The following is a 57,671-nucleotide window of genomic DNA, read 5'->3' on the forward strand; positions in this document are numbered from 1 at the left end:
GCAACTGTCCCCCGTAACGGTTGTTACGGGGGACTGTTGTTGTGTGTCCGGCGATGACCTACTCTCCCACACACCAGCGTGTGCAGTACCATCGGCGCTGAAAGGCTTAGCTTCCGGGTTCGGAATGGGGCCGGGCGTTTCCCTTTCGCCATTATCACCGAAACGACTATTCATTTATCAATCCCCACCCGCCGGGTGGGGGGAACATCACAGACACTCCGGCCACCCCGGACCGGGGTGGTGTGTTGTCTGGGAATCGTATAGCGGACGCGAAACATCTTGCAGCAATCATCTGCGTCAAGACATGTTTTTGGTGGTGTGACAAGCCCTCGGCCTATTAGTAACAGTCAGCTCCACACATTACTGTGCTTCCACATCTGTCCTATCAACCCGGTCGTCTCCCGGGGGCCTTACCAACAAAATGTTGTGAGAGTCCTCATCTTGAAGCGTGCTTCCCGCTTAGATGCTTTCAGCGGTTATCACTTCCCAACGTAGCCAACCAGCCGTGCACCTGGCGGTACAACTGGCACACCAGAGGTTAGTCCGTCCCGGTCCTCTCGTACTAAGGACAGCACTTCTCAAGACTCTTACGCGCGCAGCGGATAGGGACCGAACTGTCTCACGACGTTCTAAACCCAGCTCGCGTGCCGCTTTAATGGGCGAACAGCCCAACCCTTGGGACCGACTCCAGCCCCAGGATGCGACGAGCCGACATCGAGGTGCCAAACCATGCCGTCGCTATGGACGCTCGGGCAAGATCAGCCTGTTATCCCCGGGGTACCTTTTATCCGTTGAGTGACGGCGCTTCCACATGCCACCGTCAGATCACTAGTCCCGACTTTCGTCCCTGCTCGACCTGTCAGTCTCACAGTCAAGCTCCCTTGTGCACTTACACTCAACACCTGATTGCCAACCAGGCTGAGGGAACCTTTGGGCGCCTCCGTTACCTTTTAGGAGGCGACCGCCCCAGTCAAACTACCCATCAGGCACTGTCCCTGAACCAGATCATGGCCCGAAGTTAGATATCCAGAACAACCAGAGTGGTATTTCAACGATGACTCCACAACCACTAGCGTGACCGCTTCACAGTCTCCCACCTATCCTACACAAGCTGTACCGAACACCAATACCAAACTATAGTAAAGGTCCCGGGGTCTTTCCGTCCTGCTGCGCGTAACGAGCATCTTTACTCGTAATGCAATTTCGCCGAGTTCGTGGTGGAGACAGCGCCCAAATCGTTACTCCATTCGTGCAGGTCGGAACTTACCCGACAAGGAATTTCGCTACCTTAGGATGGTTATAGTTACCACCGCCGTTTACTGGGGCTTAAGTTCACCGCTTCGCTCACGCTAACAGTTCCCCTTAACCTTCCAGCACCGGGCAGGAGTCAGTCCGTATACATCGTCTTACAACTTCGCACGGACCTGTGTTTTTAGTAAACAGTCGCTTGGGCCTGGTCTCTGCGACCATCACCGCTACCAACCGCAAAGGGCTGTCACGGATCAGGTCCCCCTTATCCCGAAGTTACGGGGGTATTTTGCCGAGTTCCTTCACCACGATTCTCTCGATCGCCTCGGTATTCTCTACCAATCCACCTGTGTCGGTTTAGGGTACGGGCGGCTCACAACTCGCTCACGAAGCTTTTCTCGGCAGCATAGGATCACCCACACCACACACACGTGTGCAGTGCCATCAAGTCTCAGACACACAGCGCACGGATTTACCTACACGCCGTCCTACACTCTTAGCCCGGGACAACCATCGCCCGGGATGGGCTACCTTCCTGCGTCCCTCCGCAGCTTGCCTACTACAAGATCAGGTCACAGACTCACCCGCCATCACCCGAAGGATCCGACAGACTCGCATGCTTAGTCTCACTCGCCTCGGCAGGATCGTTGTTTCGCCGGTACCAGAATATCAACTGGTTGTCCATCGACTACGCCTGTCGGCCTCGCCTTAGGTCCCGACTTACCCAGGGAAGATTAGCTTGACCCTGGAACCCTTGGATATTCGGCGGACGGGTTTCTCACCCGTCATTCGCTACTCATGCCTGCATTCTCACTCGTGTGAACTCCACGATCGGGTCACCCCACCGCTTCACCGCACACACGACGCTCCCCTACCCACCACACATAACGTGCGGCGCCACAGCTTCGGCGGATTACTTGAGCCCCGCTACATTGTCGGCGCAGAATCACTTGACCAGTGAGCTATTACGCACTCTTTCAAGGATGGCTGCTTCCAAGCCAACCTCCTGGTTGTCTTCGCAACTCCACATCCTTTTCCACTTAGTAACCACTTAGGGGCCTTAGCTGATGATCTGGGCTGTTTCCCTCTCGACTATGAAGCTTATCCCCCACAGTCTCACTGCCGCCCTCAACCTTACCGGCATTCGGAGTTTGGCTGATTTCGGTAAGCTGTTAAGCCCCCTAGACCATCCAGTGCTCTACCTCCGGCAAGAAACAGGCGACGCTGCACCTAAATGCATTTCGGGGAGAACCAGCTATCACGAAGTTTGATTGGCCTTTCACCCCTATCCACAGCTCATCCCCTCGGTTTTCAACCCAAGTGGGTTCGGGCCTCCACGACGTCTTACCGTCGCTTCACCCTGGCCATGGATAGATCACTTCGCTTCGGGTCTAGAGTGCGCGACTCAACCGCCCTATTCGGACTCGCTTTCGCTACGGCTCCCCCACACGGGTTAACCTCGCCACACACCACTAACTCGCAGGCTCATTCTTCAAAAGGCACGCCGTCACCCCGCAAGGCTCCGACGGATTGTAGGCGACCGGTTTCAGGTACTATTTCACTCCCCTCCCGGGGTACTTTTCACCTTTCCCTCACGGTACTCGTGCACTATCGGTCATCAAGGAGTATTTAGGCTTAGCGGGTGGTCCCGCCAGATTCACACGGAATTTCAGGGGTTCCGTACTACTTGGGGTCCATCCAAGGAAGACCACACCATACGCCTACGGGACTATCACCCACTCTGGTCTGCCATTCCAGACAGTTCAACTTCGACGCAGTTTTATCACTCCCCGGCCGGTCAACAGCCCGACCACGAACGGCCCCACAACACCACACATGCAACACCTGTCAGCTCTCACACACGCGCGGTTTAGCCTCCTCCGCTTTCGCTCGCCACTACTCACGGAATCACGGTTGTTTTCTTCTCCTATGGGTACTGAGATGTTTCACTTCCCCACGTTCCCTCCCACTGCCCTATACATTCAGACAGGGGTCGCCGGACACAACTCCGGTTACCTTCGAGGTTTCCCTATTCGGACATCCACGGATCACAGCTCGTTTACCAACTCCCCGTGGCTTATCGCAGGTTACAACGTCCTTCATCGGCTCTTGATGCCAAGGCATCCACCGATCGCCCTTAGTAGCTTGTCACCAAAAAACATCCAACACAGACAAAAAACTACAAAAGATGCTCGCGTCCACTATACAATTCTCAAACAACACACAAACCAACCCGACCAACCCTTAGGCCAGCCAGCGAAGATCCGCCACAGAAACAACCACAACCAACGGCTGCGGAAGCCTCAAAACCCAACAACGTGCCCCACAAACCCATGCCGCCACCGGCCACCCGTTCCACACCCACCCCACAAGGGCCGGCAGTACTAGACGCGCCAACAACAAACACAAGCCTGCATCATCAATGCCTCCACAAAAACAAACCCCCACCCCGCCCACACACAACGGTGGAACCAAGAGTGCAAACTAACCACCACCCACCCACAAGGATGCGTGGCGATCAAAAAGGGCTCCTTAGAAAGGAGGTGATCCAGCCGCACCTTCCGGTACGGCTACCTTGTTACGACTTAGTCCTAATTACCGATCCCACCTTCGACGGCTCCCCCCACAAGGGTTAGGCCACCGGCTTCGGGTGTTACCGACTTTCATGACTTGACGGGCGGTGTGTACAAGGCCCGGGAACGTATTCACCGCAGCGTTGCTGATCTGCGATTACTAGCGACTCCGACTTCATGGGGTCGAGTTGCAGACCCCAATCCGAACTGAGACTGGCTTTAAGGGATTCGCTCCACCTCACGGCATCGCAACCCTCTGTACCAGCCATTGTAGCATGCGTGAAGCCCTGGACATAAGGGGCATGATGACTTGACGTCATCCCCACCTTCCTCCGAGTTGACCCCGGCAGTCTCCTATGAGTTCCCGGCCGAACCGCTGGCAACATAGGACGAGGGTTGCGCTCGTTGCGGGACTTAACCCAACATCTCACGACACGAGCTGACGACAGCCATGCACCACCTGTAAACCGGCCAAAAAGGCACAACCATCTCTGGCTGCTTCCGGCATATGTCAAACCCAGGTAAGGTTCTTCGCGTTGCATCGAATTAATCCGCATGCTCCGCCGCTTGTGCGGGCCCCCGTCAATTCCTTTGAGTTTTAGCCTTGCGGCCGTACTCCCCAGGCGGGGCACTTAATGCGTTAGCTACGGCACGGAGAACGTGGAAGTCCCCCACACCTAGTGCCCACCGTTTACGGCGTGGACTACCAGGGTATCTAAGCCTGTTTGCTCCCCACGCTTTCGCTCCTCAGCGTCAGGAAAGGTCCAGAGAACCGCCTTCGCCACCGGTGTTCCTCCTGATATCTGCGCATTCCACCGCTCCACCAGGAATTCCGTTCTCCCCTACCTTCCTCAAGTCTGCCCGTATCGAAAGCAAGCACAGAGTTAAGCCCCGTGTTTTCACATCCGACGCGACAAACCACCTACGAGCTCTTTACGCCCAATAAATCCGGACAACGCTCGCACCCTACGTATCACCGCGGCTGCTGGCACGTAGTTAGCCGGTGCTTCTTTACCAGGTACCGTCACAAAAGCTTCGTCCCCGGCGAAAGCGGTTTACAACCCGAAGGCCGTCATCCCGCACGCGGCGTTGCTGCATCAGGCTTCCGCCCATTGTGCAATATTCCCCACTGCTGCCTCCCGTAGGAGTCTGGGCCGTATCTCAGTCCCAGTGTGGCCGGTCGCCCTCTCAGGCCGGCTACCCGTCGAAGCCTTGGTACGCCATCACCGCACCAACAAGCTGATAGGCCGCGAGCCCATCCCCCACCAAAAAATCTTTCAACCCACCACCATGCGGCAACAGGTCATATCCGGTATTAGCCACCGTTTCCGGCGGTTATCCCAAAGTGAAGGGCAGGTTACTCACGTGTTACTCACCCGTTCGCCACTAATCCAAACCCCGAAGAGTCCTTCATCGTTCGACTTGCATGTGTTAAGCACGCCGCCAGCGTTCGTCCTGAGCCAGGATCAAACTCTCCATCGAAAAAACAAAGAGCAAGACCATGACAAAAAACCAGAAAAACTGGCATCAATCACTAATCAATCACTCAAAGAAACCTGTAACCCAACCCAAAAGCCAGGCACGAGGCAACACACAAACTGACAAACAGTCTGTGCAAAAAAATGGCATTGACTTATAGACACGCTGTTGAGTTCTCAAACTTCCGAAGCACACGAAGCCGAGGAACTAATTCCTACCGCTTGGGGCAACTCGATTTACTTTACTTTCCGGGACCCACCCTGTCAAATCGATCATTCTCTTGATGAGGAGGTCGATCTGGTGAGCGCGTGACGTGCTCTTCCAGCGGGAGTCCCAGTGGCTTGCGCCTCAGAGAACATTACCCGACCTGATCGCGAAGTCCAAATCGTGCTGGACGATCAGGTCGTTGCCCTGGAGGCGCCCCTCGAGCAGCGCCCGAAGGGAATCCTGACTCTACACCGCGCTGAGCCGGTCTGCAAAGCGGACGTCAGCGTGCGGTCGCGCCAGGCTCATTCCGGATCGAGCAAGAGGCGGCCACCCCTGCCGAGGCGGCGCATCCCGTACTGAAACGGCGCGGCTGCGTGAACGCGCTGGGGCGCCCCCCCGAGGAGGGAAGTCGCCCGGCATCGAGCGGGCGGTGAGGTTGAGATGGCGGATCTGGGCGACGTGCGATGGGCCGGCGGATGCGGGCGAGCCGCTCACGCGGCCCTCGCGAGGATCGCACAGCTTGGCGGTCGCGGCGCTGTTGCGCTGGGTTCGCCTCACACGGTGAGCGCGAGCCACCTCGCGCTCACCCGTGGCGGCCGGAACTCGCTGACGGGGTGCGGGATGGTGATGACCTACCCTCGCCGCTGAGCACGCAACAGAGCCCCGCACACGTGGTGCGGGGCTCCGGGTTTGCTGCGTTGGGGACAGACGCGTCAGGCGCCCGGCGTCTCTTCCTTTCCGGGCCGGCTCTTCGCCACGTCGATGAGGACCCCGGGGCCCATCGTCGACGAGACGGTGATCTTGCGCACGTACCGACCCTTGGCTGCGGACGGCTTCAGGCGAGCGACCTCGTCCATCGCGGCGCCGTAGTTCTCGAGAAGCGCCTTCTCGTCGAACGAGGCCTTGCCCACGATGAAGTGGAGGTTGCTGTGCCGGTCGACACGGAACTCGATCTTGCCGCCCTTGATGTCGCTGACGGCCTTCGCGACGTCCATGGTGACGGTGCCGGTCTTCGGGTTGGGCATGAGCCCACGCGGGCCGAGGACGCGACCGAGGCGTCCGACCTTGCCCATCATGTCCGGGGTGGCGACGACCGCGTCGAAGTCCAGGTAGCCACCTTGGACCTTCTCCACGAGCTCGTCCGCGCCGACCTCATCGGCGCCGGCGTCCTTCGCCTGCTGAGCCCGCTCGCCGGTGGCGAAGACGAGGACCCGAGCCGTCTTGCCAGTGCCGTGCGGGAGGTTCACGGTGCCGCGGACCATCTGATCCGCCTTGCGCGGATCGACGCCGAGGCGCATCGCGACCTCGACCGTCTCGTCGAACTTCGCCGACGCGTTCTGCTTGACCAGGCTCAGGGCCTCGGCCGGGGAGTACTGCTTCGCTTCGTCGATCTTCTCGTCGGCGGCGCGATAAGCCTTGCTGCGCTTCATGACTGGTTTCCTTTCATCTGACCAGGTGTGGTGCGGGCCGCGCTGGCCCTGCCACGGGACGTCCCGGGTGCGGGACGCGTGAGCTACTGAACGTCGATGCCCATCGAGCGGGCGGTGCCCTCGACGATCTTCATGGCGGCTTCGACGTCGTTGGCGTTCAGGTCGGGCATCTTGGTGGTGGCGATCTCGCGCACCTGATCCTTGGTGATCTTCCCGACCTTCTCCTGCGGCTTGGCGGCACCCTTGGGCAGGCCCGCGGCCTTCTTGATCAGCTCGGCGGCCGGCGGCGTCTTCGTGATGAAGGTGAACGTCCGGTCCTCGTAGATGGTGATCTCGACGGGGATGACGTTGCCGCGCATGGCTTCTGTCTTAGCGTTGTACTGCTTGCAGAATTCCATGATGTTGACGCCGTGCGGACCGAGAGCGGTACCGACGGGAGGTGCAGGAGTCGCCGCGCCCGCGTTCAAGGCAACCTTGACGAGCGCCGCTACCTTCTTCTTGGGAGGCATAACTGGGTCCTTGCTTTCTCGTTGAGGGGCCGGGTCGCCCCTCCTCTATCAATGCGGTGGCCCGGCACGAGGCCGGGCCGCTGCGAACAACACTCCAGGATAGTGCGGGCGTCAGCCCTTCTGAACCTGGGAGAACGTGAGATCCACGGGGGTTTCCCGCCCCAGGATCTCGACCAGGGCCTTGAGCCGCTGGCTGTTCGCATTGATCTCGGTGATCGTGGCGTGGACGCCGGAGAACGGGCCCTGCACCACCATGACGGAGTCGCCGACGTTGAAGTCAGCCACCTCCACCTTCTTCTTCCGCTGCGACGTGCCGCTCGACTGGGCGGCGACCTTCGCGATCACGGACGGCGCCAGCATGCGCTCGACCTCGTCCAGCGAGAGCGGGACCGGCGAGCTGGCGTGCGCGACGAAGCCGGTGACCGACGGCGTGTGCCGAACGGCGGCCCACGACTCGTCCGTCATCTCCATGCGGACCAGGACGTAGCCGGGCAGGACCGTGCGGGTGACCGTCTTGCGGGCGCCGTTGCGCACCTCGACGACGTCCTCGGTGGGGACGACCGCTTCGTAGATGTAGTCGTCCATGCCGAGGGTCTTCACCCGGTTGTCCAGGTTCTGCTTGACCCTGTTCTCCATGCCGGAGTAGGTGTGCACCACATACCAGTCGCCGGGCTCGCCGTTCAGGCGCTGCCGCAGTTCCTCAAGGGCGGCCTCCTCCTCGGCGGAGTTGTCGCCCTCGTCGGCCGGCGCCTCTTCGTCCTCGTCGGAGTCCACGCCACCGAGGTTGGCGAGCATTTCGTCCTCGCCGACGGTGGTCTCTTCGTCGCCGAAGTCCAGGTTCAGGTCGAGGTCGTCGGACGCGGCCTCATCTGCCTCGGCCACGCCGAGGTCGATCTCGAAGTCGTCGTTCTCCTCATCGCGAGGAGTCTCATTGTCTTGGGTCACAAACCTTCTCCGTTATCCAGAATCGACTTAGCCGAAGAGCCTCAGCAGCGCGGCGCCGAGACCGAGGTCGAGCAGACCCACGTAGGCGATGATGAACAACACGAACACCAGCACCACCACGAAGTACTGACGCACCTCGGCGCCGGAGGGCCAGATGACCTTCTTCAACTCGCCGACGGACTCGTTGACGAACTGGGCGGGCGTCGTGCGCTTCTTGACCACCGCCTTGCCGGAGCGGCCAGGCTTGGTGGCGACGGGGACCGTGTCGGCGGTCTCGGCGGCAACGCGTCGGCGCGGGCGCGAGTTGCGCGCCATGGCCGCGGCGGACTCCGCCTGAGCGAGTTGCTCCGGGTCGTCGATCACGACGGCGTCGGGTTCGGCGTCGCCGGCCTCGACCAAACTGGCCGCGGTCGCACCCTGCCCGGCAGGCGCCTCGGCATCGGTCAGTTCCTCGGCCTCGTCGTCGACCACCTCGTAGGAGGGCGCGTCCCCAGCCATCGGCTCGGCCAGATCCTCGCCGGCGAGACCGTCGTCGCCCACGTGCTCAGCCCGAAGCTCGTCGGGGGTTGGCGAGGACTCGTCGCGTCGGCCTTGACCGTTCGCTCGTTCCGCCACTGCCACGTCCTTCGCTTCGATTGATCGCTGAGGCCAGCCTACGTGCCGACTCAGCAGGGCAAGAGGGACTTGAACCCCCAACCTGCGGTTTTGGAGACCGCTGCTCTGCCAATTGAGCTATTGCCCTCCGGCGACCCACGGGAGCGTCGCGCAGACGTCCGGCGCTTAGGCCGCCAAGACAAGGAGTGTATTGCGTTTGCGGGGCTGAGTCGAACCGGGACCCGGCGGGGCGTCCTGCTCAGTCGAGCGACACCCCCAAGAACACCGGCTCTGGGACGAGCTCGACGCCGTACGCGTCCCGGACGCCGTCGCGGACGCGGCGGGCCAGCGCCACGATGTCGGCGGCCTTCGCACCCCCACGGTTGGTCAACGCGAGGGTGTGCTTGGTCGACAGCGTCGCCGGCGGCTCCCCGAAGCCCTTGCCGAAGCCGGCGTGGTCGATGAGCCAGGCGGCACTCGACTTCACCAGTCCGTCCGGCTGCGGGAAGCGCGGGGCCTCCTCGGGCAGGGTCGCGGCGGCCTCGGCCGTCAGCAGCGGGTTGGTGAAGAACGAGCCGGCGCTCCACGTGTCGTGGTCGGCGGGGTCGAGCACCATGCCCTTGCCCCGGCGCAGCTCGAGGACGGTGCGGCGCACGTCCCCCAGCGGCGCGCGGCCGCCGTCCCCGACGCCGAGGCGGCGGGCGAGCTCGCCGTAGCGCAGCGGCGCCGACCGCGTCCCCTGGGCCAGTTGGAACGTGACGCTCAGGACGACGTAGCGCCCGGGGTCCGCCTTGAACCGCGACATGCGGTAGGAGAAGTGGCAGTCCGCGTTGGCGAAGGTGCGGTAGGCGCCCTCGGCGCGGTCCCAGGTGCGGACCGACCAGATGGTCTGAGCGACCTCCTGGCCGTAGGCGCCGACGTTCTGGATGGGCGTCGAGCCGACCAGTCCTGGGATGCCGGACAGCGCCTCGATGCCGACCAGTTCGTGCCGCACGGCGTACTCGACGAATCGGTCCCAGCTCTCCCCCGCCTGCACCTCGGCGAGCATTCCGCCGCAGGCCGCGGGGGCGGGGTTGGCGGCGGTGCCGGCGTCCGCGTCGAACTCGCAGAAGGAGCCGTCCACGCTCAGGCCGCGGGTGGCGACGTGGACGACCGTTCCCTCGAAGCCGTCGTCGGACGCCAGGATGTTCGACCCGCCCGAAAGCACCAGCACGGGCTCGCCGCGTTCGTCGGCGGAACGGACCGCGTGGACGAGTTCCTCGGTGGTGGTGGCATCGACCCAGGCACGGACGGGGCCGCCGACGCGGAAGGTGGTGTGATCGGCCAGCAGCTCAGTCAACGCGGACCTCGGCGGTCGCGGAGCCGAGCACCTTCACCCCGTCGCAGGTCGCCTGGATGCTCACGGTAGCGACGCCGTCGGCGAGCCTCGTGACGGAGCCGGCGAATTCGACGAGCGCCCCGTCGGTGTCGTCCGGGACGGGAACCGGCTTGGTGAACCGGACGCCGTAGCTCTGCACGCGCTCCGGGTCGCCGGCCCAGTCGGTGACGAGGCGCAGAGCCGTCCCCATCGTCAGCATGCCGTGGGCGATGACGCTGCCGAGGCCCAGGCGTCCGGCGTAGAAATCGGAGTAGTGGATCGGGTTGAAGTCCCCCGAGGCGCCTGCGTAGCGCACGAGGGTCTCGCGGGTCAGGTGGACGGCCAGGCCAGGCAACTCCGTGCCCACCTCGGCGTCGATCGCGTCGCTCACGCTTCCTCCTCGTTCTCGACCGGCCAGGTGTGCAGCAACGTCGACGAGGCGGTGCAGAGGCTCTCCCCCGCCGTCGTCGCCAACAGCACCGAGATCGTCACGAACGCGGTGTTGGCGCGCGTGCGCACCTTGTCGATCGTCAGCGTCGCGGTGACGTCGTCGCCCGCCCGGAGCGGACGGTGCCAGGCGAACTTCTGGTCGGTGTGCAGCGTCTGGTCGAGGCGCAGGTCGAGCTCCTCGTCCGCGAACAGCGGGCCCCAGGCGTCCGCCGCGAGGACGGCGGCGAACGTCGGCGGCGCCTGCGGCGTCCCCCCGGCGTAGGCGGCGTTGTCGTCGCCGAGCGCGCGGGCGAACTCGGCGATCTTCACGCCCGTGACCGTGTACGGCTGGGTGGGCGGATACGTCCGGCCCACGTGGGCTTCACTGATCGGCATGGAAACAGGCTAGTGCAGCGGCACCCGCCGGTCGCGAGGGACTCGGGCGACCGCAGCCCGAACGACGCCGCAGGGTAGTGTCTGCGCGTGCGCAAACTCCGCCTCGCGTTCGTGTCCATGCACACGTCCCCCGCCGATCAGCCCGGTGCGGGCGACGCCGGCGGGATGAACGTCGTCGAGAGCCAGCAGGCGATGGCCCTGGCCGCCATGGGCCACAGCGTCGAGCTGATCACGCGGCGCGCGAACCCCGACTCCCCCGACGTGATGGAGCTCGCCCCCGGCGTCACGCTGCGGCACCTGGACGCCGGGCCCGCGCGTCCGCTCGCCAAGAGCGCGATCGACGCCTACTGCGCCGACTTCGCCGAGGAGCTGAGCCGGCTCGAGCCACCGGATCTGGTGCACTCGCACCACTGGATGTCGGGTGTCTCGGCGCTGGAGGTGGCGCACACCTGGGGCGTTCCACACGTGCAGAGCTACCACTCCGTCGCGGCGCTGCCCGGCTCTCCCCTCGGCGACGGGGAGCCGCCGGAGTCGCCCGCGCGCGTCCCCGGCGAGGCGATGACCGCACGCCTTTCGGACGCGATCGTCGCCGTCAGCACCGCCGAGGCCCGCACGGTCATCGAGCGCTGCGGCGCCGATCCGCGACGAGTGTTCGTGACGACCCCCGGGGTGGACAGCGAGGTGTTCCGCCCGGCGTCGCCGACAGAGGCGCGGCCCGACGAGGCGTGGGCGCAGCACCCCAACGGTTACGCCCTGTTCGCCGCGCGGTTGCAGCCGCTGAAAGGTCCCGACCTGGCGATCGCTTCGATCGCGGCCGTGTCGCGCCGGCTGCGTCCGCACCTGGTGATCGCAGGCGACATCTCCGAGGACTTCAAGGCCTACCGCGCCGACCTCGACCGCATGATCGACACCCTCGGCCTGACGGGATCGGTGACGTTCGTCGGCGGGCAGCCGCGCGAGCAACTCGCCCGGCTGATGCGGCACTGCGAGGTGTTCATGGTGCCGTCGCACTCGGAGACGTTCGGACTGGTCGCGCTGGAGGCGGCGGCGTCCGGGGTACCGGTGATCTCCTCCGCCGCGGGCGGCCTGCGCGAGGTCGTCGTGGACGAGGAGACCGGGCTGCTGATGAAGACGCGGCAACCCTCCGCCTGGGCGTCCGGCCTCTCCCGGATGCTGGCCGACGACGAACTGCGCGCCCGGATGGGCACCGTCGCGCGGGTGCACGCCCGACGCTTCACCTGGAACGACGCCGCGCGCCGGCTCTCCGAGCTGTACCTGACGCTCGTCGACCGGTAACCGACGGCGACAACGTCCGGGGCTCGGCCAGCCCCGGACGCAACACAGGGCTGCCCCTTCGAGGGACAGCCCTGTGCGGAAACGAAAAATCAGCGCGTCTCGCGGTGCGCGGTGTGCGTGTGACAACGCGGGCAGAACTTCTTCAACTCCATGCGATCGGGGTTGTTGCGCTTGTTCTTCTTGGTGATGTAGTTGCGCTCTTTGCACTCGGTGCACGCCAACGTGATCTTGGGACGAATTTCAGACCTCTTAGCCATGCTAGGGCCCCCTCTCTCGCACTCGATACCTTCGACTCTGGGTAGCGGGAACGGGACTTGAACCCGTGACACAGCGATTATGAGCCGCTTGCTCTACCGTCTGAGCTATCCCGCCCTAGGCCTCAACACCACCGGGGTCACGAATGTTCCGGAGGTTCTGGGACCCGAGCCCCGATGCGGATTTGAACCGCAGACCTCGTCCTTACCAAGGACGCGCTCTACCACTGAGCTATCGGGGCCAGCGACGCACTAACATACACGAGCCGCGCGGGTCGGCCCAAATCCTCCAGAGGGCGCCGGGCAACCCAGCTCAGAGGTCACCGCAGCCGTCGAAGTCGCCGCAGCCGTCGCCGAGGCCGTCCATGAAGTCGAGGCTGCCCATGAAGTCGCCCAGGGACGTGGCGAACGCCGAGAGCCCCTCGACCGCGTCCCCGCCGAACGCGGCGAACATCTCGCCGTCGAACAGGTCGAAGGACCCGTCGAGGGCGTCCAGCCAGAGCAGGTCGGTCGCGAAGTCGAGTCCCTGCAATGCGGCGACGTCGAACCAAGTGAGGTCGAACGAGACGTCCTGGCCAGGCAGGTCGTTGGCCCGGCGGGCCAGCGTGCCGAACGTCTTGGCCCAATGATCGGCCACCCCGAAGACCATGGCGTAGGGAAGGTAGCGGCTGAAGATGCCGGCCGCCTCCTCGAACTTGAACTGGTCGGACTCGGCGGTGGCCAGGTACTTCTTGAAGCCCAGCGCCTGGACGCGGACGGCGGTGCCCTCGGCCGTCCGGGCGGTGCGTCCCCGCAGGGCTCGGGTGAGCAGGATGCCCGCCGCGGCCACCATCACGCCGGCCGCGACGCCGCTCCAGGCTGGGTGGGCCACGACGCAGAGCACGCCGAAGAGGATGCCGAGCCCCACGAACACGCAGCCCGGGCCGGCGTTCTTCTGCTGGGGGTGTCGTCGGTACCAGTGCCGCTTCACGGCCTCGCGGTAGAGGTCGACCTGGGTCTCGCGCAGGGCCTGCAAGGCCGCGTAGTCGAGCTGCGTCATGCGCACCTCGGTGATCCCGGGCGGGAAGAGGCCGTTCAGCAGGCGGGACTCCATCGCGTCCAGCTCGTCGTAGACGACGTCGGAGCTGAGCTCGAGCCGCCAGTCGACCTTGGGCTGTTCCTCCACCGGACGCCGCGCGAACTTCTTCAGGGCCGGGTTCGGCTTCTCGTCCGCGGGGACGGCGGTGATGTGCAGGTGCCCGCGGACCGCCAGGTCGACGAGCATGGCCGTCAGGTCGCGCGACTCCACGATCCCGTCGACGACCGTGCCGACCAGCGCCGGCCGGACGCCCCGGGGAGGAGCGAACGCGACCGCGACCTCCCCGTCGTACTCCTGCCCACCGCGGACGCGTTCGCGCCGGGCATGCTCGGCGTCCGCCGGGATCACGCCCGGCGGCACGTCGGCGAAGATCTGGTCGCGGTGGAATTGGCGGGCCACGGCCCGCGCCACAATGACGAGCAGGAGCGCCAGCACGCCGATGGTGAGGAACCCGAGGTCTGTGGAGGTCATGCCCCCATCCTGCCGGACGGGCAGAGAGGCCGGGCTCCGAACGCGCGCTCGGCCGTCCCAGCGATCGAGCGACGCCCGCGGGCCGGCACGCGGGGCTCTGCACGCCGGCGGGCGTTCTCAGGAGTCGTCGCGCCCGACCGCCCTTGCCAGAGGGTCACGCCCGCGTTCGCCCTCTGTTCATCGTGCGTCTATGAAAGTGCCGTTGAGCGATTCTGAGAATCGGGCGTAGACCAATCGCCATGCGAACACATCGAGTCGCCCGCGCCGTTTCCGTCGCGGCCGTCAGCGTATTGGCCACTGGTATGGCCTGCCTCCCCGCCCTCGCGGGCACGTCCTCCGCCCCGGCGAGTGCCAACTCCCGGAACCAGCAGGATCGCCCGGATCATCACCGTGGACCTTCGTCGCGCACCATCACGACCACCGGCCTTCGTCCCGGCCAGATCAAGCACGTGTGGCTGATCATCCTGGAGAACAAGTCGTACGACTCGACGTTCACCGGGCTCAACCAGAACAGCTACCTATGGAAGACCCTGCCTGCGCAGGGCGCGCTGTTGAAGGACTACTACGGCACCGGCCACTACAGCCAGGACAACTACACCTCGCTGGTCTCCGGCCAGTCCCCGTCGTACGACCTCCAAGAGGACTGCGACGTCGCCAACACCGACCTCGGGACCAACAGCAACATCATCACGGCGCACACCGGACGCTGGGGCGGCCGCACCGACAATTTCGGGCAGCTGCTCTCCCCCGCGGGGGCCAATGCCCCCGACGGCAAGAACGGATGCACTTATCCCAAGCACGTGGCCACGCTGTTCAACCAGTTCGACGCCGCGGGCGTCAGCTGGAAGGGCTACGCACAGGACCTGTGGAACCATCCCGGGCGCGAAGACGGCCTCGGTGGTGCCCCCGGAACCCGGGCCAACGATCCCACCCACAACCCGAAGAACATGACGCCCACCGCCGCTGACAAGGCGGCGGGGATCACGTCCTTCACGGGGGCGCAGCCGGACGACCAGTACGTCGCCAAGCACTTCCCGTTCCCGTGGTTCCACTCGATCATCGGCGACGACAACACCGGCAAGGACGCCCTGACCACGCCGGCCGGCGGCGGGACGGACACCGACGCCCAGCACATCGCCAACCTCGACGACCCGTCGCACGGCCTGCTCACGGACCTTAAGAAGCCCGCGAACCAGGTCCCGGCGTTCAACTGGATCACCCCGAACAACTGCTCGGACGCGCACGACGCCACCTGCAAGGGCAACAACCTCTCCGGGCTGTTCGACGACAAGGGCAACCCGGACTACTCCAAGCCGCTGAACACGCCCCCGAAGAACCACACCGGCGGCCTGTACGCGTCCGATCTGTGGCTGCGCTACTACATCCCGCTCATCGAGCGGTCCGCGGCGTTCAAGGACGGCGGCCTCATCGACATCACCTTCGACGAGGCGAACCCGCCCTTCCACAACATGAGCTTCAGCAACGCGACCGACTCGACGCCGGTGGCGAAGGCGGCCCGCAAGAACGAGCTCTACCGCTACCGCAATCCCAGCGCCAAGGATTTCAAGCGCGGCTACCGCTCGTACCCCGCGGGCACGTTCCCGAAGGCCGGGCCGATGGCCAAGAACTACCTCAAGGCCGACCTCGCGGGCCAGACGATCAACGGGCGCCGGGTGAACTGGGAGCCGACCGGCCCCAACTCGACCCTCGCGACCGACGCGAAGGGCAACCAGCTGTTCCCCGGACCGGGCAACAACGGCTACATCACCCGGCCGCCGTCCTGCGAGCAAGACGGCGCCCTGGTCAACGCCGACAAGAGCAACTGCGTGGCCGGCGCCAAGAACACCGGCGCTGACTACGGTTACTCGGGCACCAAGACCATCAAGGCGAACGCGACGAGCGGCTCGAGCACGGTTGCGGCGTCCGTGACGGTCGCCGATCAGGGCCGCGCGGTCACCGGCGCCGGGATCCCGGCCGGCTCCTTCGTCGGCCCGGTCACCAACTCCGGCCCCAACATGGTCGCCCAGGCCAGCGATCCGGTGTCGAACGGCTCGTTCACGCTGGTCAACTCCGCCGGCAAGACCGTGAAGACCACGGGCGTTGTCACGAGCGTCAACCTGTCTGCTACCGGGGTCCCCGGACACCTGGCCGCGGGACAGACCCCGCTGTCGACCTTCGGCGCCCGGACCGCGACCCCGGGCGGCGGCATCACCGGATCGGTGCTCATCTCGCCGCTGATCAAGCCCGGCACCGTGTCGACGACCGCCTACAACCATTACTCGTGGCTGCGCACCATGGAGGACATCTTCCAGGTCAGCAACGGGCGAGGGACGGGGGCCCTCACGGCCGGCACCGTCAGCGGCGGCCTCGACGGCGACGGACACCTCGGCTTCGCCGCCCAGCGTGGGCTGACCCCGTTCGGCACGGACGTGTTCACCAACGCCCGGCCGAGCCGGCACCACCACCATCGGTGAGCTCGCCTGATCTGCACGAGTCCGCCTAACGATTCGGCCGGACGCCGGTCGGCCCGGGATCCCCGTGGCCGGTCGGCGTCCGGCTGTCGGACGCCCCCTCCGGATCACGGAGCCGCGTCCGACACCACCCCGCCATCAGTCACCTGCCTGGAGAATTGAACCCATGAGCCTGCCCCGTTCCCGCACCGCCGACCGACCGGCGCTCCCGATGCGATGGCTCCTGGCCCTCGGCTCCGGCCTCCTCGCGGCAGTCACGCTGAGCGGCTGCGCCGGCGGAGCCGCGTCGAGCGCCGTGCCGACCGCGGCCCCCACCGTCGAAGCTGCCGCGTCCGGCACCCCCTCCCCTGATCCCCGTGGCGGCGCCACGGCGTCCGGGGCCGGCACCGCGTCCGTCACGCCCGCGGACGCCGGCCTGGGACCGATGCCGACCTTCCTGCCGAGCGCGACCGCCCAAGGTCCCGCCCGCGGATCGACTTCCCGTCCGGCGTTGTCGTACCCCGGATCGCCTGTGATCGTGTCCAGCGGCAGGGGTGCCGTCACGGTTGAGGTGGACGGCCCGTCCGTCCCCGCCGGGACCAAGGTCGGCGCCGAGCAGGTACAAGCCACCTTCACGGTCACCTTCTCCAAGGCGACGGCGCGCTTGGACTTGGCCGACGCCTCGTTCGACGTGCTCGACCATCTCGGCACCGTGCATCGGTGCACGGCCGACCCGGCGCTGCCCCGCACGATCGCCCCGGGGCAGACCGTGCGCACGCGCCTGAGCGCCACCGTCCCCAGCGGCGAGGGCCTGCTGCGTTTCTACCCGTCCGGCTCGGTCGCCGCGGCCGGCTGGGACTATGTTGCGGAGACCGACTGAGCGGTAGGTCCGCCGCGACAACCAGGGAGGACGCTAATGTGCCGCTTGTTCGGACTCTCCGCCGGGAGCCGCCGGGTGCGGGCCACGTTCTGGCTGCTGGACGCGCCGGACAGCCTGCGGGAGCAGTCCCATGCCAACCCGGACGGCACCGGTCTGGGCACGTTCTCCGCGTCCGGCGATCCCGTGATCGAGAAGCAGCCGCTGGCCGGGTTCGACGATCGCGACTTCGCCCGCGAGGCGCGCGACCGGACGAGTTCCACGTTCGTCGCCCACGTGCGCAAGTCGTCCGGCACCCCCGTCGCCCAGGCGAACACCCACCCCTTTGCCCTGGACGGGCGCATCTTCGCCCACAACGGCGTGGTCGGCGACATCGAGCGGCTGGAGGCCCACCTGGGTGCCGCGTTGCAGCGCGTGACTGGCGACACCGATTCCGAGCGGGTCTTCGCGCTGACCTCGGCGGAGATCGCCCGCGCGGGAGGCGACGTGGCGGCGGGCATCACCGCGGCGATGGGCTGGATCGCCTCGAACCTACCGGTGATGTCGGCGAACTTCGTCTTGGTCACCCCCGAGGACCTGTGGGCGCTGCGCTGGCCCGCCACGCACGAGCTCTACGTCCTCGACAGGCGCAGCCCGGACGCGCCGCTGCGACACGAGAGCGCTGCCGGCACCAGAGTGACCAGCGATCACCTCGGCGAGGTACCCAGCGTGGTGGTCGCCAGCGAACCCCTCGACGCCGATGACTGGCGCCTGCTGGAGCCCGGGACGCTGCTCCACGTCAATCGGACGCTGGCGTTGACCGAGGAGCGCATCCTCGGGGCGTGAGCCCCCCTCCGCCGAGGATCGTGTTTGAGCCCTCGGCGCTTCCCCTGACCCTCGGCACCCGGTGGCCGCCCCGCGACGTCACAGACCGAGCACTCGATGAAGAGGTCGATTCCGCATAGCTCTGTGACAAGGGGGTTCCCCGCGTCCCGGGATGGCCGCAGCGATCGAGTGCCGGTTCTGTGACAAAAGAGGACGGCGCTCGGCCCGATCGCCAACTCAGCTCGACGCTCGGGCGACGGCGTCCTGAACGATCCGGGTCACAGGACCGACGCGCGATTGGGGTGCGGGAAGCCTCTGTCTGGGGGCGCGGAATCGGAGTCCGCCAATGCGTGGCCAGCAGGCCCTTCGAGGGAATCCAGCGGCGACGCCGGTCGCCGCAGCGGAGGACAGTGGCCGCCGTCCCGAAAACCGACCGTCGGGATCGTGACAAGCACATGGGCCCGGAGATCTCTCCGGGCCCACGATGGGTGGCAGGTGTAGGGTTCGAACCTACGTAGGCTGTGCCGACGGTTTTACAGACCGCTCCCTTTGGCCACTCGGGCAACCTGCCGTGCTGGCGTTGCCAGCGGGAAATTACAATAGCAACTTCTGGGCCGTGCGCCCAATCGACGTCCACCCCGCGGCGCGAGCCGCCCAGTCTGAGGAGAACGCCCCATGGCCGCCGACAACTCGTTCGATGTCGTCAGCAAGGTCGATCACCAAGAGGTCGACAACGCCCTCAACATGGCCGCGAAGGAGGTCCGTCAGCGCTTCGACTTCAAGGGCACCGATGCGTCGATCCGCTGGTCGGGCGAGGTCGTCGAGATGGAAGCCAACGGCGAGGAGCGCGTCAAGGCCGTCCTGGACGTCTTCCAGGGCAAGCTCATCAAGCGCGGCGTCTCGCTGAAGTCCCTGGACGTCGGCGAGCCCCGCCTGTCGGGTAAGACGTGGAAGATCACCGCGTCCATCGAGCAGGGCATCAGCCAGGAGAACGCGAAGAAGATCAGCAAGCTGGTCCGCGACGAGGGGCCCAAGGGCGTGAAGTGCCAGATCCAGGGCGACGAGCTGCGCGTCTCGTCGAAGAAGCGCGACGACCTTCAGGCCGTGCAGTCGCTGATCAAGGGACAGGACTACGACTTCGCGGTTCAGTTCACCAACTACCGCTGAGCTGCCGGAAAGCGTGGGGATGAGATGCGGATCTACGGGTACGACCGCTAGGGGGACGGCGACGTCGAGGGCTTCTTCGAGGCTCCGGATCCCACCCCGGGTCCGGGAAGGATCGTGGCCGAGTTCGTGGCCGCGTCGCTGAACCCGGGCGACATCAAGGTGCGATCGGGCAAGCGGCAGGGCAAGTTCGAGGTGCACTTCCCCATGCCGATGGGACGCGAGGCCGCCGGCACCGTGGTCGACGATCCCTCCGGAACGTTCGAGCCGGGAACCCTGGTGTTCGGGTCGTGCGCGAGCGGCACGGGCGCGCTGGCCGACCTCGTCGTGCTGGACGCGGGCCAGGCCGCCCGGGTGCCCGAAGGGGTCGACGCGGTCGCGGCGGCGTGCGTCCCGGTGGCGATCGGCACCGCCTGGGACGCGCTCGAAGAGACCGGCACCGGCGAGGGGGACGTCGTCCTGATCCTCGGCGCGGCAGGCGGTGTCGGGATCCACGCTGCGCCGCTCGCTCGCTTCCTGGGCGCCAGGCCGCTCGGCATGGCCCGCCCGGCCCGGCGCGACTTCCTCGCCGCGCACGACGTGCCGTTCGTTGCCGAGCGACGGCAACTGGGTCGCGGCCGTGCGGGAGCGGTTCCCCGACGGCGTGGACGTGGTCATCGACGCGGTCGGCGGAGACGCGCTTCGCGCGGCCGCCACCCTCATCAAGGACCCGAGCCGCCTCCGGTCGGCCGACGACCTCGCCCTCGCCAGCACGCTCGGGGGGAGCGGCGTCGCCCGGCGCCGGGACTCCCGCGTGTACGCGCAACTCGCGCAGTTCGTGGCCGACGGCGTGGTGACGCCGGTCGTCGACCAGGTCCATCCTTTCCCGGACGCCGCCGCAGCCTCCCGCACCGTCGCGTCCGGGCACGCCGCGGGAAAGACCGTCATCACCCGGTGACGTCCACGAGCACGCGCAGGACGCCGGAGCGGGCCGATAAGGTCCCGCGGCTTCTCCCGGCAGGCTGACTGACCTGACGGGGACGCCGCGCAGGCCGGCTCAGCGCGTCGATCGACGGTGGGCAGCCCCGACTCAGCGCAACAGGACGTCCAGTTCGTCGGCGGGCAGGGCGGCGCCGAAGGCGGGATGGCCCGGCTCGAGCGCCTTGCCGGCGTGCAGGGTGGGCAGTTCGACCGGGTCGAAGCCGAGGCGATCGACGAGCTCCGCGACCCGGTGGCGTGCCGCGGCGTCGTCGCCGGCCAGCGCCATCGCGACGCGGCCGGGGGTGCCGACGGGCCGTGCCTGGTCGGCCAGGTCGTGGTAGCCGATGTGGTTGAACGCCTTCACCAGCGTGGATCCCGCGAGGAACGAGCCCACGACCTCGCTGGACGAGGGCTCCGCGTGCGCCAGTTCGGTGTCGCGGCCGTCCACCTCCCACCAGTAGTTCATGGCGTCGATGACGAGCTTCCCGGCGAGCGCGTCGGCGTCCAGGCTGGGGTACTTCGACAGCGGGAGGGCGAGCATCACCATCTCTGCTCCGGCGATGGCCTCGGGCGGCGCGACGGCCCGGGCGCCGGGCGCGAGCACCTCGACGATCAGCCGGATGCTCGCCGGGTCGCCGGAGCGCGCGACGTCCACGGCGAGCCCCTGGGAGCGCGCGAGCCGAGCGACCGTCGTGCCGAGCTTGCCGGCCCCCAGGATCGCCAGATCGCTCATCGTCCGACCATCTCGCGCACCAGCGGGACGACCTCCCGGCCGTAGCGCTCGATGCTGGCCAGCCGCTGATCGGGCGTGAGGATTCCGGCGCTGTAGACGAGGTCGAAGCGGTCGAGGTCGAGGAGGGTGACGGTGTCGGCGATCTTGCGGGCGACCTGCTCGGACGTGCCGACGTACAGGGCGCCGTGGTCGACCTCACCGTCGAACTGTGCCCGGCTGAACGACCCCCAGCCGCGCTCGGCGCCGACCCGGCCGCGGTGGACCTTGAAGCCCGGGAAGTAGGTCTCGCGGGCCTCTCGCTCGTCCGCCCCGATGAACCCGTGCGAGTGGATGCCGAGCGGTTGCCCCGAGCGGCCCGTCTGCGCCAACGCCCGGCGGTAGAGGTCGGCGTAGGGCGCGAAGCGGTCCGCGGCGCCGCCGATGATGGCCAGCATCATCGGAAAGCCGTAGGCCGCCGCCCGGACGACCGACTCGGGCGAGCCGCCCACCCCGACCCAGGTGTCGATCGGGCCGCCGTCGGTCTTTGGGAAGACGTCGGCCGCGTCCAGCGTGCGTCCGCCGGAGTTCCAGGTGACGGGCTGCTCCTTCAGCAACTCGGCGAAGAGGGCGATCTTCTCCTCGAACAGAGTGTTGTAGTCGCGCAGGTCGTAGCCGAACAGCGGGAACGACTCGGTGAACGAGCCCCGTCCGAGCATGACCTGGGCGCGGCCGTTCGACAGCCCGTCGAGGGTGGCGAAGCGCTCGTAGACGCGGACGGGGTCATCCGAGCTGAGGACGGTCACGGCGGTGCCCAGCAGGATGCGCTCGGTCACCGAGGCGATCGCGGCCAGCACGGTCTCGGGGCTGCTGATGACGAAGTCGTCGCGGTGATGCTCCCCCAGCGCGATGATGTCGATGCCTAGATCCTCGGCCAGCTTTGCCTCGTCGACCACCTGGCGCAGGGACGCCCTGGCGCTCAGCGGCGCGCCGTGACCGTCGACCGGCGCCTCGCCGAAGGTGTCGAGTCCGAACTGCAAGCGGCGTCCGGGGCTGTCGGTGTTCATCGTGAGGTCCTCCTCGTGGCAGTAATCGTCCGGTCATTGAAGGTTCAACATCCCGGGTTTATTCCGGACGCGGCGGCCCGGAGCCCGGTGGAGGGCGCTCGGGCAGACTGGGGCCATGACCACGACCGTTGAACGAGCCCTGGTGTCCCTCGCGGCCGGGGCTGTCACCCTCGCCTGGTACGCGTTGCCCGATGTCGTCCGCCCCCGCGGGGCGCGCGCGGCCATCAAGTCAGCGCTGCTCGGTGGCAGCTTGGCCGGGGTCATTGCCGCCGGCCCCCGCCTGCACGCCGACCACGCGTCCGAGGTGCCCGAGGCGCTGACCAACCTGTTGCGCGCGCACCCGGTCGCCACGGTGGCCACCGCGGTGGGGGTGACGGCGGCGTCGACGGCCCTGACGGTGCGGGCGGAGAGGGCGATCTTCCGCCGCGGTGAGCGACGGCGGCTGCAGGGAGTCCGCGGAGCACACACGCGCCAGGCCGTCGCGCTCGGGCTGCTCGCCGCCGTGGCCGCCCTGCCCGATGGCGAGCGCGACGCGTGAGGATCGCCACCTTCAACGTCAACGGCATCCGGGCCGCCCACCGGCGCGGCTTCCTCCGCTGGCTGGACGCGCGGCGTCCCGACGTGGTCGCGCTGCAGGAGGTGCGCTGCGACGCGGACGCCGTCCCGGCCGAGGCGCTCGGCGGCTACCACCTGAGCTATCACCCGGGGAACCTCGCCGGCCGCAACGGTGTGGGCTTCCTCACCACCCAGGCGCCGACGGCGATCCGGCAGGGGTTCGGCAACCGGCGCTTCGATGCCGAGGGCCGCTACATCGAGATCGACCTGGACCTGCCCACGGGGCCGCCGCTGACGCTGGGCTCGCTGTACCTGCCCAAGGGCGCGAGCCCGTTCGACGACAACCCGGACCTGACCAGGTACCGCCGCAAGATGAGCTTCATGGCGTCCCTGCGCGCCTACCTGACGCGGGCGCGGCGGGACGCCCAGCGAGCAGGCCGCGAGTTCGCCGTGATGGGTGACTTCAACGTCGCGCACGCGCGACAGGACCTCAAGAACTGGCGCGGCGCCGGCCGGACCGAGGGATTTCTGCCCGAAGAACGCGAATGGTTCGGGACGCTGCTCTCGGCGCGGACGCTGACCGACGTCGTCCGCTCGTTGCACCCGGACGAGGACGGGCCGTACTCGTGGTGGAGCTGGATGCCCGGGGCGTTCGATCGGAACACCGGCTGGCGCATCGACTACCAGCTGGTCACCCCGGGGCTGGCCCGCGCCGCCGTGGCCGCCGGGACCGACCGGGACGCCACCGCCGAGGCGCGGATCAGCGACCACGCGCCGGTGGTCGTCGACTACGACTTCGGGTGAGGACGGTCAGGCCTCGCCGAAGGCGGCCAACACCTCGTCGCGCGTGACGTCCTCGAGGCGGGCGTGGCTCCAGTGCGGGTCCTTGTCCTTGTCCACGAGCTGCGCCCGGACGCCCTCGACGAAGTCGGGGCCGCCGATCAGGTGATCAGCCAGGACGAGATCCTGGGCCAGGACCTGTGCGACGTTGTCCATGCGCGCGGCGCGCCGCAGCGCCTCCAGCGACACGGCCACGGACAGCGGGCAGCGCCGGCGGATGTCGTCGGCGGCCGCGCGGGCCGCCGGGTCGTCGTGCTGCTCGAGCCGCCGGACGATCGCGACCGGGTCGTGGCCGCGGTAGCACTCGTCGATCCAGCCCCGCTGGCCGGCCAGGACACCGGGCGGAGCGTCGCCGTCCACCTCGTCGGCCAGCCCGACCAGGACGCCGTCCTCGGCCCCCACCGAGGTGCCGGTCAGTGCCAGGTGCGTCCCGAGCTCGCCGGGTGCGCGAGCGAGCAGGAACATGATCCCGACGTCCGGCTCGAACCCGATGTTGGTCTCGGGCATCGCGAACGTGGAGTCGGGGTAGGCGACGCGACGCGAGCCATGGGCCGAGACGCCCAGCCCGCCGCCCATCGTCACGCCGGCCATGTGCGCGACGTACGGCTTCGGATACGACGCGATGAGCTCGTTGAGTCGGTACTCGACCTCGAAGAAGCGCTGGTGGTCGCCGCCGTCGAGCACGAGCTGGCGCAGCCCGCGGACGTCCGCGCCGGAGCACAGGCCCCGCTCGCCGGCGCCGCGCAGTTCGACGGACGTGACGGCGTCGTCGCCCGCCCAGGCGGTCAGCGCGTCGGCCATGTCGACGCACATCTGCTGGGTGAGCGCGTTGATGGCCCGCGGGCGGTTCAGCGTGAGGTGGCCGACGCCGTCGGCCACCTCGATGAGGACGTCCGCTTCGGGACCGCTGCTCTGCGTCATGACTCCAACTCCTTGTCGAGTTCTCTGCGGGGATGGCGGCGCCGGTCGATCACGATGCCGGCCGCGGCCAGCGCGGCGAACGCCAGAGCCACCGCGTCGTTGCGCCACGCGAGGTTGCCAGCACCATAGACGAGGAGGACGGACGTGACGCCGGCGGCCACCTTCCACACCCGGGGCGAGGGCTTCGTCAGCGGCAGCAGCAGGCCGCCCCAGGTGAGGTACCACGGGTGCAGGGCGGGACCGAAGAACGCGAACGCGAGGTACGACCAGGAGAGGAACGTCATCGGCTCCGTGCGCGCCTTCTTGATGGCCAGGTAGCCGATCAGGAGGAAGCTCAGCGCCACTCCGACGGTCTGCGAGCCGCCGATGACGGCGCGTCCGGTGGGGTCGACGCCGGCCAGGTTGACCAGCGCCTGCAGGCCGAAGCCGAGCAGGCTGAACGGCGCCATCGTCATGATCGAGCCGGGCACCGAGACCGCACGGATCCAGCCGAAGCCGAGGCCGCTCAGCACCGAGATCAACGAGAAGACCCCGATGACCACGGCGAACGCGAACAGCGCCCGCCCGACGAACTTCGCGACCCGCTTCGGCTCCCAGCTCGACCAGCCCGACCGGACGATCGCGACGGGGAACGCGGCCAGCAGCGCCGGTTGCTTCACCGCCATCGCGACGCCCACGACGATCAACGCGTAGAGGAACCGGCCGCGGTAGGCCAGGTAGATTCCCCACACGACCAGGCCCATCATCAGCGCGTCGTTGTGGGCGCCGCCCACGTAGTCGATGACGACGAGCGGGTTGATGATCGAGAACCACGCGACGTCGCGGGGGTTGATGCGCAGTTCGTGCGCGATGCGGGGCAGGAAGTAGACGATGAGCGCGACCCCGATCACGGCCGGGACGCGCATCAGCACCGCCGAGTAGTACGGGTTGAGCCCGGCCAGCAGGACGATCCCGTGGCTGATCTGCAGCGCCAGCGGGCCGTACGGCGCCGTCGTGTAGCGCCACACCCAGGCGACCTGATCGGCGAAGGCGCCCGGCAGGAACCCCGGCGCCGACTCGTAGGGGTTGAAGCCGTTGTGGATCAACCAGCCCTGCGCGGCGTAGCTGTAGGCGTCGTGGCTGAAGATCGGCGGAGCCGGCAGCAGGGGCAGCGACCACCACAGCAAGACCGCCCAGTGCTTCACCCGGACGTAGACGAGGGGCCGCAGCCGGAACCACGCCACCATCAGCAGCGCCACCGCCGCGAGGACCATGGCCGTCCCGACGACTTTGGCCCACGTGCTGTCGAGGCCGAGCGCGCGGGCAGGACCCCAGTACGGGCTGCTCTGCGGCAGGTAGGCCGGCGTCAGCGAGCCCAGGACGAGCAGGATCGTCCCGAGCAGCCCCTGCCGGACGGCGCCATAGCGCCAGGCCGCCGCCATGTCGCGCCCGAAGCGGGCCAACACGCCTCCGCCGCCCACGGCCGGGCTGGCCGGCGGCGTGTAGGCGGCGCGGTGAGACACCCGGGATCCTCCTCGGTTCTCCAGGGCCGGCCGGCAACGGCGCAAGGCCGACGCGGCTCGGGTGGGCAGGTGGCGGACAGCCTAGTGCGTGCGGGGGTGGACGCGCCTCGTCCGTGGGCCCGCGAGGGCGCCCGTCCGGCGCGGGCGCGTCCGGCCCCGCGCGCTCGGCCGTCCGGTCCGCCCGCCGCGGCGGACTCCGGCGGGTGTGGCAGGCTGTCCCCATGCGCTACTGGGACTGGTTCGGCGACGGCTCGCTCGTCGTCTGCGACCTCGGCCTGGCGTGCTGCGTGGTGGAGCTGGAGGCCGCAGCGCTGGGGCGCGTGCGGTTGGACGCCGCGCCCGACGGCGCCCAGGTCGCGGTCGTCGTCGCGGGCACCGTCACGGACGCGGTGGCGCCCCTGGTCCGCAAGCGGGTCGCCGACCAGCCGGGCGACCCGATCGTCATCGCGTTCGGCGCGTGCGCGTCCGCGGGCGGCCCCTACTGGGACTCCCCCGTGGTCACCAAGGGCGTCGACCAGCTCGTCGCCGTCGACCACTACGTGCCCGGCTGCCCACCCAGCCCCGGGGCGCTGGACGAGGTGTTCGCCGCCCATGCCCGCTGATCGCTTCCCCGCCGACGAGGTCCGCCGGGTCGAGCCGTCCTCGTGGCTGGCCGTGGTGCGCGCGGCGGCGTCCGGCCGGGCCTTCGACTGGCTGGGGGCCGCCGACGAGATCGGGCGCTCGAACCACCTGCGCGTCGTGTGCCGGCTGCGCGCCACGGGCGGCGACGCGCTGCGGCTGGAGACCCTGATCGACCGGGACGACCCGCGGCTCGACTCGATCGCAGAGGTCTACCCCGGCGCTTCCTGGCACGAGCGGGAGGCCCGCGACTTCTTCGGCATCGCGTTCACCGGCGGCGACAACCGCCCGCTCCTGCTGCGCGACGGCTTCGGCGGACGCCCGCTGCGCAAGGACTTCGTCCTCGGCGCCCGGGTGATCAAGGCCTGGCCCGGCGGCAAGGAGCCCGGGGACGCCAAGGCGGCCGGGCGCCGCCGCATGGTGCCCCCGGGCGTCCCCGACCCCGAGGTGTGGGGCGACCGCGAGGGCGCGCCGGCCTCCGCCGACGAGGTGGCCGCGTCCGTCGTCGGCGGCCGGGTGCGGAGGCGCCGATGAGCGTCGTCCCGCACTCGTCGATCCGGCTCATCGAGGACAGCTGCACCTCGTGCATGATCTGCGCGCGGGAGTGCCCGGCCTGGTGCATCGCCATCGACAGCCACACCGAACCGCTGCCCGGTTCACCGCCCGGGCCCCGTCAGCGCACCCGCAACGTGCTGGACTCGTTCGTCCTCGACTGGTCCCTGTGCCTGTACTGCGGCATCTGCATTGAAGAGTGCCCCTTCGACGCCCTGGAGTGGGCCGGGTCGAACGTCGCCGCCGCGGACGTCCTGGGCGGCCTGCGACACGGACGCGACCAACTGCGCTGACCCTCGGGCGGCGGATCGGCCCCCAAGCCCTGCGCCCCACCGCCGGACCCCAGGCCCGGCGCTCCTCCCGTCCATTCCCGGACGCCACATCTCACCGGATGGACACGCGGTCCGGTACTTTCGGTCAATTTCAACAAACCCGATGGCCGGCGTTCCCCCTAGCTGGAGCGATTTTGGGCGTCAGCACCCCGGCCCGCGGGACTCTCGCCGCGGCGTCCGGGCCTGTCGGAGCAGTTACAGTGAACGCATGCGTATCGGACAGCAGCTGAACCTCGTGGGTCGCCCCCACGTGGATTTCGGTCGTGTCCTGTCCTCGATGTGTTGCGCGTCCTGACGCGCCCGCATCAGCACAAGCTTTCGCTAACCGGGCCGTAGACGCCCGGTTTCGTCGTTTCTGACGCCGCACGCGCCTCGGCCCTCCACTACCCAGGACCACGAACGAGGCGATCCAGTGAGCACTCCCCCCGCAACCACCGAGCGCGTCCGCGCGGCGTCCCCTGGCCGGAGCAACGGCCAGTGGCTCGTCGACGGCAAGGCGCCGCTGAACCACAACGAGGAGTTCAAGGCCGAGGAGAACCCCCTCGCCGTCCGCTCCCGAATCGAGACCATCTACGCCCGCGACGGGTTCGACTCCATCCCCGACGACGACCTGCACGGCCGGATGCGCTGGTGGGGGCTCTACACCCAGCGCAAGCAGGGCCTCGACGGCGGCCGCACCGGCACGCTGAGCGCGGACGAGCTCTCCGACCGCTACTTCATGATGCGGGTCCGCTGCGACGGCGGCGCGCTGACCACGGAGCAGCTGCGCGTCATCGCGGGGATCTCCACCGAGTTCGCCCGCGGCACGGCGGACATCTCCGACCGGCAGAACATCCAGCTGCACTGGATCGAGGTCGAGAACGTCCCCGAGATCTGGCGCCGCCTCGAGGCCGTCGGCCTGTCGACCACGACCGCCTGCGGCGACACCCCGCGCGTGTTCCTCGGCTCGCCGGTCGCCGGCATCGCCGCGGACGAGATCATCGACCCGACCCCGGTCATCGAGACGATCCTCGAGCGCTACCTGGGCAGCGAGGAGATCGCGAACCTGCCGCGCAAGTTCAAGACCGCGGTCACCGGCCACCCGAGCCTCGACGTCGTGCACGAGATCAACGACATCAGCCTCGTCGGCGTCGTCCATCCCGAGCTCGGTCCCGGCTTCGACCTGTGGGTCGGCGGCGGGCTGTCGACGTCGCCGCGGCTGGCCGAGCGCCTCGGCGCGTTCGTCACCGCCGAGCAGGCCCCCGACGTCTGGTACGGGGTCGTGCGCATCTTCCGTGACTACGGCTACCGCCGGCTGCGCAACAAGGCGCGGCTGAAGTTCTTGCTCGCCGAATGGGGCGCCGAGAAGTTCCGCCGGGTGCTGCAGGACGACTACCTCGGCTACGAGCTCGCGGACGGCCCCGCCCCCGCCGTGGCGACCGGCGTCGGCGACCACGTCGGCGTCCACGACCAGAAGGACGGCCGCAAGTACGTCGGCTTCGCCCCGACCGTCGGCCGGGTCTCCGGCGAGACCCTGACCGCGCTGGCCGAGGCGGCCGAGGCTGCGGGATCCCAGCGCATCCGGCTGACCCCGCACCAGAAGGTGCTCGTCCTCGACGTCGAGCCCGCTGAGCTGGACGCCCTGCTGGCCGCGGGCGAGGAGATCGGCCTGACCGCGACCCCGTCGCCGTTCCGCCGGCACACGATGGCCTGCACCGGCATCGAGTACTGCAAGCTCGCGTTCGTCAACACCAAGGACACCGCGGCCGAGACGATCGCCGAGCTCGAGCGCCGCCTCGACGGCGTCGAGATCGACACCCCGATCACCCTCAACGTGAACGGCTGCCCGAACTCGTGCGCGCGCATCCAGACCGCCGACATCGGCCTGAAGGGCCAGCTGATGAAGAGCCCGGACGGCGCCGACGAGTTCGCCTACCAGGTGCACCTGGGCGGAGGGCTGGCGTCCCAGACGCGGGACGACCCCGGCCTCGGCCGCACCGTCCGCGGGCTGAAGGTGCCGGCGGCCGACCTGACCGACTACGTGGAGCGGGTCACCCGATCGTTCCTGGCCGGGCGCGCGGACGGCGAGACGTTCGCGTCCTGGGCCCACCGCGCCGACGACGAGGAGCTGCGATGACCGCCGTACAACAGCAGAAGCCGCACGGCCCGGGCCGCGCCCGCTCGGCGGACGAGCTGAAGGCCCTGGTCGTCGAGGGCAACGCGACCCTCGGCCCGGACGCCTCCGCCGACGACGTGGCCCGCTGGGCCGCCGAGACCTTCGGCGACGCCGTCGCGGTCGCGTGCTCGATGGCCGGCGACACGGTCGTCCCGCACCTGGTGGCGCGGGCCCACCCCGGCGTCGACGTGCTGTTCCTGGAGACCGGGTACCACTTCCCCGAGACCCTGGGCACGCGTGACGCCCTGGCGGCCACCATCGACGCGAACATCGTCGACGTCCTGCCCGACCTCACGGTCGCCGAGCAGGACGCCGAGTACGGCGAGAAGCTGCACGACCGCGACCCCGCGGCCTGCTGCGCCATGCGCAAGGTCGACCCGATGAACCGCGAGCTCGCCAGCTACGAGGCCTGGGTGACCGGCGTCCGGCGCGAGGACAACGCCCTGCGCGCCAACACGCCGCTCATCGAGTGGGACGAGAAGCACCAGATGGTGAAGATCAACCCGCTCGCCGCCTGGACGTTCGACGACGTCCTCGACTACGCCGGCAGCCACGGCGTGCCGGTGAACCTCCTGCTCACCGAGGGCTACCCCTCGATCGGGTGCGCGCCCTGCACGCGCCCGGTCGCCCCCGGTGAGGACCCCCGGGCCGGCCGCTGGGCCGGCCTCGCCAAGACAGAATGCGGACTGCACACATGAGCATCGATACCGAACTTCCGACCGCCGCGGGCGTGACCCAGCCCGAGGCGCCGACCCACCAGCTGAGCCACCTGCAGGACCTCGAGAGCGAGGCCATCCACATCTTCCGCGAGGTCGTGAGCGAGCTCGAGCGCCCCGTGCTGCTGTTCTCGGGCGGCAAGGACTCCGTCGTGATGCTGCACCTGGCGGTGAAGGCGTTCTGGCCGGCGCCCGTGCCGTTCCCGGTGCTGCACGTCGACACCGGGCACAACTTCCCCGAGGTCCTCGAGTTCCGCGACCGCACGGTCGAGCGGCTCGGGCTTCGCCTCGAGGTGGCCCGCGTCCAGGACTACCTCGACGACGGACGCCTGCTGGAGCGCGCCGACGGAACCCGCAACCCGCTGCAGACGCAGCCGCTGCTGGACGCGATCGCCGAGCACCGCTTCGACGCCGTCTTCGGGGGTGGCCGCCGGGACGAGGAGAAGGCCCGCGCCAAGGAGCGCGTCGTCAGCCTGCGCGATGAGTTCGGGCAGTGGGATCCCCGCAACCAGCGCCCCGAGCTGTGGAACCTCTACAACCCGCGGCACCGGCCCGGCGAGCACGTCCGGGTGTTCCCCCTGAGTAACTGGACCGAGCTCGACGTCTGGCGCTACATCGAGGCCGAGAAGATCGACCTGCCCGACCTCTACTACGCCCACGACCGTGAGGTGTTCCTCCGCGACGGCATGTGGCTCGCCGTCGGCGAGGTGAGCCAGCCGCGCGGCAGCGAGCAGGTCGAGACCAAGCGCGTCCGCTACCGCACGGTGGGCGACATGTCCTGCACCGGCGCCGTCGAGTCGGACGCGGCCACCGTCGCCGACGTCATCGCCGAGGTCGCCGTCACCCGCATCACCGAGCGTGGCGCCACGAGGGCGGACGACCGCCTGACCGAGGCCGCCATGGAAGACCGCAAGAAAGAGGGCTACTTCTGATGAGCACGCTGCTACGCCTCGCCACGGCGGGGTCCGTCGACGACGGCAAGTCCACGCTGGTGGGCCGCCTGTTGTACGACTCGAAGTCGGTGCTGGCCGACCAGCTCGAGTCCGTGGAGCGCGTCTCCCGCGACAAGGGCCTCGGCCACGTCGACCTGGCGCTGCTCACCGACGGGCTGCGCGCCGAGCGGGAGCAGGGCATCACCATCGACGTCGCGTACCGCTACTTCGCCACGCCGCAGCGGACGTTCATCCTCGCCGACTGCCCCGGGCACGTGCAGTACACCCGCAACACGGTGACCGGCTCGTCCACCGCGGACGTCCTGGTGCTGCTCGTCGACGTCCGCAAGGGCATGCTCGAGCAGACGCGCCGGCACCTCTCGGTGGGCCAGCTGCTGCGCGTCCCGACCGTCATCGTCGCGGTGAACAAGATCGACCTCGTCGACTACGACGAGGCCCGCTACCGCGAGGTCGCGGCCGAGATCGACCACGTCGCCGCCGAGTTGGGCGTGCCCAACCTGGTGACGCTGCCGGTCTCGGCCCTGAACGGGGACAACATCGTCGACCGCTCCGAGAAGACCCCCTGGTACGGCGGCCCGTCGCTGCTGGAGCTTCTCGAGGCCGTGCCCCCGGAGACCGAGGTGGACGACCAGCCGTTCCGGTTCCCGGTGCAGCTCACGATCCGCCCGCAGGAGGCCGCCGTCGACCCGCAGTACCGCGAGTACCGCGGGTACGCCGGCCAGATCGCCTCGGGCGTCGTGCGTCCCGGCGACGAGGTCGTCGTGCTGCCGTCCGGACGGCGCACCCGCGTCGCCGGCATCGACACCGCCGACGGCCCTCTGGACGAGGCGTTCGCGCCCCAGTCGGTGACGCTGCGCCTCGACGACGACATCGACATCAGCCGCGGCGAGCTCATCGCGTCCGTCGCGGGCGCGCCCACCCCGACCCAGGACCTCGACGGGATGGTCGCCTGGCTCTCCGAGCGCCCGTTGCGCGTCGGGCAGAAGGTGCTGGTCAAGCACACGACCCGCACCGTCCAGGGGATCGTCCGCGACATCTACGGCAAGCTCGACCTCGACACGCTGGCTCCGGCGGCGTCCGAGACCCTGGAGCTCAACGACCTGGGACGCGTCCGGCTGCGGCTGGCCGCCCCCGTCATGGCCGAGGACTACACGACGTCGCGCCGCACAGGCTCTTTCCTGCTGATCGATCCCCAGACCGGCGGCAACCTCGCCGCGGGCATGGTGCGCGGCGAGCAGGCCTTCGCCGACGGCGCCGCAGTCGAGGCAGACTCCGTCCTGAACTGGTCGATCTGATGCGCCGGCTGCTGTTGCTGGGCGTCGTCGGCCTGCTGGCCCAGCTCGTGGACGGCGCGCTCGGCATGGGCTACGGCGTCACGTCGTCGTCCCTGCTGCTGATGGTCGGCCTCAGCCCGGCGCTGGCCAGCGCCTCGGTGCACCTGGCCGAGGTGGGCACCAACATCGCCTCGGGCGCGTCCCACTGGCGGCTCGGGAACGTCGACTGGAAGCTCGTCGGACGCCTCGGCGTCCCGGGCGCGATCGGCGCGTTCGCCGGTGCCACGTTCCTCTCGAAGCTGTCCACCGAGGCTGCCACGCCCGTCATGGCCGTGCTGCTCGGCGGACTGGGCGTCTACATCCTGTTCCGGTTCGCCTTCCGCGCCCCGGCCCAGGCGCACAACCGGCGTTCCCCGCACGGCAGCCGCTTCCTGGTTCCGCTCGGGCTCGTTGGAGGCTTCGTGGACGCCACCGGTGGCGGTGGCTGGGGACCGGTCGCGACGACGACGCTGCTCAGCGCCGGCAAGACCGCGCCCCGGACGGTCGTCGGCTCGGTCGACACGTCGGAGTTCATGGTCTCGACGGCCGCGAGCGTCGGCTTCCTCGTCGCGCTCGGCACCGCCGGCATCGACCTGGGCATCGTGCTCGCGCTGCTCCTCGGCGGCATCATCGCCGCCCCGATCGCGGCGTGGCTCGTCAGCCGGCTCCCCGCCCAGGTGCTGGGCGTCGGCGTCGGCGGCCTGATCGTGCTCACGAACCTGCGCACGGTGTTGGCGAGCGCCGGCGTGACCGGCGCGGCGTCCGTGGTGGCCTACGCCCTCACCATCGCCGTCTGGGCCGCCCTGGTCGCCTGGACCGTCGTGCAGCACCGCCGCCAGCGGGCGACCGAGCATGCCGCGGCCGACGACGTGCCCGCGGAGGTGGAGCGCGTATGACCCGCCCGTCCCTCGTCATCGCCCTGCACGGGACCCGGCACGCCGCCGGGCTGACCGTCGCCGGCGAGCTGCGCGACGAGGTCGCCCGGCAACTACCCGGCGTGGACATCCACCTGGGCTGGGTCGACATCCACGACGAGTTGCTCGATACCACCCTCGCCGGCCTCGGCCCGGCGGTCGTGGTGCCGGCGTTCCTGACCGCCGGTTACCACGTCGAGCACGACGTGCCGGAGGCCATCGCCACGGTCGGCGGGCGGGCCGTGGCGTCCGAGCACATCGGCCTGGGTGTCCTGGGCGCCGTGCGCGATCGGCTGCTCGAGGCCGGGCCGCTGGGCGACGCCGTCGTGCTGGCTGCCGCCGGGTCCAAGCGGGTCGGGGCGCTGGGCGAGGTGCAGGACGCCGCGCGCGTCCTGGCCGCCTGGATCGACCGCCCCGTCCGCGTCGGCTACCTCTACGCCGCTCACCCGAGCGTCGAGGAGACGGTGGCCGGCCTGCGCGCCGAGGGGTTCGCCGACCTCACGGTGGGGACCTACGCCCTCGCCCCCGGGCTCTACGCCGACCGCCTCGCGGCCCTGGACGTCCGTGCGGTCGCCAGGCCGGTGGGCCTTCACCCCGAGTTCGTGACCGCCATCGCTCAGCGGTACCGTTCGAAGGTTCCCGCCCTCGCCATGTGAGGACGCGTGTATTTTCGTAACTGAACCCTTGTAGATATCCTGAGCGAACCCGTTGAAAGAGATCCCGTGACGTCCACTCTCCACTCGCTCGACCGCGTCGTGATCCGCTTCGCCGGCGACTCCGGCGACGGCATGCAGCTCACCGGCGACCGCTTCACCGCGGACAGCGCCGCGTTGGGCAACGACTTCGCCACCTTGCCCAACTTCCCCGCGGAGATCCGCGCCCCGCAGGGAACGATCGCCGGGGTGTCGAGCTTCCAGCTGCACTTCGCGGACACCGACATCCGCACCCCCGGCGACGCGCCGGACGTGCTCGTCGTGATGAACCCGGCCGCCCTGAAGGCGAACCTGCCCGACCTCGCGCGCGGCGGCACGATCATCGCCGACGCCACCGACTTCACCAAGCGCAACCTGACGAAGGTGGGCTACGAGTCGAACCCGCTCGAGGACGGCACCCTGGAGGCCTACCAGGTGCACGCGCTCGACCTCACTGGCCAGACCGTGGCCGCCGTCAAGGACTTCGGGCTCGGCCGCAAGGAGGCGTCCCGCGCGAAGAACATGTACGCGCTAGGCCTGCTCAGCTGGCTGTACTCCCGTCCGCTCGACAGGACGATCGAGTTCCTCGACGCGAAGTTCGACCATCTGCCTCAGATCCGCGACGCCAACAAGGCGGCGCTGAAGGCCGGCTACGACTACGGCGAGACCACCGAAGGCTTCGCCGTCCGTTTCGAGGTCAAGGCCGCACCGCTCGAGACCGGCCTCTACCGGCAGATCACCGGCAACAAGGCGCTCGCGATGGGCCTGATGACGGGCGCGGCGAAGGCTGGCCTGAAGCTCTTCCTCGGCGCGTACCCGATCACGCCGGCGTCCGACATCCTGCACGAACTGTCGAAGGTCAAGAACCACGGCGTCATGACGTTCCAGGCCGAGGACGAGATCGCCGCCATCGGCGCGGCGCTCGGCGCGTCCTACGGCGGCAACCTGGGCGTGACGTCGACGTCCGGTCCGGGCATGGCGCTCAAGAGCGAGTTCATCAGCCTCGCGACCATGCTGGAGTTGCCCCTGGTGATCTGCGACGTGCAGCGCGCGGGCCCCTCCACCGGCATGCCGACGAAGACCGAGCAGGCCGACCTGCAGCAGGCCCTCTACGGACGCCACGGCGAGGCCCCGGTGCCGGTGCTGGCCGCCCAGTCTCCGGGTGACTGCTTCACCACCGCGTTCGAGGCGTGCCGCATCGCGCTGAAGTACCGCACACCCGTCATCGTCCTCACCGACGGCTATCTCGCCAACGGCGCGGAGCCGTGGCTGGTGCCCGACCTGGAGGCGCTGCCGGCCATCGATCCCGGGTTCGCGACCGAGGCCAACGGGCCGGACGACACGTTCCTGCCCTACCTGCGCGACGCCAACCTGGCCCGCGCGCTGGCCGTCCCCGGCACCCCCGGGCTGGAGCACCGCATCGGCGGCATCGAGAAGGCCGACGGCACCGGCAACATCAGCTACGCACCCGCCAACCACGAGCTGATGGTGAACCTCCGCCAGCAGAAGGTCGCCGGTATCGTCCGCGATATCCCCGACGTCGTCGTCGACGACCCGAGCGGACGAGCCGACACGCTCGTCGTCGGGTGGGGCTCCACCTGGGGCCCCATCGCGGAGACCGCCCGCCGCGTCCGGCTCAGCGGCCGTGACGTCGCCGTTGCGCACGTGCGGCACCTGAACCCGCTGCCGGGCAACCTCGGCGACGTGCTGCGCGCCTACCGCCGCGTCGTCGTCCCCGAGATGAACCTCGGCCAGTTCACGTCGCTGCTGCGCTCGACCTACCTGGTGGACGCCCGCGTGTACTCCCGGGTGCGCGGCCTGCCCATCTCCCCGGCGGAGTTCGAGCCCGACCTCATCGACATCGTCGACGGAAAGGACGTCCGATGACCACGACCACCGAGCACCAGGCCGCCATCGAGGACGCGGCCGCCGCCCCCCAGGGGCTGACCCGCGTCCCGCTGAGCCTCACCCCGCTCAACCGCAAGGAGTTCATCTCCGACCAGGAGGTGCGCTGGTGCCCCGGCTGCGGTGACTACGCCGTGCTCGCCGCGTTCCAGTCGCTGATGCCGCAGCTGGGCCTCAAGCGTGAGAACACCGTCATCGTGTCCGGGATCGGCTGCAGCTCGCGCTTCCCGTACTACCTCGACACGTACGGCATGCACTCGATCCACGGGCGCGCTCCGTCCATCGCGACCGGGCTCGCCATGACGCGGCCCGACCTGGCGGTCTGGGTCGTCACCGGCGACGGCGACGCGCTGTCGATCGGCGGCAACCACCTGATCCACGCGCTGCGGCGCAACGTGAACATCACGATCATGCTGTTCAACAACCGCATCTACGGGCTGACGAAGGGTCAGTACTCGCCGACGTCCGAGGAGGGCAAGGTCACCAAGTCGAGCCCCAACGGCTCGATCGACCACCCGTTCAACCCCGTCGCGCTGGCGCTCGGCGCGGAGGCCACGTTCGTCGCGCGCACGGTCGACTCCGACCGCAAGCACCTGACCGAGGTGCTGACCGCCGCGGTGAACCATCGCGGCGCCTCCCTGGTGGAGATCTACCAGAACTGCCCGATCTTCAACGACGGCGCGTTCGACGGCCTCAAGGAGCAGAACTCCCCCGCCCTCATCCCGCTGCGCGACGGCGAGCCGATCATCTTCGGCGCCCAGCAGCATCTCGGCGTGGCCCGAGACCACCGCACCGGCAGCCTGGAGGTCGTCACCGTCGCGGACGTCGGCGAGGAGAACCTCATCGTCCACGACGCGCGCAGCGAGGACGCTGCCCAGGCCCTGGCGATCGCACAGCTGACCGACAGCCAGGCGCTGTCGTCGGCCCCGATCGGCATCTTCCGCGACGTCGACCGGCCGGTCTACGACGACGAGGCGCGCGCCCAGGTGACGGTTCCGGATGCTAACAATCGAATAAGTGAATTACAGCGTCTCGTTACGGGTCACGACACATGGACTGTGTGATCGAGCTGCCTTATCGTTACACGGTGTCCTCGAATTCCTCCGAATCAGGTCTGCACGCGCGGTTGGCCTCGGCGCTGCGCGATGCGCGCCGTAGACGAGACCTGACGGCCGTCGCCGGTCTCGCCGGCGCGTCCACCGCTCTGGCCGAGGCCGAGAGCATCCAGCTCCCCGGAGAAGCACTCGCCATCCTGGCCGCGTCCTGCACCCCCACCAGGATCCCCGTCGGCGACCACCAGGTCCGGCGCATCCTGCTCGAGCAGTGCGACGGACGCGAGCGTGAGGCCGCCGCGTGCCTCGCCCAGGGCGAGACCGTCCGCGCCGAGCGCCTCCGCGGGGAGGCCGCGGCCATCAGCGGCGTCCTGTTCGACGCCTGACCAGCGCCTGTGGCGGCCTCGCGCCCGGCCGTCCGCACAGCACGTCTGCATAACTTCGACGCGTAACCGGCGCAGGAACTGCCGGGGACGGGCCGTCCGTTCTAGGCTAGGGTGACCCGACTCCCCCTTCCCCCTCGAAAGGAACGCGATGGCCGACACGAAGAACGCCCCTGCCCCAGAAGATCCAGCCAAGCCGGACTCGCCGGCGAAGCTCAAGGGCGGTGACTGGAAGTACGTGTTGCGCACCACGATGCGGGAGTTCGGCGATGACGGGTTGTCCGACCTCGCCGCCGGACTCACGTACTACACCGTCTTGTCGATCTTCCCGGGGTTGATCGCCCTGGTGTCGATCCTGAGCCTGTTCGGACAGAACGCCGACGCCGTCAACTCCCTGCTCGGCGAGGTCGGTCGCATCGTCCCCCAGGACACGATGGCGACCATCATGCCCGTGCTGCAGAACCTGCTCACGGCGCCCGCGCCGGGGCTCGGCCTGGTGTTGGGCATCCTGACCGCGCTGTGGTCGGCGTCCAACTACGTGAAGGCGTTCGGCCGCGCGCTGAACCGCATCTACGAGGTGCCCGAGGGACGGGGCCCGATCAAGCTCAACCTGACGCAGTATCTGCTCACCGCCGCCATCCTCGTGCTCGTCGCCGTCGCGCTGGTGCTGATCACCGCTTCCGGGCCGATCCTCGACACCATCGGGCAACTCTTCGGGCTCGGCTCGCTCTTCCTGACGGTGTTCTCGATCATCAAGTGGCCGATCCTGCTGATCGTGGCCATCCTCATCGTCGCGATGCTGTACTACTTCACCCCGAACGTGCGCCAGCCCAAGTTCCGCTGGATCAGCCCCGGCGCCGTCATCGGACTCGTGATGGCCGCGGTCGCGGGCGGCGCGTTCGCGCTGTACGCCGGCAACTTCGGTAGCTACGACGCCACGTACGGCGCCCTCGCCGGCGTCATCATCTTCCTGTTCCTGCTCAACATCATCAACCTCGCGCTGCTGTTCGGCGCCGAGTTCGATGCCGAGATGGAGCGAGCCCGTGAGCTCCGCGGCGGCATCAAGGCCGAGGAGGACATCCAGCTGCCCCAGCGCGACACCGCAGCCTCCGACAAGAAGGAGAAGAAGGCCGAGAAGGACTACGCCGACGGCCGCCGCATGCGGCTCGAGGCCACACACGGCAACGACGTCGTGGGCGCGCACGAGGACACCGTCCAGACCCACCGCGCCGGAACCGACCAGTCGCCGAGCAAGGGCAGCCACAAGGTGTCCTCGGCCCAGCTGAAGGAGCTCGACAAGAAGGAGAAGGAGGCCGAGAAGCGCCGGCGCGAGGCCGCGAAGTCCTCCACGCACCCGCGCGACCACTTCGGCTACGACGTCGACGCGCCCGACCCGAAGGACCTTCCGCCGCGGCGTCCGGTCGACCACTACCCCGACAAGGACTGACCGTCGGGGCACCACCGTCATCGGGGTCCCCGGGTCCGGCGCGAGGAATCGTGTCCGGCCCCGGGGACCCCGATTAGTCTGGGGTGATGAGCACCTTCGACACCGAACCCGCCGTCCGGCCGGCCGATGACCTGTACCGCCACACGAACGGGCGGTGGCTGCAGGCGACCCAGATCCCGGCCGACAAGGGCCGCTACGGCGTCTTCCACCGGCTGCACGACAATGCGGAGGCGGACGTCCGCGACCTGATCACCGAGCTCGGCGAGGGGTCGCCCGAGCCCGGCACCGACGCCGCGCGGGTGGGAAACATGTTCGCGTCCTTCATGGACACCGAGCAGATCGAACGCGCCGGGCTCGACTGGCTCGGGCTGGAGCGCATCGAGTCCCTCGACTCAGTCGACGAGCTCACCTCGTATCTGGGGTGGTGCCTGCGCTCGGGCGTGACGAGCCTGCTGAGCGTCGGGGTGGACGCCGACCCGGGCGATCCGCAGCACTACCGCCTGTTCCTCAGCCAGGACGGCATCGGGTTGCCCGACGAGGAGTACTACCGCCTCGAAGAGCACGCCGACATTCGGAGGGCCTACCTGCGGCTCATCGAGCGGCTGCTCCAGTTCGCCGGGGACGACCCGGCCGCCGCGCACGCTGTGCTCGACCTCGAGACGCGCATCGCCGCCCTGCACTGGGACAAGGTGCGCTGCCGCGACCTGGTGGCGTCCTACAACCCGGTGGACCAGGCGGACCTCGGTTGGCCGTGGGACGCGATCCTGCTGGCCGCGGCGGCGGACGGCGTGGGCGGCCTGGTGCTCAGCCAGCCGTCCTTCTTCAAAGGGGTGCCCGAACTGCTGAACGCGGTCGACCTCGGCGTGTGGCGCAGCTGGGCTCGGTTCCACCTGGTGAAGGACAGGGCGTTCGCGCTGCCCGGGGCCGTGTACGACGCGTGGTTCGACTTCTACGGCAAGACGCTGCAGGGCATCCCCGAGCAGCGGGAGCGCTGGAAGCGCGGCGTCCAGGTGGTGCAGCGCTACCTCGGAGAGATCGTCGGCAAACTCTACGTCGAGCGCCACTTCCCCGCCGACGCCAAGCAGCAGGTCGGCGTCCTGGTCGACCGGCTGTTGCAGGCCTACGGCGAGTCGATCCGGTCGCTGGAGTGGATGGGAGAGCAGACGCGCGCCGAGGCGCTGGAGAAGCTGGCGAACTTCACCCCCAAGATCGGCTACCCGGACCGGTGGCAGGACTACTCGGCGCTCACCGTCGAGCCGGGTGACCTCCTCGGCAACGTGGAGCGGGCCAGCGAGTTCCACTTCGACGAAGACATCGCCAAGGCGTCCGGGCCGGTCCGCGACTGGGAGTGGCTCATGACGCCGCAGACCGTGAACGCCTACTACCACCCGCTGCGCAACGAGATCGTGTTCCCGGCGGCGATCCTGCAGCCGCCGTTCTTCGACCCGGACGCCGACGACGCCGAGAACTTCGGCTCCATCGGGGCGGTGATCGGGCACGAGATCGGGCACGGCTTCGACGACCAAGGGTCCACGTGCGACGGGCAGGGCCGGCTGCGGAACTGGTGGACCGACGACGACCGCGCCGCGTTCACCGCCCGCACCAACCGGCTCGTGGACCAATACTCCGCGCTGAGCCCCGCCCAGCTTCCCGGACGCCACCTGAACGGCCAGCTGACCCTCGGGGAGAACATCGGCGATCTCGGTGGGCTGGCGATCGCGCACCGGGCGTGGGAGCTGTCCCGCGGCGCTGCCGGTGACGGGGCCGAGGCGTCCACGGAGGGGGACGGCGCCACGGGGGCTCGCGTGGAGGATGTCGACCGGCCCGGGGCCGCCGGGCTCCCGGAGAATCCCGCGCCCTCGAACCTTGCTGCCACCTCCGAGCCGTCCCCGCAGGCCGAGGCTTCCGGGCAGGCTGAGCCGAACCTCGAGCAGCGGTTCTTCCTGAGCTGGGCGCGCGCGTGGGCTGAGAAGGTGCGCGACGAGGCGCTGTCCGAGCAGATCGCGACCGATCCACACTCCCCCGCGGAGTTCCGGTGCAATCAGGTGGTCGCCAACATCGACGCGTTCTATGACGCGTTCGGGGTGCGGGAGTCCGACGGGTTGTGGCTCGATCCCGCCGATCGCGTCCGCATCTGGTGACGACCGCGGGACGCGGGGGCCCTGCAGCCTCCGCGTCCCGGCTCAGGCCTCCGCGGCCGGGGCGGCTCGCAGCGCGGCGAGCGTGTCGCGGATCAGCGCCTTCAGGGCGTCCTCGTCGTTGTCGAGGTCGACGACCCGGCGGGGAAGATCCTCGAGGCCGGCGAAGGACGCCGGACGTTCGACGTCGTGCCCGAGAGCTTCGTTGATCGTCTCGGAGAACTTCACGGCCAGCGCCGTCTCCAGCACCACCGCTGGCTCGGCGAACGCGACGCCCTCTGCCCGCAAGGTGCGGACAACGTGAACGCCGTCCGCGGTGTGCGGGTCGATGATGATCGCCCGCGACTCGAACAGCCGGCGGATCTCGTCCAGCCGATCGGCATGGGTCGACGAGCCCGACACAAACCCGTACCGCTCGCGCAACGTGCCGAACTCGGGGAGGCCTGAGAGGTCGAACGCGCCGGTCGCGGAGAGTTCGTCCACGAACAGCTGACGCACCCGCTCGCCGTCGCGTCCGAGAAGGTCGAAGACGAACCGCTCGAAGTTGGACGCCTTGGAGATGTCCATCGAGGGGCTCGACGTCTCGTGGGTCTCCGCGCCCGTCCGGATGCGGTACACGCCGGTGCGGAAGAACTCGTCCAACACGTTGTTCTCGTTGGTCGCCAAGACGAGCGTGTCGATCGGCAGGCCCATCTCGCGGGCGACGTGCCCGGCGCAGATGTTGCCGAAGTTGCCCGACGGGACGGCGAAGCTGACCCGCTGATCGTCGCTGTCGGTGACGCGGAGCCAGAGGGCGACGTAGTAGACGACCTGGGCCACGAGGCGCGCCCAGTTGATGGAGTTGACCGCTCCCAGGTGATGCTCGGCCTTGAAGGCGAGGTCGCTGTTGACGGCCTTGACGAGGTCCTGGCAGTCGTCGAACACACCGTCCACCGCGACGTTGATGATGCGGGGATCGTCCAAGGTGAACATCTGCGCCTGCTGGAACGGCGTCATCCGGCCGCGGGGCGTGAGCATGAAGGTGGTGACGCCGCGCTTGCCTTTCATCGCGTATTCGGCAGCCGACCCGGTGTCGCCGCTCGTCGCGCCGACGATGGTGATCACCTGGCCACGGCGGCCCAGCTCGAACTCGAAGAGCTCGCCGAGAAGTTGCATCGCCATGTCCTTGAACGCGGCGGTCGGGCCATTCGAGATGCGACCGAGGGCCATCCCGTCGCCGATGTCGGCCGTGGTCACGACTTTCGGGTCGGAGAACTTGCCCGGGGCGTAGGCGTGTTGGGTGAGGCGGCGCAGGTCGGCGTCGCTGATGTCGTCGATGAAGAGCCTCAGCACCTCGAAGGCGAGCGCGGGGTAACCGTCCTCGGTGAGCGTGCGCCGCCAGTCGGCCAGCGTCGCCTTGTCGAGTCGCGGGTAGCGCTCCGGCACGTAGAGGCCGCCGTCGGGCGCGAGCCCCTCGAGGAGGATGTCGCAGAACGAACGGGGGGTCTGATCTGCCGTGCCGCGGGTGGAGACGTACTTCACCCGGCCAGCCTAACGGCGCACGCCCCCGGGACGATCGAGCGCCCATGAGCGAGACGCTCCTCGCCCGCGCGGGGGTGGAGGTCTCCGGTCCGATGGTTCTGGTCGCGACACAGCGTCGGCCGGGCGGACACACAGGGCCGCGTGGCTCCCAGCCCTCGCCCCCAGGAATCTCGCTGGCCCCTCCCCTGCCCGGCCTTCGGACCCGGGGCGCAGCTTGATCGTCCCCGAGCACGAGGCCGGTCGGCGCGGCGGTCAAGCGGCGGCCAGCACGGGCTGGCCCTGCCGGAAGAGCGCGTGCCGCTGCCTCACGATGGACTGGACCCGGGCGCGGACCTCGGCCGGCTCCGTCATGAGCTGAAGGGCAGAGATCCTCACGACCTGCCAGCCGTCGGAGGCAAGGTGCGCGTCTCGACGCTTGTCACGGCTGAACGATTCCCTCGACGAATGGAACTCATGACCGTCGACTTCGATGTCGAGGAGCAGATCTGGGAGAGCCACGTCGAGGTAGTAGTGGGCGATGGTCGGTGGGGCACCGGCGCTTCCCTCGTGGGCGACATCGACCCGGTGGTTGCTGACCCATCGGCACGGGAGCGTCACGCCGCGCATCACCTGGTGCAGGAGCCGTTCAGCTTCTGACCAGGGCTGATCGCGGGAATCGTGCAGGAGCATCCGCCGGCGTACGTTCCCCCGGCGGTTCGGCGTCGCGTCCAGGGCCACCCACAATTCCTGCAGCGTCACCACACGTCGTCTCAGCGCTTCATCGATGGCCGCGCCCCCAAGCTCGGGGATGAGGTCGAGCACCGTGAGTGCCACCGTCGTGACACGAAGACCGCCGTACTGGGTCACGAGTTCCGGGTCGATCCGCCGACGGTGGAAGTCGAATCCTGGGGCGCGTGCCGCTGCGGACGCTCGTGTCGCCGACAGCGTTCGTGCGCTGAGTTGCGGCCACCACGTGAGGTGCGCCGCCGCCCTGCCGGTGATCACGGCGTCCGGGTCGGCCACCGAGAGCGCCCGGGCCCGCGAGTCAAGCTCCATCTCGTGGCCGGCGGGCAGCCAAATGCCGGGCAGGACCCGCCTGAGGACGCCGCGGCGACCGGCTCGCGAAACGGCCTGACGGCGGGCAGCGCCCATGCCCCGCGTGTCGACGACTCCGGTGGCTGGATCGAGCAGACTGCCTTGCCTCATGCCCCCACGATGGGAATTCACACAGCTCTCGTGTCACGGAACCGACGACCGGTGTCGTCGGGGTGTTGGCGGCTAGGGGCCATGCCGCCCATCCACGCACCGAGCGTTGCTCCTGTGACGTCGCGAGCCCGCGAAGACGGACGCCGCACAGTCCGACGCGGAGGCGCTCCTGGCGCAAAGCAAGGTGAATCGGCGGTGCGCAAGACCGTGGGTCGGCAATCGCGGCAGATCCACGGCAGGCGGGCGCCAAGGCGCTCCGTGAAGGCCGCGCGAGCACGGTGGCGACCTGCTGGACACCCTCCCGACGTACCTCGAACGGGGAGGTTCGGCTGACCACGCCCACGCAGCAGCATCTCCCGGGGGACAAGCGTCCTGGCCACGCCCGCATGCCCCGGCACGAGGATCAGGCAGGAAGCTCCAGCGGCCACGGGTCGGCGGTCTCCAACTGCGCGGCCAACCGCACCAGGTCGGCGTCGAAGCCGGTCCGTCCGGTCAGCATGACGCCGATTGGCAGCACCGTGTCGTCCACCTCGGCGCGGTGGAGGGGCAGCGAGATCGACGGACGCCCCGTGAGGTTGGCGATGGAGGTCCACGGGGTGTAGTCGATCTGTGCCGCGAAGTCGGCGGCGGGATCGTCGTCGTTCCGGAGGGCCCCCAGGCGCGCCGGCGGCTGCGCCAGGGTCGGGGTGAGCACGACGTCGACGTCCGCCCACGACAGCGCCGTCTCGAGCGTCAGTTCCTGGATCGCTGACAGCGCCGTCGCGTACTCCGTGCCGCTGACCCGCCGGCCTTCCTCTCGGAGCCAGCGCGTCATCGGCGTCAGCAGCGTCTCCGCCCCGTCGGGGATCGGCAGGAGCGCAGCACCCGTCGTCCACACGGCCTGGAAGGCGTCCCATCGCTCGGCGGGGAACGGCACCCCGACCTCTTGGACGCGGTGGCCGAGGTCTTCTAGCAGGCGCGCCGCGCGCTCGACCGCGTCCAGGCAGACGGGGTGAACGGACGCCGTCCGCGAGATCACCGGGGTGGTGAGGACGCCCACGCGCAGCGATGGCGCCTGGCCGTCGCAGGCCGCCAGCAGGGAACCGCGGCGGTGCGGGAGCACATAGGTGTCGCCCGGCCGGTTGCCGGCCACAACCTCCAACCCCAGCGCGGTGTCGCGGACCGTCCGGCTGATCACGCCGTCGCAGACGAGGCCGGGGCCGGGCGTCCTGGTGGGAAGCGTCGAGACGAGTCCGCGCGACGGCTTCATGCCGACGACGCCGCAACTGGACGCCGGGATCCGGATCGAGCCCCCGCCGTCGGACGCGTGGGCGATCGGGACGATGCCGGCCGCGACGGCAGCCGCCGCACCGCCGCTCGAGCCCCCTGCCCCGCGCGTGGGGTCCCACGGGGTGACTGCGGCAAGGCCGCCCGCGGGCTCGGTGTAGCACGGGAAGCCGAACTCCGGAGCCGACGTCTTGCCGACGGTGAGCGTGCCGGCGCGGATGAGCCGCGCGGCAACCGCGTCGGTGTGCTTGCCGACGTTGCCGGCGAGGACGCGGCTCCCCGCCTCGAACGGCAGCCCCTCGACTTCGGCGAGATCCTTGATCGGGCAGGGGACGCCGGGCAGCGCGAGGTCCTCGGCACCGCCCGCGGCGATCGTGTCGTCGACGGCGCGCGCCTGGCTCAGGGCCAGCTCGTCGCTCAGATGGGCGAACGCACCGAGATGGGCGGCCGCCCGGGCGCGAGCGAGCGCGTCGGCGGCCAATTCAGATGCGCTGATGCTCCTGGCGCGGACAGCGGCGACCATGTCGAAGGCAGAAAGAGTCACGAGGGTCATGCTACGGCTGGCTGGCGATGCACCCCGCGCGACGGTGGCGCCTCGTCGCGGTGCGATTCCTTCCGGGAGCCGAGCGAGGCCCTGAGAGAGGCCGTCAATGCGAAGCCGCCCGGGGACGCCGCCCGCGGCTGGGTCGCACTGGGCGAACGCACTTCTCGCCAACCCCGGTGGCCCTCCCCGACCCACGGACGATCATGGACGGCAGTGGGAGGCGCGGCCGCCCCTGTCTCGAGCCAGCCTCAGTTCGAGCGGGTGACCACCTGGTCGCACAGGGCCGACAGGGCGTCCCGGGCGGGGCCCTCGGGCAGCGGCTCCAAGTAGGACCGCGCGACCTCCGCGCGCCGCGCGACCTCGTCGCGCGCGGCGGCCAGGGACGGATGGGCGCGCAGCAACTCCAGCGCCTCGGACACCTCCGCCTCGTTGTCGAGCTGACGCGACACGAGGTCCCGCAGCCGCGAGTCGGCGGGATCGTCGGAGGACAGCAGCATCAGCGTGGGCAGCGTCGGGACGCCCTCCCGCAGGTCGGTCCCCGGAGTCTTCCCGGACGACGTCGAGGTGATGTCGATGATGTCATCGGATAGCTGGAACACCGTGCCGATCTCCTCGCCGAAGCGGGCGAGCGCGTCCAGCTCCTCGTGCGAGGCGCCGGCGACCATGCCGCCGAACACCGCAGACGCCGCGATCAGCGACGCCGTCTTGTCGGCGATCACGCTCAGGTAGAACTCGAGCGGGTCCTGACCCTCGGCCGGGCCCTGTGTCTCGGCGATCTGCCCCTGCACCAGCCGGGCGAACGTCTCGGCCTGCAGGAGCACGTACTCCGGACCCAGCGTCGCCACCGTCGAGGACGCCCGCGCGAACAGCAGATCGCCCACCAGGATGGCCACGCTGTTGCCCCAGCGCGTGTTCGCGCTCGGCACGTTGCGGCGCACATCCGCGTCGTCCATCACGTCGTCGTGGTAGAGGCTCGCCACGTGGGTGAGCTCCATCACGATCGCGGCCTTGTCGACACGCTCCGGCTCCGCGCCCGGGTACAGCTGCGAGGCCAGGACGACGAGCATCGGACGGAACCTCTTTCCGCCGGCCCGGATGATGTGGCTCGCCGCCTCCGTGACGAAGTCCGTCTCCGCCCGTGCGGCCTCCATCAAGAGGGTTTCGACAGCCTCCAGCCGTTCACGGACGGTCGCCTGGAAGGCGGAGTCGAAATCATCCTGGTAGTCGCTCGCCACATCGCTCCTCACTCGATCGCCCCGTAGGTTAGCGCAGGAACGAGCCGAGCATCGTCGCCGGCCCGAGCACGAGGTCGGGGGCGACGCCCAGCACCACCGTGCCGAGGGCGCCGACGATGATCGGGATCCACGTCCAGTAGGACGCGTCGCCCACGAACGTCGTGCGCGCGGGCGCCTGTCCGAACATGGTCACGATGAGGCGCAGGTAGATGAACGCGGCCACGAGGCTCGTCAGGACGCCGGCGACGACAAGCCACCAGTAGCCCCCGAACCAGGCGGACGAGAACACCATCCACTTCCCCATGAAGCCACCGGTCAGGGGGATGCCGGCCATGCTCAGCAGGAACAGCGCCATCGCGCCCGCGACCCACGGGTTCTTCGCGGCCAGGCCACTCCACCCCGCCATGTCGTTCTCCTCGCCGGCGGCGTTGCGCACCAGCGTGACGACGGCGAAGGCCCCGACGGTAGCAAGGCCGTAGGCGGCCAGGTAGAACATCGCGGACGACACCGCCGTGGGCTGCCCGCCCGGGACGTTCTGGTTGGCGCCGGTGATCGCGGTCAGGATGAACCCGGCATGCGCGATGGAGCTATAGGCCAGCATGCGCTTCACGTCGTGCTGGGTCAGCGCCATGACGGAGCCGACGACCATGGTCAGCAGCGAGAGCACCGCGAAGATGGGCTGCCACGTCCAGGCCTCGCCACCCAGAGCGACGAAGAACACGCGCATCGTGGCGCCGAAGGCGGCCAGCTTCGTGCAGATTGCCATCAGGCCGGTCAGCGGGGTCGGGGCGCCCATGTAGACGTCGGGGATCCAGTTCGCGAACGGCACGATGCCGATCTTGAACAGCAGGCCCATGCCCAACATCGCCAGGCCGGCGTAGAGCAGGCCGCGCCCGTAGACCGGGTTCGACACCGCCGCGTCGATCGCCCGCAGGTCGAAGGCCCCGGCGTAGCCGTACAGCAGGGCCACGCCGAACAGGAAGAACGCCGAGCTGAACGCGCCCAGCAGGAAGTACTTCAGCGCGGCTTCCTGCGACAGCAACCGCCGGCGACGAGCCATGCCGCACATCAGGTACAGCGGCAGCGAGAACACCTCGAGCGCGACAAAAAGCGTCAGCAGGTCGTTGGCGGCGACGAACACCATCATGCCGGTGAGCGAGAACAGCGTCAGCGGGAAGATCTCGGTCTGTTCGAGCCGGTAGCGGTCGGCCTCGGCCTCGTCGACGCTGCCCGGGATCGCGGCCGCGGACGAGGCGAACGCGTTCGCTCCCCCGCCGAGCTTCTCCTCCTTGAACAGCATCACGGCCAGCAGTCCGAAGAAAAGCAGCAGGCTCCACATCAGATAGGTGGGGCCGTCCAGCATGAGCGCGCCCATGGCGACGAGTTCGCCGCCTCCGCTGACCCGCCAGTTGTAGACGGTGTAGACCAGCGCCGCGACGATGCTGCCCAGCACGAGGCCCATCTGCACCTCGGAGCGGAAGCGCCGCGACCGGCCGAGCATGAGCGCGTCCACGAGGACGCCTACGCAGGCCGCGCCGAACAACAGCAGCACCGGTGCCAGCTGGCGGAACTCCAGCGTGGGGACGGTGATCTGGTAAAGCGGCAGCAACGACGTCATCACTTGACTCCCTCTACAGCCGGCGCCGGATCAGCGAGCTGGACCCGCTGCATGACCGCCTGGGCAGTTGGCTCAACCAGCTTCACGGCCGGCTGAGGATAGAAACCGAACAGCAGCAGCGCCCCGATGATCGGCACCATCGCGAACCGCTCGACGACGTTCAGGTCGCGCCCCTCGAAGGGGGCGGCCGCTTCCTGGTTGACCGGCCCGGTCATCGGACGGCGGTACAGCCGCAACGCGTACACCGCGGACAGCACCATGCCGAGCGTCGACAGGCCAGCGATCACCGGGTAGCGGCCGAACGCGCCGGACATCACCATGAACTCGCTCGGGAACGTCGCCATGCCGGGCAGGGAGAGCGACGACAGCGCGGCGACCATCAGCATCCCAGCGGCCACGGGGGCGACCTTCTGGATGCCGCCGAACGCGTCGATGTCGGCGGTGCCGCGGCGGCTGACCAGGTAGCCGACCGCCAGGAACAGCGCGGCGGTGCTGAAGCCGTGGTTGAGCATGTAGAACATCGAGCCGGACAGGCTGGTCGTGGTGAACGCGTAGATGCCCAGCACCATGAAGCCGAAGTGGCTGACCGACGTGTACGACACCAGCCGCATCATGTTCTTCGAACCGATCGCCGCGAGAGCGCCCCACACGATCGAGACCAGCGCGAGCACGACCATCGCGGGGGCGACCCAGCGGCTCGCCTCGGGGAAGAGCCCGATGCAGAACTTGATCATGCCGAACGTGCCGATCTTGTCCAGGACGCCCACGAGCAGCGTCGCCGACCCCGGCGTGGCCTGCTCCGCGGCGTCCGGGAGCCAGGTGTGGACGGGCACCATCGGCGCCTTGACGATGAACGCGATCAGGAAGCCGAGCATCAGCCAGCGACCGACGTCACCGCCGAGCGGGACGGCGGCCAGCTCGGACAGCAGGTAGGTCGGACGCCCCGCGCTCGCCGACACGACGAACACGCCGATCACCGACGCCAGCATGATGAGGCCGCCGGCGAGGCTGAACAGCAGGAACTTCAGCGCCGCCCGGCCGGCCTTCGGGCCGCCGTAGCCGACGATGAGGAAGTACATCGGGATCAGCGTCGCCTCGAAGAAGAGGTAGAACAGCAGGACGTCGTTCGCGGTGAACACGAAGACCGACAGTCCCTCGAGGATCAGCACGAGCGCGAAGAATGCCTGCGAGCTCCAGCGTCCCGCGAGGCCGGACGAGCGCCACTCCACCAGCAACACGATCGGCGTCAGGATCACGGTCAGCATGACCATGGCCAGCCCCATGCCATCGAGGCCGAGAGCCCAGTAGGCGCCGAGCGGACGGATCCAGGGGACCTGGACCGACAGGTCGGCACCTCCCGTGTACATGACGGCCACGCCGATGCCGAAGCCCAGCGTGAGCAGGGCGAAGAACATGCCGAGCCACTTGGACGCCTCGCGCATCGGCAGGAACAGCAGCAACCCGCCGACGAGCGGCACCAGGCCGAGGATGGTGAGCCAGGGGAAAGTCATGGTGGTGGAAACTCCTAACTCAGGCCAGGTGGGTGAGGATCAGCAGGACGGCGACGCCCACGAAGCCGAGCACCATGGTGAGGGCGTAGCTGCGTGCATATCCGTTCTGGAGCTTGCGCATCTGCTTGGACAGGCCGCCGAACGCGAACGCCGTCGCGTCGACGGCGCCGTCCAGGCCGTGCTTGTCGAAGTGAGCCAGGCCCCGCGCCGCGCCCATGGTCGGCGCGACCGCGACGACGTCGTTGATGGCGTCGCCGAACAGGTCGTGGCGGCCGGTGACCGTCAGCGGGTTGCTGCTGGACGGCGCGACGGCCGGGACCGGGCGGCGTCCGAAGACCATCCAGCCGACCAGGACGCCGAGCGCGACGACGATCAGGGTCGCCCAGCCGATCGGGGTGGGGATCAGCGAGACCTCGTGCGGGTGATTGCCCACGGCCGGCTCGAGCCAGCCCTGGATCCACGAGTTCATCAGGGCGCCGAGCACGATCGACAGTACCGCGAGGATGATCAGCGGGATCGTCATCACCTTCGGCGACTCGTGCGGGTGGACGCCGGCGAGCCAGCGCTCCTCGCCGAAGAACGTCATCAGCATCAGCCTGGTCATGTAGAACGCGGTGATGCCCGCGCCCAGGAGTGCGCACACTCCGGCCACGGCGTTCGCGTGGAAAGCCGCCTCGATGATGTGGTCCTTGGAGAAGTAGCCCGACAGGAACGGGAAGCCGATGATCGCCAGGTAGCCGATCCCGAACGTGGCGAACGTCACCTTCATGTACTTGCTCAGGTTGCCGAAATGCCGCATGTTCACGTCGTCGTTCATGCCGTGCATCACGGAGCCGGCGCCGAGGAACATGTTGGCCTTGAAGGCGCCGTGGGTGAGCAGGTGGAAGATCGCGAACGCGTAGCCGGCCGGGCCGATGCCCGCGGCGAGCATCATGTAGCCGATCTGGCTCATCGTGGAGCCGGCCAGCACCTTCTTGATGTCGTCCTTGCTGCAGCCGATCCAGGCGCCTGCGAGCAGGGTGACGGTGCCGACGATGACCACGGCGAGCTGCGCCACCGGGCTGGCCTCGAAGATCGCGTGGCTGCGCACCACCAGGTAGACGCCGGCGGTCACCATCGTCGCGGCGTGGATGAGCGCCGACACCGGGGTCGGGCCCTCCATGGCGTCCAGCAGCCAGGCCTGCAGCGGCACCTGCGCGGACTTGCCGCAGGCCCCGAGCAGCAGGAACAGGCCGATCATCGTCGCCCACAGCGGCTGCAGCTGCGCGGCGCCCTCCGTGACGGTCTGGAACCGCACCGAGCCGAACATCGCCAGCATCGAGAAGATGGCCAGCGTCATGCCGATGTCACCGACGCGGTTCATCACGAAGGCCTTGACGCCGGCGGCGGCCGCCGCGGGCCGCTCCTGCCAGAAGGAGATCAACAGGTAGGACGCCAGGCCGACGCCCTCCCAGCCGATGAACAGCACCAGGTAGTTGTCGGCCAGCACCAGGATCAGCATGGCGGCGACGAACAGGTTCAGGAACGCGAAGAAGCGGCGGCGGCGCGGGTCGTGCGCCATGTAGCCGATCGAGTAGATGTGGATCAGGCCGCCGACGCCGGTGATCAGCAGGGCGAACAGGATCGACAGCGGGTCGACGTACAGACCCACGGGGAACGACCAGGATCCCACGCTGAACCATTCGTACAGGTGCGACTCCACGACCCGCTCGCCGACCGGGCGAGACCACATCTCGGCGAAGATGACGGCGGCGACGGCGAACGACACCCAGATCGCCAGGGTGGCCAGCAAGTGTCCCCAGGCGTCGGTGACGCGCCCGCCGACCAGCAGAATGCCCGCCACCACCAGCGGGGCGGCGATCATCAGCCAGGCGTACAGGAAGGACCCGGTGGCGGCCATCGGTTGAACAGTCTCCAAAAGAAACACGGCCGACCTCTCAGAGCTTCAGCAGGTTGGCGTCATCGACCGAGGTCGACCGGCGCGTCCGGTAAATCATCATGACGATGGCGAGCCCCACGACGACCTCTGCGGCCGCGACGACCATCACGAAGAAGGCCGCGACCTGCCCGTCGAGGTTGCCCCGCATCTGGGCGAAGGCGGCCAGGACGAGGTTGCAGGAGTTCAGCATCAACTCGACACACATGAACGCAATGAGCGCGTTGCGGCGGACGAGGACCCCGACTGCCGCGATGGCGAACAGGATCGCCGCCAGGATCAGGTAGTTCTCGGGGTTCATTCGTCGTCCTCCTCGTCTGCGTCGCGCACCCGCTCGAGCTCCTCGAAGTTGCGCCGCGTCCCCTCCTGCAGCCCGGCCGGGTCGATCGTCGCTCCGCGGGCCACCAGCGTCTTGCTGACGGACTTCTCGGCGACCGAGCCGTCGGGCAGCAGCGCCGGGGCGCCAATGGAGTTGTGGGTGGCGAAGATGCCCGAGTTCGGCAGCGTGCCGGGGTGCTCGCCCGTGGCGGCGTAGGCCCGCATGCGCTCGTCGGCGAGGTCGCGCTGCTTCGCCTTGGGATGGATGCGCTGGTGATGCGCCAGCACCATGGCGCCGACGGCCGCGGTGATCAGCAGAGCCGCGGTCAGCTCGAACACGAAGATGTAGCGGCCGAACAGCAGGCCGGCGAGGCCCTGGACGTTCCCGCCGTCGGCGGCGTTCGGTCCGGCGAGCCCGGCGGGACCCACCGTGACCGCCCCGGCGATCGCGTAGATGAGGAGCGCCGCGAGCAGGACGCCGGCGATGAGGCCGAGGACGCGCTGGCCCTTGATCGTCTCGACGGTCGAGTCCGGCCGGTCGATGCCGACCAGCATCATCACGAACACGAACAGCATCATGATGGCGCCGGTGTAGACGATGATCTGCGTCACGAACAGGAACGGCCCCTCCATCGCGGCGTACAGCACGGCGAGGTTGACCATGACGACCACCATCGACAAGGCGCAGTAGACGGCCTTGCGGAACAGCACCAGGCCGAGCGCGCCGAGAACCATCATCGTGGCGCACACCCAGAAGGTCACCTCCGTCCCGGTGACCAGGGGGATCAGCGCAGGGTTCATTTCTTGGCTCCCTCATTGACGCCGGTGCGGGTGTCGGGCTGGCCCGTCTTCGGCAGGCCCAGGAAGTACTCGCGCTCGTCGTTGCCCAGACGCCGCGGGTGCGGCGGCTCCTCCATGCCGGGCAGCAGCGGGGCCAGCAGACGATCCTTGGTGTAGATCATCTTCTCCCGCGTCGTGTCGGCGAGCTTGAAGTCGTTGGTCATCGTCAGGGCGCGCGTCGGGCAGGCCTCGATGCACATCCCGCACAGGATGCAGCGCAGGTAGTTGATCTGGTACACGCGGCCGTAGCGCTCGCCGGGGCTGTAGCGCTCGTCCTCGGTGTTGTCGGCACCCTCGACGTAGATGGCGTCCGCGGGGCAGGCCCACGCGCACAGCTCACACCCGACGCACTTCTCCAGCCCGTCGGGCCAGCGGTTGAGCTGATGGCGGCCGTGGAACCGCGGAGCCGTGATCTTCTCCTGCCCCTTCTGCGGGTAGCCCTGCGTGAAGGTCGGCCGGAAGATCGTTCGGAACGTGATACCGAAGCCGGCCCATGCGTCGAAGAATCCCATCTATCGCTCCTCGTCGGTCACGACCGCCCGGCGCGGGAGGTCGTAGGTGGTCGGGTCGTCGTCGATGTCGTCGTCCGCCGGGACGCCGTGCACGACGCCTGCCAGCTCGGGCAGCGTCTGTCCGGGCATCGGCGGAACGGGGTAACCGCCGGCGAAGGCGTCGAAGTGCTCGATGTCCGCTTCGCGCACCTCGGCGTCCTTCTCTGTGCCGAGGAACCAGAAGGCGATGACGGCCAAGCCCAGGACGATCAGCAGACCGCCCAGCATCACCGGGCTCAGCAGGCCCGCGTTCTGCAGCCCGCGCACCAGGGAGATCAGGATGATCCAGGCCAGCGAGATCGGGATCATCCACTTCCAGCCCAGGTTCATGAACTGGTCGTAGCGGAACCGCGGCAGGGTGCCGCGCAGCCAGACGAACAGCGAGATGAACAGCTGCACCTTGATGACGAACCACAGCAGGCCCCACCAGCCGTGGTCGACCGAGAAGCCGAGCGCGTTGGCGATTGGCTCGAACGGCCAGATGGCGTGGTAGCCGCCGACGAACATCGTGGTGGCGATCGCGGAGACGGTGGCCATGTTGATGTATTCGGCCAGGAAGAACACGGCGTAGCGGAAGCCGGTGAACTCGGTGAGGTGGCCCGAGACGAGCTCGGACTCACACTCGGGCAGATCGAACGGGGCGCGGTTGGTCTCGCCGACCATCGAGATCACATAGATCACGAACGACGGCAGCAGCAACGCGAAGTACCACCCTTGAAGGCCTATCGCCCCGAGGTCGAGCCCGAACAACGAGATCGGACGCGCCTGCGCCTCCACGACCTGCGACGTCGACATCGTGCCGGAGAACAGGAACACCGCCACGAACGACAGGCCCATCGACAGCTCGTACGAGATCATCTGCGCGGTCGAGCGGAGCGCGCCCAGCAGCGAGTACGGCGAGTTGGACGACCAGCCCGCGAGCACGAAGCCGTAGACGGCGACGGAGGCGCAGGCCAGCAAGACCAGCACGGAGACGTCCATGTCGGTGACCTGCAGGCGCGTCTGGACGCCGAACATCGACACCTGACCACCGAGCGGGATCACCGACCAGGCGGTGAACGCCGAGACCCCGACCACGAGCGGGGCCAGCGTGTAGAGCACCCGGTCGACCATGCCCGGCGCGAAGTCCTCCTTGAACAGGAGCTTCATGCCGTCGCCGAGCGCCTGGCCGAGGCCGCCCAGCCACGTGGGGTTCATGATCGGGCCGAGGCGGTGCTGCATCTTGCCGACGAGGCGCCGCTCGTACCAGACGTTGAAGATCGTCCAGGTCAGCAGCAGCACGACGACGCCGATGACCTTGATCAGGACGAGCCACCAGGGATCGTTCATCACCAGCGGGGCTTCCGGGTTCATGCCGCACCTCCAGCGGAGACGTTGACCTGATCGCCCGGGAGCACGGCGAGTTCGCCGAGCCCCACGGACCAGAGATTGCCGGGCACCCACACGGTGTCGTCCACCATGGTGGGTTCCACGACCAGCGGCAGCACCGCGGCGTGCCGCTGCGAGCTGACCGAGACGTCCTCGCCGTCGACGAGGCCGAGGCGCTCGGCCGTGCGAGGGCTGATGCGGGCCACGGCCGGCTTGGCGGTCGCCCGCAGCGCCGGGGCGTGGTCGTTGGACGCCGACCCGTCGATGAGTTGGCGCCAGCTGGCGAGCACCACGCCGTCGCCGGTGGTGCCGTGCGCCAAGCCCAGGTCGGCCACCGGGTGCTTGTGCCGCTCGAAGAGCCGGCGCGGCGCGCCCTCGGCCCTCCGGTCGGCAGACTCGAACGAGACGCCCCCCACCGGACGCGGCACGCGGGCACCGTCCCAGACGCCGAGCTCGTCGAGTTCGGCGCGGGCCTGCTTGGCCAGCCGCACGCCCAGGTCGACGCCGAGGGCGTCCGCCAGGGCGGCGAGCGCGCGCAGGTCGGTCATCGGCGAGCCACCCTGCTTGATGACCCGGTTCACGCGGCCGTGGCGGTGCTCCCAGTTGACGAAGGTGCCCGATTGCTCCTCGATCAGGGCGACCGGGAGGACGACGTCCGCCCGTTCGGTGACCTCGCTGAGGCGCTGCTCGATGCTCAGGACGAAGCCCGCGCGCTCGATCCCGGCCCGGACGCCCTTCGCGTCGGTGAAGTCGGTGGGCTCGACGCCGGCGATCACCAGCGCCTCCAGCTCTCCGTTCGCGGCGGCGGTGAACATGGAATCCGCGTCGAGGCCCGGGCGCTGCGGCAGCGTCGCGCCACCCCACACCGTCGAGACGTCGACGCGGGCGGCGGACTCGGCGACGGGGCGTCCCCCGGGCAGCAGGCCCGGCAGGCAACCGGCCTCGAGAGCGCCGCGCTCGCCGGCGCGGCGCGGGATCCAGGCGAGCGTGGCGCCCGTGCGGGACGCCAGGTCGAGGACGGCCGGCAGTGTGCCGGGCAGCGTCGCGGCCCGCTCCCCCACCAGGATGACCGAGTTGGCGTCCGCCTCGAGCTGGGCGACCGCCTCGGGCTCGCGGCCCGGCTGGGTCGCGATCAGCGCGGCGTCCAGCTTGCGCGCGCCGTTGGACAGCCAGGGCGCGACGGTGACCACGGACGCCCCGTGCTTGCGGACGGCCTTGCGCAGCCGCAGGAAGACGATCGGGGACTCCTCCTCGGGCTCGAACGCCACGCAGATGACCTGCTTGGCCTCCTCGAGCCCGCGGTAGGTGCCGTCCTCGCCGACCCGGCGTCCGGCGACGGCGTGCGCCAGGAACGCCGCCTCCTCCTCCGAGTGCGGACGGGAGCGGAAGTCGATGTTGTTCGTGCCCAGGGCGAGCCGGGCGAACTTGCTGTAGCCGTAGGCGTTCTCGAGGGTCAGGCGTCCGCCGGCGACCACGCCGACCGAGTTGCCCGCGCGCTTGAGGCCCGCGACGGCCGCGTCGATGGCCTCGGGCCAGGACGCGACGCGCAGCACGCCGTTCTCGCGGATCAGCGGGCGGCTGAGGCAGTCTTCACCGCGCCCGGAGCGGAAGGCGAAGCGACCGCGGTCGCAGTTCCACTCCTCGTTGACCTCGGGGGCGTTGCCGGCGAGGCGACGCTTCACCTGGAAGTGCCGCTGGTCGGTGCGCAGTTCGCAGCCGGCGGCGCAGTGCTCGCACGTCGTCGTCGTCGACACGAGGTCGAAGGGCCGGCTCTGGAAGCGGTAGTCGCTGCTGGTCAGCGCGCCGACGGGGCAGATCTGGATGACGTTGCCGGAGAAGTAGGAGTCGTAGGGCTCGTCCTCGTAGAAGCCCACCTGCTGCAGCGCGCCCCGCTCGACGAGCGTGATGAACGGGTCGCCGGAGATCTGCTCGGAGAACCGGGTGCAGCGCGCGCACAACACGCAGCGCTCGCGGTCGAGCAGCACCTGCGCCGATACCGACACCGGCTTGGGGTACGTCCGCTTGACGCCGAGGTAGCGGCTCTCGCTCGGGCCGTTGGCCATCGCCTGGTTCTGCAGGGGGCACTCGCCGCCCTTGTCGCAGATCGGGCAGTCCAGCGGGTGGTTGATGAGCAGCAGCTCGATCATGCCCTTCTGGGCCTTCGTGGCCACCTCGGACGTCCGCTGCGTGTCGATGCGCATGCCGGGCGCCACCTCGAGCGTGCAGGACGCCTGCGGCTTCGGCATCCCCCGGCCGTTGCCGGCGTCGGGGACTTCGACGAGGCACTGGCGGCACGCGCCGACCGGGTCGAGCAGGGGGTGATCGCAGAATCGCGGGATCGCGACGCCGATCATCTCGGCGGCGCGGATGGCCAGCGTCCCCTTGGGCACCTTCACCTCGGTGCCGTCGATGAAGACGCTGATCAGATCGGACTTCTCGACGCCCGTCTCCGCCTTGGTGTCGACGCTCATGCCAGGCCTCCTTCACTGCCGG

General features: G+C 68.8%; 47 protein-coding genes, 4 tRNA genes, 3 rRNA genes and 2 pseudogenes (1 of these 56 running past the window's edge). 23 read left to right on the forward strand and 33 right to left on the reverse strand.

What is annotated here, in order from left to right; all coding sequences use genetic code 11:
* Positions 1–45 precede the first annotated feature (45 nt).
* The 11 genes from rrf to BN1187_RS01545 all read right to left on the reverse strand — a co-directional run bounded on the left by rrf (position 46) and on the right by BN1187_RS01545 (position 11,167).
* Positions 46–162 (reverse strand): 5S ribosomal RNA (rrf, locus tag BN1187_RS01495).
* 155 nt (positions 163–317) lie between these two features.
* Positions 318–3,399 (reverse strand): 23S ribosomal RNA (locus BN1187_RS01500).
* A gap of 385 nt (positions 3,400–3,784) precedes the next feature.
* Positions 3,785–5,303 (reverse strand): 16S ribosomal RNA (locus tag BN1187_RS01505).
* Together the 16S, 23S and 5S rRNA genes form the textbook arrangement of a ribosomal RNA operon.
* A gap of 917 nt (positions 5,304–6,220) precedes the next feature.
* The gene (rplA, locus tag BN1187_RS01510; RefSeq protein ID WP_040158137.1) at positions 6,221–6,937 is read right to left on the reverse strand and encodes a 50S ribosomal protein L1; all 717 of its coding nucleotides are present in this window, start codon (positions 6,935–6,937) and stop codon (positions 6,221–6,223) included.
* 83 nt (positions 6,938–7,020) lie between these two features.
* The gene (gene rplK / locus BN1187_RS01515; protein ID WP_040158140.1) at positions 7,021–7,446 is read right to left on the reverse strand and encodes a 50S ribosomal protein L11; all 426 of its coding nucleotides are present in this window, start codon (positions 7,444–7,446) and stop codon (positions 7,021–7,023) included.
* A 111-nt stretch (positions 7,447–7,557) separates the two neighbouring features.
* Positions 7,558–8,391, reverse strand: coding sequence for a transcription termination/antitermination protein NusG (gene nusG, locus BN1187_RS01520; protein WP_040158143.1), 834 nt, complete (start codon positions 8,389–8,391; stop codon positions 7,558–7,560).
* A gap of 27 nt (positions 8,392–8,418) precedes the next feature.
* Complete coding sequence (gene secE / locus BN1187_RS14770; protein WP_147675041.1) at positions 8,419–9,006, reverse strand: preprotein translocase subunit SecE; 588 nt, start codon at positions 9,004–9,006, stop codon at positions 8,419–8,421.
* Between the two features lie 54 nt (positions 9,007–9,060).
* A tRNA-Trp gene (locus tag BN1187_RS01530) sits at positions 9,061–9,133 on the reverse strand.
* A 111-nt stretch (positions 9,134–9,244) separates the two neighbouring features.
* Positions 9,245–10,324 (reverse strand): UDP-N-acetylmuramate dehydrogenase, encoded by a 1,080-nt coding sequence (locus BN1187_RS01535; RefSeq protein WP_040158145.1) that lies wholly within the window; start codon positions 10,322–10,324, stop codon positions 9,245–9,247.
* Complete coding sequence (locus tag BN1187_RS01540) at positions 10,317–10,733, reverse strand: MaoC/PaaZ C-terminal domain-containing protein (protein ID WP_040158148.1); 417 nt, start codon at positions 10,731–10,733, stop codon at positions 10,317–10,319. Before BN1187_RS01540 ends, BN1187_RS01535 begins: the two co-directional genes overlap by 8 nt.
* Positions 10,730–11,167, reverse strand: coding sequence for an FAS1-like dehydratase domain-containing protein (locus tag BN1187_RS01545; protein WP_040158151.1), 438 nt, complete (start codon positions 11,165–11,167; stop codon positions 10,730–10,732). Before BN1187_RS01545 ends, BN1187_RS01540 begins: the two co-directional genes overlap by 4 nt.
* An 87-nt stretch (positions 11,168–11,254) precedes the next feature.
* Here BN1187_RS01545 and BN1187_RS01550 point away from each other — a divergent pair, with 87 nt between their 5' ends.
* On the forward strand, positions 11,255–12,463 hold the full coding sequence (locus BN1187_RS01550) for a glycosyltransferase (protein ID WP_218184549.1): 1,209 nt from the start codon (positions 11,255–11,257) through the stop codon (positions 12,461–12,463).
* Positions 12,464–12,552: 89 nt separating this feature from the next.
* Here the strand turns inward: BN1187_RS01550 and rpmG are convergent, their stop codons facing one another.
* From rpmG to BN1187_RS01570, 4 genes are all read right to left on the reverse strand, one after another.
* Positions 12,553–12,720 carry a 50S ribosomal protein L33 gene (gene rpmG, locus BN1187_RS01555; protein ID WP_040158157.1) on the reverse strand — a complete coding sequence of 56 codons (168 nt, stop codon included), beginning with the start codon at positions 12,718–12,720 and terminating at the stop codon, positions 12,553–12,555.
* Between the two features lie 42 nt (positions 12,721–12,762).
* Positions 12,763–12,835: transfer RNA gene (locus tag BN1187_RS01560), tRNA-Met, on the reverse strand.
* Between the two features lie 52 nt (positions 12,836–12,887).
* Positions 12,888–12,959 (reverse strand) — tRNA-Thr (locus tag BN1187_RS01565).
* A gap of 71 nt (positions 12,960–13,030) precedes the next feature.
* Positions 13,031–14,266 (reverse strand): DUF2207 domain-containing protein, encoded by a 1,236-nt coding sequence (locus BN1187_RS01570; RefSeq protein ID WP_052462156.1) that lies wholly within the window; start codon positions 14,264–14,266, stop codon positions 13,031–13,033.
* Between the two features lie 239 nt (positions 14,267–14,505).
* Between BN1187_RS01570 and BN1187_RS14000 the strand changes: the two are divergent.
* The 3 genes and pseudogenes from BN1187_RS14000 to BN1187_RS01585 all read left to right on the forward strand — a co-directional run.
* Positions 14,506–16,731, forward strand: a pseudogene (locus BN1187_RS14000) (alkaline phosphatase family protein); the annotation flags it as partial.
* Between the two features lie 172 nt (positions 16,732–16,903).
* The gene (locus BN1187_RS13735) at positions 16,904–17,596 is read left to right on the forward strand and encodes a hypothetical protein (protein WP_052462157.1); all 693 of its coding nucleotides are present in this window, start codon (positions 16,904–16,906) and stop codon (positions 17,594–17,596) included.
* A gap of 45 nt (positions 17,597–17,641) precedes the next feature.
* Positions 17,642–18,418 carry a class II glutamine amidotransferase gene (locus tag BN1187_RS01585; RefSeq protein WP_218184550.1) on the forward strand — a complete coding sequence of 259 codons (777 nt, stop codon included), beginning with the start codon at positions 17,642–17,644 and terminating at the stop codon, positions 18,416–18,418.
* Between the two features lie 468 nt (positions 18,419–18,886).
* Here the strand turns inward: BN1187_RS01585 and BN1187_RS01590 are convergent.
* Positions 18,887–18,968, reverse strand: a tRNA-Tyr gene (locus BN1187_RS01590).
* Between the two features lie 104 nt (positions 18,969–19,072).
* On the opposite strand from BN1187_RS01590, the gene BN1187_RS01595 reads away from it, so the two are divergent.
* From BN1187_RS01595 to BN1187_RS13745, 3 genes and pseudogenes are all read left to right on the forward strand, one after another.
* Positions 19,073–19,564, forward strand: coding sequence for a YajQ family cyclic di-GMP-binding protein (locus tag BN1187_RS01595; RefSeq protein WP_040158160.1), 492 nt, complete (start codon positions 19,073–19,075; stop codon positions 19,562–19,564).
* Between the two features lie 111 nt (positions 19,565–19,675).
* Positions 19,676–19,912, forward strand: a pseudogene (locus BN1187_RS15170) (alcohol dehydrogenase catalytic domain-containing protein); the annotation flags it as partial.
* A gap of 238 nt (positions 19,913–20,150) precedes the next feature.
* On the forward strand, positions 20,151–20,498 hold the full coding sequence (locus BN1187_RS13745) for a zinc-binding dehydrogenase (RefSeq protein WP_052462159.1): 348 nt from the start codon (positions 20,151–20,153) through the stop codon (positions 20,496–20,498).
* Positions 20,499–20,630: 132 nt separating this feature from the next.
* Here BN1187_RS13745 and BN1187_RS01605 read toward each other — a convergent pair whose 3' ends face one another.
* Complete coding sequence (locus tag BN1187_RS01605; RefSeq protein ID WP_040158163.1) at positions 20,631–21,254, reverse strand: NADPH-dependent F420 reductase; 624 nt, start codon at positions 21,252–21,254, stop codon at positions 20,631–20,633.
* On the reverse strand, positions 21,251–22,297 hold the full coding sequence (locus BN1187_RS01610; protein WP_040158165.1) for an LLM class flavin-dependent oxidoreductase: 1,047 nt from the start codon (positions 22,295–22,297) through the stop codon (positions 21,251–21,253). Before BN1187_RS01610 ends, BN1187_RS01605 begins: the two co-directional genes overlap by 4 nt.
* Positions 22,298–22,412: 115 nt before the next feature.
* On the opposite strand from BN1187_RS01610, the gene BN1187_RS01615 reads away from it, so the two are divergent.
* Positions 22,413–22,835 carry a hypothetical protein gene (locus tag BN1187_RS01615; protein ID WP_072041925.1) on the forward strand — a complete coding sequence of 141 codons (423 nt, stop codon included), beginning with the start codon at positions 22,413–22,415 and terminating at the stop codon, positions 22,833–22,835.
* Positions 22,832–23,656, forward strand: coding sequence for an exodeoxyribonuclease III (locus BN1187_RS01620; RefSeq protein ID WP_040158171.1), 825 nt, complete (start codon positions 22,832–22,834; stop codon positions 23,654–23,656). Before BN1187_RS01615 ends, BN1187_RS01620 begins: the two co-directional genes overlap by 4 nt.
* Positions 23,657–23,662: 6 nt before the next feature.
* Here BN1187_RS01620 and BN1187_RS01625 read toward each other — a convergent pair whose 3' ends face one another.
* Together BN1187_RS01625 and mptB are read right to left on the reverse strand one after the other, a co-directional pair.
* On the reverse strand, positions 23,663–24,613 hold the full coding sequence (locus BN1187_RS01625) for an enoyl-CoA hydratase/isomerase family protein (RefSeq protein WP_040158174.1): 951 nt from the start codon (positions 24,611–24,613) through the stop codon (positions 23,663–23,665).
* Entirely contained in the window at positions 24,610–26,115 is a 1,506-nt protein-coding gene (gene mptB / locus BN1187_RS01630) for a polyprenol phosphomannose-dependent alpha 1,6 mannosyltransferase MptB (RefSeq protein WP_052462160.1), read from the reverse strand. The genes BN1187_RS01625 and mptB overlap by 4 nt, the downstream gene beginning before the upstream one ends.
* Before the next feature lie 221 nt (positions 26,116–26,336).
* On the opposite strand from mptB, the gene BN1187_RS01635 reads away from it, so the two are divergent.
* From BN1187_RS01635 to BN1187_RS01700, 14 genes are all read left to right on the forward strand, one after another.
* Entirely contained in the window at positions 26,337–26,717 is a 381-nt protein-coding gene (locus tag BN1187_RS01635; protein WP_040158176.1) for an NADH-quinone oxidoreductase subunit B family protein, read from the forward strand.
* Positions 26,707–27,267 carry an NADH-quinone oxidoreductase subunit C gene (locus BN1187_RS01640; protein WP_052462161.1) on the forward strand — a complete coding sequence of 187 codons (561 nt, stop codon included), beginning with the start codon at positions 26,707–26,709 and terminating at the stop codon, positions 27,265–27,267. The genes BN1187_RS01635 and BN1187_RS01640 overlap by 11 nt, the downstream gene beginning before the upstream one ends.
* Positions 27,264–27,578 (forward strand): NADH-quinone oxidoreductase subunit I, encoded by a 315-nt coding sequence (locus BN1187_RS01645; RefSeq protein WP_052462162.1) that lies wholly within the window; start codon positions 27,264–27,266, stop codon positions 27,576–27,578. The genes BN1187_RS01640 and BN1187_RS01645 overlap by 4 nt, the downstream gene beginning before the upstream one ends.
* Before the next feature lie 451 nt (positions 27,579–28,029).
* The gene (locus tag BN1187_RS01650; protein WP_040158178.1) at positions 28,030–29,733 is read left to right on the forward strand and encodes a nitrite/sulfite reductase; all 1,704 of its coding nucleotides are present in this window, start codon (positions 28,030–28,032) and stop codon (positions 29,731–29,733) included.
* Positions 29,730–30,470: a phosphoadenylyl-sulfate reductase gene (locus BN1187_RS01655; RefSeq protein WP_052462163.1), complete on the forward strand. Its 741-nt coding sequence runs from the start codon at positions 29,730–29,732 to the stop codon at positions 30,468–30,470. Before BN1187_RS01650 ends, BN1187_RS01655 begins: the two co-directional genes overlap by 4 nt.
* Positions 30,467–31,420: a sulfate adenylyltransferase subunit CysD gene (gene cysD, locus BN1187_RS01660; protein ID WP_040158182.1), complete on the forward strand. Its 954-nt coding sequence runs from the start codon at positions 30,467–30,469 to the stop codon at positions 31,418–31,420. Before BN1187_RS01655 ends, cysD begins: the two co-directional genes overlap by 4 nt.
* The gene (locus BN1187_RS01665) at positions 31,420–32,736 is read left to right on the forward strand and encodes a sulfate adenylyltransferase subunit 1 (RefSeq protein WP_052462164.1); all 1,317 of its coding nucleotides are present in this window, start codon (positions 31,420–31,422) and stop codon (positions 32,734–32,736) included. Before cysD ends, BN1187_RS01665 begins: the two co-directional genes overlap by 1 nt.
* A complete protein-coding gene (locus BN1187_RS01670; protein ID WP_040158184.1) occupies positions 32,736–33,650 on the forward strand; it encodes a sulfite exporter TauE/SafE family protein in 915 nt (304 codons plus the stop codon). The genes BN1187_RS01665 and BN1187_RS01670 overlap by 1 nt, the downstream gene beginning before the upstream one ends.
* Positions 33,647–34,324 (forward strand): sirohydrochlorin chelatase, encoded by a 678-nt coding sequence (locus BN1187_RS01675; protein ID WP_040158187.1) that lies wholly within the window; start codon positions 33,647–33,649, stop codon positions 34,322–34,324. Before BN1187_RS01670 ends, BN1187_RS01675 begins: the two co-directional genes overlap by 4 nt.
* A gap of 66 nt (positions 34,325–34,390) precedes the next feature.
* Positions 34,391–36,247 carry a 2-oxoacid:acceptor oxidoreductase subunit alpha gene (locus BN1187_RS01680; RefSeq protein WP_040158188.1) on the forward strand — a complete coding sequence of 619 codons (1,857 nt, stop codon included), beginning with the start codon at positions 34,391–34,393 and terminating at the stop codon, positions 36,245–36,247.
* Positions 36,244–37,329, forward strand: a complete 1,086-nt coding sequence (locus tag BN1187_RS01685) for a 2-oxoacid:ferredoxin oxidoreductase subunit beta (protein ID WP_052462166.1) — start codon at positions 36,244–36,246, stop codon at positions 37,327–37,329. The genes BN1187_RS01680 and BN1187_RS01685 overlap by 4 nt, the downstream gene beginning before the upstream one ends.
* A 23-nt stretch (positions 37,330–37,352) precedes the next feature.
* Positions 37,353–37,703 (forward strand): hypothetical protein, encoded by a 351-nt coding sequence (locus BN1187_RS01690; RefSeq protein WP_147675043.1) that lies wholly within the window; start codon positions 37,353–37,355, stop codon positions 37,701–37,703.
* 148 nt (positions 37,704–37,851) lie between these two features.
* The gene (locus tag BN1187_RS01695; protein WP_072041926.1) at positions 37,852–39,147 is read left to right on the forward strand and encodes a YihY/virulence factor BrkB family protein; all 1,296 of its coding nucleotides are present in this window, start codon (positions 37,852–37,854) and stop codon (positions 39,145–39,147) included.
* 86 nt (positions 39,148–39,233) lie between these two features.
* Complete coding sequence (locus BN1187_RS01700) at positions 39,234–41,288, forward strand: M13 family metallopeptidase (RefSeq protein WP_040158193.1); 2,055 nt, start codon at positions 39,234–39,236, stop codon at positions 41,286–41,288.
* A 42-nt stretch (positions 41,289–41,330) separates the two neighbouring features.
* Here the strand turns inward: BN1187_RS01700 and thrC are convergent, their stop codons facing one another.
* From thrC to nuoF, 13 genes are all read right to left on the reverse strand, one after another.
* Complete coding sequence (gene thrC / locus BN1187_RS01705; protein WP_040158195.1) at positions 41,331–42,806, reverse strand: threonine synthase; 1,476 nt, start codon at positions 42,804–42,806, stop codon at positions 41,331–41,333.
* Positions 42,807–43,058: 252 nt separating this feature from the next.
* Positions 43,059–43,808, reverse strand: a complete 750-nt coding sequence (locus BN1187_RS01710; RefSeq protein ID WP_157754719.1) for a DUF559 domain-containing protein — start codon at positions 43,806–43,808, stop codon at positions 43,059–43,061.
* Between the two features lie 586 nt (positions 43,809–44,394).
* Positions 44,395–45,810, reverse strand: coding sequence for an amidase (locus tag BN1187_RS01715; protein ID WP_040158198.1), 1,416 nt, complete (start codon positions 45,808–45,810; stop codon positions 44,395–44,397).
* A 239-nt stretch (positions 45,811–46,049) separates the two neighbouring features.
* The gene (locus tag BN1187_RS01720) at positions 46,050–46,952 is read right to left on the reverse strand and encodes a polyprenyl synthetase family protein (protein WP_082034537.1); all 903 of its coding nucleotides are present in this window, start codon (positions 46,950–46,952) and stop codon (positions 46,050–46,052) included.
* A 112-nt stretch (positions 46,953–47,064) separates the two neighbouring features.
* Positions 47,065–48,654 (reverse strand): NADH-quinone oxidoreductase subunit NuoN, encoded by a 1,590-nt coding sequence (gene nuoN, locus BN1187_RS01725; RefSeq protein ID WP_040158201.1) that lies wholly within the window; start codon positions 48,652–48,654, stop codon positions 47,065–47,067.
* Positions 48,654–50,165 (reverse strand): NADH-quinone oxidoreductase subunit M, encoded by a 1,512-nt coding sequence (locus BN1187_RS01730; protein ID WP_040158203.1) that lies wholly within the window; start codon positions 50,163–50,165, stop codon positions 48,654–48,656. The genes nuoN and BN1187_RS01730 overlap by 1 nt, the downstream gene beginning before the upstream one ends.
* Positions 50,166–50,184: 19 nt before the next feature.
* On the reverse strand, positions 50,185–52,065 hold the full coding sequence (gene nuoL, locus BN1187_RS01735) for an NADH-quinone oxidoreductase subunit L (RefSeq protein WP_040158204.1): 1,881 nt from the start codon (positions 52,063–52,065) through the stop codon (positions 50,185–50,187).
* A 37-nt stretch (positions 52,066–52,102) separates the two neighbouring features.
* The gene (gene nuoK, locus BN1187_RS01740; protein WP_040158207.1) at positions 52,103–52,402 is read right to left on the reverse strand and encodes an NADH-quinone oxidoreductase subunit NuoK; all 300 of its coding nucleotides are present in this window, start codon (positions 52,400–52,402) and stop codon (positions 52,103–52,105) included.
* Positions 52,399–53,220, reverse strand: a complete 822-nt coding sequence (locus tag BN1187_RS01745; RefSeq protein WP_052462167.1) for an NADH-quinone oxidoreductase subunit J — start codon at positions 53,218–53,220, stop codon at positions 52,399–52,401. The genes nuoK and BN1187_RS01745 overlap by 4 nt, the downstream gene beginning before the upstream one ends.
* A complete protein-coding gene (nuoI, locus tag BN1187_RS01750) occupies positions 53,217–53,771 on the reverse strand; it encodes an NADH-quinone oxidoreductase subunit NuoI (RefSeq protein ID WP_040158209.1) in 555 nt (184 codons plus the stop codon). Before nuoI ends, BN1187_RS01745 begins: the two co-directional genes overlap by 4 nt.
* Positions 53,772–55,163, reverse strand: a complete 1,392-nt coding sequence (gene nuoH, locus BN1187_RS01755) for an NADH-quinone oxidoreductase subunit NuoH (RefSeq protein ID WP_072041927.1) — start codon at positions 55,161–55,163, stop codon at positions 53,772–53,774.
* Positions 55,160–57,649, reverse strand: a complete 2,490-nt coding sequence (locus tag BN1187_RS01760; RefSeq protein WP_040158210.1) for an NADH-quinone oxidoreductase subunit G — start codon at positions 57,647–57,649, stop codon at positions 55,160–55,162. The genes nuoH and BN1187_RS01760 overlap by 4 nt, the downstream gene beginning before the upstream one ends.
* Positions 57,646–57,671: the 3' end of an NADH-quinone oxidoreductase subunit NuoF gene (gene nuoF, locus BN1187_RS01765; protein ID WP_082034438.1), read on the reverse strand. 1,363 nt of this gene lie beyond the right edge of the window; only the last 26 of its 1,389 coding nucleotides appear in the window; its start codon lies beyond the right edge, outside the window; its stop codon occupies positions 57,646–57,648. Before nuoF ends, BN1187_RS01760 begins: the two co-directional genes overlap by 4 nt.

The sequence above is a fragment of the Nigerium massiliense genome, assembly GCF_000826085.1.
GTDB lineage: Bacteria > Actinomycetota > Actinomycetes > Propionibacteriales > Propionibacteriaceae > Propioniciclava > Propioniciclava massiliense.

Excerpts from the sequence above, each read along its gene's own strand:
- rplA (WP_040158137.1), bottom strand. The coding sequence starts at position 6,937 with ATGAAGCGCAGCAAGGCTTATCGCGCCGCCGACGAGAAGATCGACGAA.
- rplK (WP_040158140.1), bottom strand. The coding sequence starts at position 7,446 with ATGCCTCCCAAGAAGAAGGTAGCGGCGCTCGTCAAGGTTGCCTTGAAC.
- BN1187_RS01545 (WP_040158151.1), bottom strand. The coding sequence starts at position 11,167 with ATGCCGATCAGTGAAGCCCACGTGGGCCGGACGTATCCGCCCACCCAG.
- rpmG (WP_040158157.1), bottom strand. The coding sequence starts at position 12,720 with ATGGCTAAGAGGTCTGAAATTCGTCCCAAGATCACGTTGGCGTGCACC.
- BN1187_RS01570 (WP_052462156.1), bottom strand. The coding sequence starts at position 14,266 with ATGACCTCCACAGACCTCGGGTTCCTCACCATCGGCGTGCTGGCGCTC.
- BN1187_RS13735 (WP_052462157.1), top strand. The coding sequence starts at position 16,904 with ATGAGCCTGCCCCGTTCCCGCACCGCCGACCGACCGGCGCTCCCGATG.
- BN1187_RS01595 (WP_040158160.1), top strand. The coding sequence starts at position 19,073 with ATGGCCGCCGACAACTCGTTCGATGTCGTCAGCAAGGTCGATCACCAA.
- BN1187_RS01605 (WP_040158163.1), bottom strand. The coding sequence starts at position 21,254 with ATGAGCGATCTGGCGATCCTGGGGGCCGGCAAGCTCGGCACGACGGTC.
- BN1187_RS01610 (WP_040158165.1), bottom strand. The coding sequence starts at position 22,297 with ATGAACACCGACAGCCCCGGACGCCGCTTGCAGTTCGGACTCGACACC.
- BN1187_RS01615 (WP_072041925.1), top strand. The coding sequence starts at position 22,413 with ATGACCACGACCGTTGAACGAGCCCTGGTGTCCCTCGCGGCCGGGGCT.
- BN1187_RS01625 (WP_040158174.1), bottom strand. The coding sequence starts at position 24,613 with ATGACGCAGAGCAGCGGTCCCGAAGCGGACGTCCTCATCGAGGTGGCC.
- BN1187_RS01635 (WP_040158176.1), top strand. The coding sequence starts at position 26,337 with ATGCGCTACTGGGACTGGTTCGGCGACGGCTCGCTCGTCGTCTGCGAC.
- BN1187_RS01640 (WP_052462161.1), top strand. The coding sequence starts at position 26,707 with ATGCCCGCTGATCGCTTCCCCGCCGACGAGGTCCGCCGGGTCGAGCCG.
- BN1187_RS01645 (WP_052462162.1), top strand. The coding sequence starts at position 27,264 with ATGAGCGTCGTCCCGCACTCGTCGATCCGGCTCATCGAGGACAGCTGC.
- BN1187_RS01655 (WP_052462163.1), top strand. The coding sequence starts at position 29,730 with ATGACCGCCGTACAACAGCAGAAGCCGCACGGCCCGGGCCGCGCCCGC.
- cysD (WP_040158182.1), top strand. The coding sequence starts at position 30,467 with ATGAGCATCGATACCGAACTTCCGACCGCCGCGGGCGTGACCCAGCCC.
- BN1187_RS01665 (WP_052462164.1), top strand. The coding sequence starts at position 31,420 with ATGAGCACGCTGCTACGCCTCGCCACGGCGGGGTCCGTCGACGACGGC.
- BN1187_RS01670 (WP_040158184.1), top strand. The coding sequence starts at position 32,736 with ATGCGCCGGCTGCTGTTGCTGGGCGTCGTCGGCCTGCTGGCCCAGCTC.
- BN1187_RS01675 (WP_040158187.1), top strand. The coding sequence starts at position 33,647 with ATGACCCGCCCGTCCCTCGTCATCGCCCTGCACGGGACCCGGCACGCC.
- BN1187_RS01685 (WP_052462166.1), top strand. The coding sequence starts at position 36,244 with ATGACCACGACCACCGAGCACCAGGCCGCCATCGAGGACGCGGCCGCC.
- BN1187_RS01695 (WP_072041926.1), top strand. The coding sequence starts at position 37,852 with ATGGCCGACACGAAGAACGCCCCTGCCCCAGAAGATCCAGCCAAGCCG.
- BN1187_RS01700 (WP_040158193.1), top strand. The coding sequence starts at position 39,234 with ATGAGCACCTTCGACACCGAACCCGCCGTCCGGCCGGCCGATGACCTG.
- BN1187_RS01715 (WP_040158198.1), bottom strand. The coding sequence starts at position 45,810 with ATGACCCTCGTGACTCTTTCTGCCTTCGACATGGTCGCCGCTGTCCGC.
- BN1187_RS01720 (WP_082034537.1), bottom strand. The coding sequence starts at position 46,952 with ATGGAGGCCGCACGGGCGGAGACGGACTTCGTCACGGAGGCGGCGAGC.
- nuoN (WP_040158201.1), bottom strand. The coding sequence starts at position 48,654 with ATGACGTCGTTGCTGCCGCTTTACCAGATCACCGTCCCCACGCTGGAG.
- BN1187_RS01730 (WP_040158203.1), bottom strand. The coding sequence starts at position 50,165 with ATGACTTTCCCCTGGCTCACCATCCTCGGCCTGGTGCCGCTCGTCGGC.
- nuoL (WP_040158204.1), bottom strand. The coding sequence starts at position 52,065 with ATGGCCGCCACCGGGTCCTTCCTGTACGCCTGGCTGATGATCGCCGCC.
- nuoK (WP_040158207.1), bottom strand. The coding sequence starts at position 52,402 with ATGAACCCCGAGAACTACCTGATCCTGGCGGCGATCCTGTTCGCCATC.
- BN1187_RS01745 (WP_052462167.1), bottom strand. The coding sequence starts at position 53,220 with ATGAACCCTGCGCTGATCCCCCTGGTCACCGGGACGGAGGTGACCTTC.
- nuoI (WP_040158209.1), bottom strand. The coding sequence starts at position 53,771 with ATGGGATTCTTCGACGCATGGGCCGGCTTCGGTATCACGTTCCGAACG.
- nuoH (WP_072041927.1), bottom strand. The coding sequence starts at position 55,163 with ATGAACCCGGAAGCCCCGCTGGTGATGAACGATCCCTGGTGGCTCGTC.
- BN1187_RS01760 (WP_040158210.1), bottom strand. The coding sequence starts at position 57,649 with ATGAGCGTCGACACCAAGGCGGAGACGGGCGTCGAGAAGTCCGATCTG.